The 57,229-nt window shown below is 63.1% G+C and carries 50 protein-coding genes and 1 tRNA gene (2 of these 51 running past the window's edge); 24 read left to right on the top strand and 27 right to left on the bottom strand.

What is annotated here, in order from left to right:
* A protein-coding gene (locus tag SJ05684_RS04385; protein WP_034854099.1) for a methyl-accepting chemotaxis protein crosses the window boundary here: on the top strand, positions 1-1,242 show its 3' portion. 654 nt of this gene lie to the left of the window's left edge; only the last 1,242 of its 1,896 coding nucleotides appear in the window; the start codon falls outside the window, past its left edge; it ends in the stop codon at positions 1,240-1,242.
* A gap of 79 nt (positions 1,243-1,321) precedes the next feature.
* Positions 1,322-1,909: a hypothetical protein gene (locus tag SJ05684_RS04380; protein WP_034854100.1), complete on the top strand. Its 588-nt coding sequence runs from the start codon at positions 1,322-1,324 to the stop codon at positions 1,907-1,909.
* A 142-nt stretch (positions 1,910-2,051) separates the two neighbouring features.
* Here the strand turns inward: SJ05684_RS04380 and SJ05684_RS04375 are convergent, their stop codons facing one another.
* Both SJ05684_RS04375 and SJ05684_RS04370 read right to left on the bottom strand, forming a co-directional pair.
* On the bottom strand, positions 2,052-5,513 hold the full coding sequence (locus SJ05684_RS04375) for an AAA family ATPase (RefSeq protein ID WP_034854101.1): 3,462 nt from the start codon (positions 5,511-5,513) through the stop codon (positions 2,052-2,054).
* On the bottom strand, positions 5,513-6,799 hold the full coding sequence (locus SJ05684_RS04370; RefSeq protein ID WP_034854103.1) for a metallophosphoesterase family protein: 1,287 nt from the start codon (positions 6,797-6,799) through the stop codon (positions 5,513-5,515). The genes SJ05684_RS04375 and SJ05684_RS04370 overlap by 1 nt, the downstream gene beginning before the upstream one ends.
* Positions 6,800-7,046: 247 nt before the next feature.
* Here SJ05684_RS04370 and SJ05684_RS04365 point away from each other — a divergent pair, with 247 nt between their 5' ends.
* Together SJ05684_RS04365 and SJ05684_RS04360 are read left to right on the top strand one after the other, a co-directional pair.
* Positions 7,047-8,870: a HAMP domain-containing methyl-accepting chemotaxis protein gene (locus tag SJ05684_RS04365; RefSeq protein WP_034854104.1), complete on the top strand. Its 1,824-nt coding sequence runs from the start codon at positions 7,047-7,049 to the stop codon at positions 8,868-8,870.
* Between the two features lie 179 nt (positions 8,871-9,049).
* Complete coding sequence (locus tag SJ05684_RS04360; RefSeq protein ID WP_034854129.1) at positions 9,050-9,523, top strand: MarR family winged helix-turn-helix transcriptional regulator; 474 nt, start codon at positions 9,050-9,052, stop codon at positions 9,521-9,523.
* Positions 9,524-9,600: 77 nt separating this feature from the next.
* Here SJ05684_RS04360 and SJ05684_RS04355 read toward each other — a convergent pair whose 3' ends face one another.
* The 7 genes from SJ05684_RS04355 to SJ05684_RS04325 all read right to left on the bottom strand — a co-directional run bounded on the left by SJ05684_RS04355 (position 9,601) and on the right by SJ05684_RS04325 (position 20,494).
* Entirely contained in the window at positions 9,601-11,793 is a 2,193-nt protein-coding gene (locus SJ05684_RS04355; RefSeq protein WP_034854106.1) for an esterase-like activity of phytase family protein, read from the bottom strand.
* 301 nt (positions 11,794-12,094) lie between these two features.
* The gene (hbs, locus tag SJ05684_RS04350) at positions 12,095-12,367 is read right to left on the bottom strand and encodes a non-specific DNA-binding protein Hbs (protein ID WP_034854107.1); all 273 of its coding nucleotides are present in this window, start codon (positions 12,365-12,367) and stop codon (positions 12,095-12,097) included.
* 223 nt (positions 12,368-12,590) lie between these two features.
* Positions 12,591-15,011, bottom strand: a complete 2,421-nt coding sequence (gene lon, locus SJ05684_RS04345; protein ID WP_034854110.1) for an endopeptidase La — start codon at positions 15,009-15,011, stop codon at positions 12,591-12,593.
* 447 nt (positions 15,012-15,458) lie between these two features.
* Complete coding sequence (gene clpX, locus SJ05684_RS04340) at positions 15,459-16,736, bottom strand: ATP-dependent Clp protease ATP-binding subunit ClpX (protein WP_034854111.1); 1,278 nt, start codon at positions 16,734-16,736, stop codon at positions 15,459-15,461.
* Positions 16,737-17,024: 288 nt separating this feature from the next.
* Positions 17,025-17,657, bottom strand: a complete 633-nt coding sequence (gene clpP / locus SJ05684_RS04335) for an ATP-dependent Clp endopeptidase proteolytic subunit ClpP (protein ID WP_034854113.1) — start codon at positions 17,655-17,657, stop codon at positions 17,025-17,027.
* A gap of 309 nt (positions 17,658-17,966) precedes the next feature.
* Positions 17,967-19,526 (bottom strand): phospholipase D family protein, encoded by a 1,560-nt coding sequence (locus SJ05684_RS04330; protein ID WP_034854115.1) that lies wholly within the window; start codon positions 19,524-19,526, stop codon positions 17,967-17,969.
* A 113-nt stretch (positions 19,527-19,639) separates the two neighbouring features.
* Positions 19,640-20,494, bottom strand: a complete 855-nt coding sequence (locus SJ05684_RS04325; protein ID WP_034854117.1) for an endonuclease/exonuclease/phosphatase family protein — start codon at positions 20,492-20,494, stop codon at positions 19,640-19,642.
* Between the two features lie 165 nt (positions 20,495-20,659).
* On the opposite strand from SJ05684_RS04325, the gene SJ05684_RS04320 reads away from it, so the two are divergent.
* Complete coding sequence (locus SJ05684_RS04320; RefSeq protein ID WP_034854119.1) at positions 20,660-21,907, top strand: cytochrome P450; 1,248 nt, start codon at positions 20,660-20,662, stop codon at positions 21,905-21,907.
* 79 nt (positions 21,908-21,986) lie between these two features.
* Entirely contained in the window at positions 21,987-23,195 is a 1,209-nt protein-coding gene (locus tag SJ05684_RS04315; protein ID WP_095694204.1) for a NosD domain-containing protein, read from the top strand.
* A 24-nt stretch (positions 23,196-23,219) separates the two neighbouring features.
* Here SJ05684_RS04315 and SJ05684_RS04310 read toward each other — a convergent pair whose 3' ends face one another.
* From SJ05684_RS04310 to SJ05684_RS04300, 3 genes are read right to left on the bottom strand one after another with little or no spacing between them, the layout of a single operon-like run.
* Complete coding sequence (locus tag SJ05684_RS04310; protein WP_034854139.1) at positions 23,220-23,564, bottom strand: cupin domain-containing protein; 345 nt, start codon at positions 23,562-23,564, stop codon at positions 23,220-23,222.
* 37 nt (positions 23,565-23,601) lie between these two features.
* Positions 23,602-24,882 carry an O-acetylhomoserine aminocarboxypropyltransferase gene (locus SJ05684_RS04305; protein WP_085939045.1) on the bottom strand — a complete coding sequence of 427 codons (1,281 nt, stop codon included), beginning with the start codon at positions 24,880-24,882 and terminating at the stop codon, positions 23,602-23,604.
* A gap of 22 nt (positions 24,883-24,904) precedes the next feature.
* Positions 24,905-25,333 (bottom strand): CoA-binding protein, encoded by a 429-nt coding sequence (locus tag SJ05684_RS04300; protein WP_034854335.1) that lies wholly within the window; start codon positions 25,331-25,333, stop codon positions 24,905-24,907.
* A 213-nt stretch (positions 25,334-25,546) separates the two neighbouring features.
* Here SJ05684_RS04300 and SJ05684_RS04295 point away from each other — a divergent pair, with 213 nt between their 5' ends.
* On the top strand, positions 25,547-26,383 hold the full coding sequence (locus SJ05684_RS04295; protein WP_034854336.1) for an EamA family transporter: 837 nt from the start codon (positions 25,547-25,549) through the stop codon (positions 26,381-26,383).
* Positions 26,384-26,500: 117 nt separating this feature from the next.
* Here SJ05684_RS04295 and SJ05684_RS04290 read toward each other — a convergent pair whose 3' ends face one another.
* Entirely contained in the window at positions 26,501-27,322 is an 822-nt protein-coding gene (locus SJ05684_RS04290) for an enoyl-CoA hydratase (protein ID WP_034854150.1), read from the bottom strand.
* 317 nt (positions 27,323-27,639) lie between these two features.
* Here SJ05684_RS04290 and rplM point away from each other — a divergent pair, with 317 nt between their 5' ends.
* The 4 genes from rplM to argC all read left to right on the top strand — a co-directional run bounded on the left by rplM (position 27,640) and on the right by argC (position 30,709).
* Positions 27,640-28,104: a 50S ribosomal protein L13 gene (rplM, locus tag SJ05684_RS04285; protein ID WP_034854152.1), complete on the top strand. Its 465-nt coding sequence runs from the start codon at positions 27,640-27,642 to the stop codon at positions 28,102-28,104.
* 2 nt (positions 28,105-28,106) lie between these two features.
* Positions 28,107-28,574 (top strand): 30S ribosomal protein S9, encoded by a 468-nt coding sequence (gene rpsI / locus SJ05684_RS04280; protein ID WP_012707595.1) that lies wholly within the window; start codon positions 28,107-28,109, stop codon positions 28,572-28,574.
* 163 nt (positions 28,575-28,737) lie between these two features.
* Positions 28,738-29,694, top strand: a complete 957-nt coding sequence (speB, locus tag SJ05684_RS04275) for an agmatinase (RefSeq protein WP_034854154.1) — start codon at positions 28,738-28,740, stop codon at positions 29,692-29,694.
* 82 nt (positions 29,695-29,776) lie between these two features.
* Entirely contained in the window at positions 29,777-30,709 is a 933-nt protein-coding gene (gene argC, locus SJ05684_RS04270) for an N-acetyl-gamma-glutamyl-phosphate reductase (RefSeq protein WP_034854155.1), read from the top strand.
* 91 nt (positions 30,710-30,800) lie between these two features.
* On the opposite strand, the gene SJ05684_RS04265 is transcribed toward argC, so the two are convergent.
* Genes SJ05684_RS04265 through SJ05684_RS04255 form a run of 3 tightly spaced genes read right to left on the bottom strand, consistent with a single transcriptional unit; the run spans position 30,801 to position 33,813 of the window.
* A complete protein-coding gene (locus tag SJ05684_RS04265) occupies positions 30,801-32,126 on the bottom strand; it encodes a TRAP transporter large permease (protein ID WP_034854156.1) in 1,326 nt (441 codons plus the stop codon).
* Positions 32,123-32,755: a TRAP transporter small permease gene (locus SJ05684_RS04260; protein WP_034854157.1), complete on the bottom strand. Its 633-nt coding sequence runs from the start codon at positions 32,753-32,755 to the stop codon at positions 32,123-32,125. The genes SJ05684_RS04265 and SJ05684_RS04260 overlap by 4 nt, the downstream gene beginning before the upstream one ends.
* Before the next feature lie 50 nt (positions 32,756-32,805).
* A complete protein-coding gene (locus SJ05684_RS04255) occupies positions 32,806-33,813 on the bottom strand; it encodes a TRAP transporter substrate-binding protein (protein ID WP_034854158.1) in 1,008 nt (335 codons plus the stop codon).
* A gap of 180 nt (positions 33,814-33,993) precedes the next feature.
* Here SJ05684_RS04255 and SJ05684_RS04250 point away from each other — a divergent pair, with 180 nt between their 5' ends.
* Both SJ05684_RS04250 and SJ05684_RS04245 read left to right on the top strand, forming a co-directional pair.
* Positions 33,994-35,991, top strand: coding sequence for a two-component system sensor histidine kinase NtrB (locus tag SJ05684_RS04250; RefSeq protein ID WP_202947458.1), 1,998 nt, complete (start codon positions 33,994-33,996; stop codon positions 35,989-35,991).
* Positions 35,988-36,593, top strand: a complete 606-nt coding sequence (locus SJ05684_RS04245; RefSeq protein ID WP_034854159.1) for a response regulator transcription factor — start codon at positions 35,988-35,990, stop codon at positions 36,591-36,593. Before SJ05684_RS04250 ends, SJ05684_RS04245 begins: the two co-directional genes overlap by 4 nt.
* A 21-nt stretch (positions 36,594-36,614) precedes the next feature.
* Here SJ05684_RS04245 and SJ05684_RS04240 read toward each other — a convergent pair whose 3' ends face one another.
* The gene (locus SJ05684_RS04240) at positions 36,615-37,718 is read right to left on the bottom strand and encodes a COX15/CtaA family protein (RefSeq protein ID WP_034854338.1); all 1,104 of its coding nucleotides are present in this window, start codon (positions 37,716-37,718) and stop codon (positions 36,615-36,617) included.
* A gap of 216 nt (positions 37,719-37,934) precedes the next feature.
* Here SJ05684_RS04240 and SJ05684_RS04230 point away from each other — a divergent pair, with 216 nt between their 5' ends.
* Both SJ05684_RS04230 and SJ05684_RS04225 read left to right on the top strand, forming a co-directional pair.
* Positions 37,935-38,144, top strand: a complete 210-nt coding sequence (locus SJ05684_RS04230) for a DUF2842 domain-containing protein (RefSeq protein ID WP_034854161.1) — start codon at positions 37,935-37,937, stop codon at positions 38,142-38,144.
* Positions 38,145-38,175: 31 nt separating this feature from the next.
* Positions 38,176-38,916 (top strand): metallophosphoesterase family protein, encoded by a 741-nt coding sequence (locus SJ05684_RS04225; RefSeq protein WP_034854162.1) that lies wholly within the window; start codon positions 38,176-38,178, stop codon positions 38,914-38,916.
* 1 nt (position 38,917) lies between these two features.
* Here SJ05684_RS04225 and SJ05684_RS04220 read toward each other — a convergent pair whose 3' ends face one another.
* On the bottom strand, positions 38,918-39,568 hold the full coding sequence (locus SJ05684_RS04220) for a CatB-related O-acetyltransferase (RefSeq protein ID WP_034854163.1): 651 nt from the start codon (positions 39,566-39,568) through the stop codon (positions 38,918-38,920).
* 187 nt (positions 39,569-39,755) lie between these two features.
* Between SJ05684_RS04220 and SJ05684_RS04215 the strand changes: the two genes are divergently transcribed.
* Positions 39,756-40,985 (top strand): GNAT family N-acetyltransferase, encoded by a 1,230-nt coding sequence (locus SJ05684_RS04215; protein WP_034854164.1) that lies wholly within the window; start codon positions 39,756-39,758, stop codon positions 40,983-40,985.
* Positions 40,986-41,025: 40 nt separating this feature from the next.
* Here the strand turns inward: SJ05684_RS04215 and SJ05684_RS04210 are convergent, their stop codons facing one another.
* Positions 41,026-43,173, bottom strand: coding sequence for a GumC family protein (locus SJ05684_RS04210; RefSeq protein WP_034854165.1), 2,148 nt, complete (start codon positions 43,171-43,173; stop codon positions 41,026-41,028).
* A 200-nt stretch (positions 43,174-43,373) separates the two neighbouring features.
* Between SJ05684_RS04210 and SJ05684_RS04205 the strand changes: the two genes are divergently transcribed.
* The 5 genes from SJ05684_RS04205 to SJ05684_RS04185 all read left to right on the top strand — a co-directional run bounded on the left by SJ05684_RS04205 (position 43,374) and on the right by SJ05684_RS04185 (position 49,271).
* Entirely contained in the window at positions 43,374-43,949 is a 576-nt protein-coding gene (locus SJ05684_RS04205) for a polysaccharide biosynthesis/export family protein (protein ID WP_034854166.1), read from the top strand.
* A 5-nt stretch (positions 43,950-43,954) separates the two neighbouring features.
* Entirely contained in the window at positions 43,955-45,127 is a 1,173-nt protein-coding gene (locus SJ05684_RS04200; RefSeq protein WP_034854167.1) for a glycosyltransferase family 4 protein, read from the top strand.
* Between the two features lie 162 nt (positions 45,128-45,289).
* Positions 45,290-46,852 carry an undecaprenyl-phosphate glucose phosphotransferase gene (locus SJ05684_RS04195; protein WP_034854168.1) on the top strand — a complete coding sequence of 521 codons (1,563 nt, stop codon included), beginning with the start codon at positions 45,290-45,292 and terminating at the stop codon, positions 46,850-46,852.
* Positions 46,849-48,093: an O-antigen ligase family protein gene (locus SJ05684_RS04190; protein ID WP_034854169.1), complete on the top strand. Its 1,245-nt coding sequence runs from the start codon at positions 46,849-46,851 to the stop codon at positions 48,091-48,093. The genes SJ05684_RS04195 and SJ05684_RS04190 overlap by 4 nt, the downstream gene beginning before the upstream one ends.
* A gap of 2 nt (positions 48,094-48,095) precedes the next feature.
* The gene (locus tag SJ05684_RS04185; protein ID WP_034854339.1) at positions 48,096-49,271 is read left to right on the top strand and encodes a glycosyltransferase family 4 protein; all 1,176 of its coding nucleotides are present in this window, start codon (positions 48,096-48,098) and stop codon (positions 49,269-49,271) included.
* A gap of 112 nt (positions 49,272-49,383) precedes the next feature.
* On the opposite strand, the gene SJ05684_RS04180 is transcribed toward SJ05684_RS04185, so the two are convergent.
* Entirely contained in the window at positions 49,384-49,599 is a 216-nt protein-coding gene (locus tag SJ05684_RS04180; protein ID WP_034854170.1) for a hypothetical protein, read from the bottom strand.
* Between the two features lie 176 nt (positions 49,600-49,775).
* Between SJ05684_RS04180 and SJ05684_RS04175 the strand changes: the two genes are divergently transcribed.
* Together SJ05684_RS04175 and SJ05684_RS04170 are read left to right on the top strand one after the other, a co-directional pair.
* Positions 49,776-49,852, top strand: a tRNA-Pro gene (locus SJ05684_RS04175).
* 241 nt (positions 49,853-50,093) lie between these two features.
* Positions 50,094-50,294: a hypothetical protein gene (locus tag SJ05684_RS04170; RefSeq protein WP_034854171.1), complete on the top strand. Its 201-nt coding sequence runs from the start codon at positions 50,094-50,096 to the stop codon at positions 50,292-50,294.
* 57 nt (positions 50,295-50,351) lie between these two features.
* Here SJ05684_RS04170 and SJ05684_RS04165 read toward each other — a convergent pair whose 3' ends face one another.
* From SJ05684_RS04165 to SJ05684_RS04140, 6 genes are all read right to left on the bottom strand, one after another.
* Positions 50,352-50,882, bottom strand: a complete 531-nt coding sequence (locus SJ05684_RS04165) for a MerR family transcriptional regulator (protein ID WP_034854172.1) — start codon at positions 50,880-50,882, stop codon at positions 50,352-50,354.
* A gap of 210 nt (positions 50,883-51,092) precedes the next feature.
* Positions 51,093-51,431 (bottom strand): integration host factor subunit alpha, encoded by a 339-nt coding sequence (locus SJ05684_RS04160; RefSeq protein ID WP_034854173.1) that lies wholly within the window; start codon positions 51,429-51,431, stop codon positions 51,093-51,095.
* 102 nt (positions 51,432-51,533) lie between these two features.
* A complete protein-coding gene (locus SJ05684_RS04155) occupies positions 51,534-52,505 on the bottom strand; it encodes a beta-ketoacyl-ACP synthase III (protein WP_034854174.1) in 972 nt (323 codons plus the stop codon).
* A 17-nt stretch (positions 52,506-52,522) separates the two neighbouring features.
* On the bottom strand, positions 52,523-53,566 hold the full coding sequence (gene plsX, locus SJ05684_RS04150) for a phosphate acyltransferase PlsX (RefSeq protein ID WP_034854340.1): 1,044 nt from the start codon (positions 53,564-53,566) through the stop codon (positions 52,523-52,525).
* Positions 53,567-53,763: 197 nt separating this feature from the next.
* The gene (locus tag SJ05684_RS04145; protein ID WP_034854175.1) at positions 53,764-54,315 is read right to left on the bottom strand and encodes a YceD family protein; all 552 of its coding nucleotides are present in this window, start codon (positions 54,313-54,315) and stop codon (positions 53,764-53,766) included.
* Between the two features lie 58 nt (positions 54,316-54,373).
* Positions 54,374-54,916, bottom strand: coding sequence for a ubiquinol-cytochrome C chaperone family protein (locus SJ05684_RS04140; protein ID WP_034854341.1), 543 nt, complete (start codon positions 54,914-54,916; stop codon positions 54,374-54,376).
* Between the two features lie 140 nt (positions 54,917-55,056).
* Here SJ05684_RS04140 and SJ05684_RS04135 point away from each other — a divergent pair, with 140 nt between their 5' ends.
* Complete coding sequence (locus SJ05684_RS04135) at positions 55,057-55,566, top strand: outer membrane protein assembly factor BamE (RefSeq protein WP_034854176.1); 510 nt, start codon at positions 55,057-55,059, stop codon at positions 55,564-55,566.
* A 176-nt stretch (positions 55,567-55,742) separates the two neighbouring features.
* On the opposite strand, the gene SJ05684_RS04130 is transcribed toward SJ05684_RS04135, so the two are convergent.
* On the bottom strand, positions 55,743-57,229 hold the 3' portion of the coding sequence (locus tag SJ05684_RS04130) for a sodium-translocating pyrophosphatase (RefSeq protein ID WP_034854177.1). Its footprint extends 649 nt past the window's final position; 1,487 of the gene's 2,136 nt are visible here — the last part of the coding sequence; its start codon lies beyond the right edge, outside the window — the gene reads right to left on this strand; its stop codon occupies positions 55,743-55,745.

The following is a 57,229-nucleotide window of genomic DNA, read 5'->3' as shown; positions in this document are numbered from 1 at the left end:
GGCGATCTCGCCTCGCCGGTCGCCCACGGCGATCGCGGCGACGAGATCGGCGTGATTGCCCGCGCGCTCGACGTGTTCCGCAGGGAGGCCGAAGACAAGATCCTGCGCGAGGATGCAGCGCGCCGCCAAGCCATGGCCATGGAAGAGGAGCGCCTTCGCGGCGCGCGCCAGATCGAGGAGGGCGCAAACCGCCAGTCGCAGGCCATTGCGAAGCTTGGCGAAGCGCTCGAGCGGCTGGCCTCCGGCGATTTCGCAGTCTCCCTGCCCGAGATCGGCGCCGACTTCGAGAACCTGCGCTACGACTTCAACCGGATGGTTGCCGCCGTGTCCGCCGCAATTTCGGAGATCGGCAGCTCCGCCATGTCCGTCGAGGCTGGCGCGACCGAAATTGCGCATTCGACGAACGACCTGTCGCGGCGCACCGAGCAGCAAGCGGCCGCGCTGGAACAGACCGCCGCGGCGCTGGACGAAATCACCGCCACCGTGCGCAATTCCTCGCTCAGGGCGAACGAGGCGGGCACGCTCGTCACCAATGCAAAAAGGGGCGCCGCCAATTCCGCGGCCGTCGTCGCCAAGGCGGTCGGCGCCATGGATCGTATCCAGAACTCGTCGTCGCAGATCGGACAGATCATCGGCGTCATCGACGAGATCGCCTTCCAGACGAACCTGCTCGCGCTGAATGCCGGCGTCGAGGCGGCACGCGCCGGCGAGGCCGGCAAGGGCTTTGCCGTCGTCGCTCAGGAGGTGCGCGAGCTTGCGCAGCGCTCGGCGACCGCGGCAAAGGAGATAAAGGATCTTGTCGGTGCTTCCCACACGGAGGTCGCCTCGGGCGTCGCGCTCGTCAACGAGACCGGCAACGCGCTGAGGACCATCGAAACGGAAATCAACAAGATCACCGAGAGCATCCAGGCGATTGTGCTCTCCTCCGACGAACAGTCCGGCGGCCTGCAGGAGATCAATTCGGCGATCAACCAGATGGACCAGGGCACCCAGCAGAACGCCGCCATGGTCGAAGAGACCAATGCGGCTTGTCAGGAGCTCACGAGCCAGAGCCGCAGACTGCGAGAGGCGGTGAACCGCTTCAAGTATGACGGTCAACACTCCTCCGCCGTGCCTGCGGCTGCAGGCATTGCCAAGCCCGCGTCCCCGGTACGATCCGCCGCGCCCGCGCGGTCGGCCATCCACGAAATCCGCGGCAATGCAGCCGTTGCCGCCCGAACCGGCGAATGGGAAGAGTTCTGAACCTCACCCCCTTCGCCAAACCATGAGCTCTCGCTCCGCCGGCGGATGGACCGCGGCGGGCAAACAAAGGGAAGTACCAATGAAGAAATCACTTGCAAGCCTGCTCGTCGCCACGGCCGCACTGATCGCGACGGTCCCGGCACCCGCCCTTGCCGAAGGGGAGCATGTCGCGTCCGTCACGGAATATGTGGAGGCTACCGTCAAGCCGTGGCTTTCGGACGCGGCCGTCATCGAGGCGATCAAGGCGCAGAACGCGACGAACGCCAATCTCAGCCAGGGCGACATAGATGCGCTCGACAACAAGTGGCGCGCCGAAATCGAGGGCAACGACAAGCCGATGATAGACGGCGTGCTCGGCAGCGCCCTGTCGAAGTTTCTGAAGGGTAAACAGGAGGAGGCCGGCGGCCTCGTCACGGAAGTCTTCGTGATGGACGCCAAGGGCCTCAATGTCGGTCAAAGCGACGTCACCTCCGACTATTGGCAAGGGGACGAGGCGAAGTTCCAGAAGAGCTTCGGCGCCGGCCCGGACGCGATCTACGTCGACGAGGCCGAGAAGGATGAGTCGACCCAGATGCTGCAGGCGCAGGCCAGCGTGACGATCAAGGATCCGCAGAGCGGCGAAGCGATCGGCGCCATCACGGTCGGGGTCAATCTCGACTCGCTGTAAGCACCGAGCACATCACCAGCCATTCCAACGGGCCCTTCGCGGGCCCGTTTCCGTTGCATCCAAAGCTACCGAGCCTTCCGCCCCCGATTTTCGGCCGATGCAACAGACGGCGACGGACAGCATGCCCGGTTTGGCCCTTGCTTCACAATCTGTGAATCTTGACCGTCGGGCAGGCGCTGCGGGCGATGCCACAAAGATGTTCGTGGTGCGTCAGGTAGATCACCTGACCGACCCGCGCCATCTCCGCCATCAGTTCGAAGGCGCGGCCCGAGCGGTTGTCGTCGAAGGTCTCCATGATGTCGTCGGCGATGAACGGCAGCGTCTCGCGGGCCGCTGCGACCTCGTGGTAGCCGGCGATGCGGAGCGCCAGGTAGAGCTGGAAGCGGGTGCCTTTCGAGAGGTCGGCTGCGAGCTTCGAGCCGCCGGCGGACGCATTGGCCATCAGAAACTCCTGCCCCCTGTCGGCTTGCGTCGAGAGGCCGGAATACTCGCCGCCGCTGATATGCGCGAAAGTGCGCGAGGCGCGCTGCATCATCGCGCTACGATGGCGCTCTCGGAACAGCCGGATGGCGTGCTCGGCGGCCGCCACGCCTGCCCGCAGCCGCAGATAGCCGATCGCCTTGCTCTCGATTTCGAGAAGAAGGGTCCGCTGCCGCTGCTCCAATTCGGCAGCCCTGTCACCACCCTCCACCTCGGTTAGCGCCCTCTCCTTGCTGCGCACCTCCGCATGCAACTCGCTGACGTCGCGGTCGGCCGCATCGATCGTTTCATCCAGCCGTTCCAGTTCGACGCTGAGTTCGGCCTGGTCGAGCGCCGCAAGCATAGCTTCGGCTTCGCCGATCGCGGGTACGGCGAGACGTGTCATAAGATCGTCCTCCAGCTCGGCGCATCTTTGCCGGAGCCGCTCCTGCTCGCGCACAGCCTCCAGGCACGAGGCGGCCACGTCGAGGGACGGACAGCCGAAGAAGTCGAGAACCACCTGTCTGGTCGCCAAATCGAGCCGTTCCTCGTCGCGCAACGACTTGAGGCTCTCCTCCAGGCGGGCAATGTTGCCGCAGACCCCAAGGCGCCGCTCGTCCGTCCGCTTTGCCGCGGTAATCCGATCGCGGACGCCGGCAAAGCGTACCAGCACATCGCCCTCGGCGACATGCCCCAAGGCGTCGGCGATACCGGCGACCGCCTCGGCAAAAGCGGTTCGGTCCCGGCGCATGCTGCCTATGCGATGATCGAGTTCACCCTTCTTCTGCATCAGCTTGTCGAGGTCCTGGAGCGCGGCGAGCACCGGACCGATCTCGTGCGGCAGCGGACGTTCACCCCTTCGGGCAAGCCAGCTCTCCGTCAGTGCATCGTCCCACTCTTGCTGCCAGTCGCCGATCGCGGCTTTGGCCGCGGCGAACGCGGCCTCCCGGCTCTCCAAGGCTTCGGTTGCGCGGCGGAGCCGGGCAAAGGCAGCGCCGCGCGCGGCCGAGGCCGCCTGGGCCTCAGAGACGAGCCGTTCCGCGAAGGCAAGCATCTCGTCGAACCGCTCGGGCAGGTTTTCGGCCACGCCGAACCGTTTCAGTTCGTTCCGCAAGCCGCACAGCGCCGCCTTCTCCTGCTCGGCGGCGCCGTCATGCGCCTGCCGAGCAGCCCGCAAATCCGAGCGCAGCTCCAGCGCCGTCGCGCGCGCTGAGAGCCAGGCCTCCAGCTGCGGCAGCATGATGCCGTTAGGTAAGCCGCACCCGTCTGCGGCAGAAGCCACGGCTGCGCTCAAACATTGCCGCTCCGCGGTCACCGCTTCTTTCTGTGCTTCCAACGCTTGCAGGCGGGCACGCCGTTCAGCGATCGCAAGCGTCAGGCCACGCATCGCAGCCACCCGCTCCGCCTGTGCCAGGCGGAGCGCGCAGGCGGCGTCATCTGCCTTCAACGCCGTCTCGAAGGCCAAGGCCGTCGCAGCGTCGAGACCGCTGCGGTGGGCCTGCCAGGCAAGGTCGCGCTGTCTCCGCAGCTCGCCCGCCGCCGCATCGTCGACGACGGCGCCATCGGCGGCGAGCGCGGCGAGGCGCGCCTCATCTCCGGCCTGCCGCTCGGTCTCGTCGGCGATCCTGTCATCGAGTCGGAGCCGGCGCTCCGAAAGGGCGGCGTCTTGCGCCCGCCACGTTTCGATCACACCAGGGGCCGGAACCGTCAGGGCCGACAGATCGTCGGCGCCGCCGGCGAAGGGCCGCAGGGCGTCCAACGCGTCGGTAAGTGCTGTCTCCAGCCGCACGACTTCAATTGCCGCCGTCTGCCGGCGCAGGTGGCAATCGGTCTGGCGCAAGAAATGCAAGCGGTCGGCAAACGGGCCCGGATCCGCGGCACTACCCTTCAGGTCGGCAAGCTCGCGCTCCGCCTCCTGCCGATCGGCCCTCGCACTCTCCGCCTCCTCACGCGTCGCCGCCAGCCTTTCCGAAAGGCTGGCGTGGCGGTGGACCAGCTCCTGGAGCCGCGCGGCGTGCGCAGCCGGCAGGAGGAGCGATGCGGGCTCCGTATTCCCCGCCTCTCCAAGACGAATGAGGCATACGTCGATTTCCGCGACGGTCCTTGCCAAATCATCGAGACGGGAGGGCATGTCGCGTGCCGCCGTCAGGTAGCGTGCTTCGAGCGCCGCCTCGCGAAGTGCCTCGAACCGCTCCGAGAGTGCAAGCGCCTCGTCGTCTAGTGGCACCGCCTCGAGCTCCTGCCGGCGGCATGCAAGGTCCTCGTCCAACTGCTGCAGCCTGGCGGCGAGTTCGGCCTCGCGCTTGCGCAGCTTTGGCACCTCGTGCCACCAATCCGCCGGCGGCACCGGCAGCGGCTTCCGACATGCGAGCTCGTCACGAGCCGTGCGGAGCCGCGCAAGAAGCGGCAGGGCGTCGAGTTTGGCACGGAGCTGGTCCCGGTTGACGCGCAGTTCGGCGCGCGCCTTCGCTGCCGCCTCGTGCCGGTCTCGCGCTTTTGCGAGCGCCTTGCGAAGGGCGGTATAGTCGCGGGCATTCACATCGATCGCCCGGCGCTCCGCCTTGAGCGCATCGAGCTCCGCTTTCAGCTCCGCCAGTCCGTGCTTACGCCCCTGGGGCCGGAAGAAAGCGTCAGCCTCTTGTCGCAGGTTCGAGAGCGCCGCGGTGCTGTCCGGCAGGCCGGAGCTAGCGGAAAACAGAAGCGCGCCCAGTTCGCCCTCGCTCTTCAGGATGGCTTCGCCGCCCTCTTCGATGCTGTCGTCGTCGAGCGAGAACATCATGCGATAGGTATCGCGATCGACTGCGCCGAGCGCCGCGGAGAAGAGATTGTCCGGCAGGGGCTGTTCGTCCGGGCCGATAAGACTGTTGGCGTTGCGCTTGACCCGATAGGCATGGTGGCTCCGGCCACCGGCCTCGACAAGGCCGCCGATCCGCATCGTCTGGTATGGGTGCAGGAAACCGTAGGGGCTCTTCCGGTCGATGCCGAAGAGTAGATCGAGGAAGCCGGAAAAGAGCGTGGATTTGCCCGCTTCGTTCGGTCCGTATACGAGGTGAAAATCCGGCTCTGCGGGCTTTGCGCCGCCGAAGTCCAGGCTCCGCTCGGTAAACTTGCCGTAGCGGACGAGGTCCAGCTGACTGAGCCGCATCAGTCGATGCCCTCGCCTGCGCCTGCACTACGTCCGTGAAGATGCGAGAGCACATCGGCACTTCCCGCAAACGCGGCATCGCGCACCAGTTCCTCGAATCTCTCTTCGTCCGCCGCCAGGAGGGAGCGCAACTCGGCCGGCAGTTGCTGCAGAAGCTCCTCGGCAACGCATTTCAATTCGGAACGAAAGCCGAAGGCCGGCAGAACGTCGCCCTCGACAAGTGCCGCAAGCTCACCCATCGGATCCGCCCCCAGGCGGCCTTCATCGTCCCGGCCTTCGCTGCACAGAATTTCGATTTTCTCGACCCAGCAGCCTCCGAGCGCCGCGGCTAAATGGGCGATCTCCGCCTCCAAGAGATCGGCATCGCGCCGCAGGCGCCAGGCGAGCGATGTGGTTCCACTGAGGCCCACCCGCAGGATCAGATTGTCCGCCGGCACTCCGTTTCGCAGGAGCAACAGTTGCCGGCCGACTTCATCCAGCATACCGCGCCAGTCGGCAACGCCCGTCAGGTCGACGCGGAGTCGCTCGAAAACAGCCGTGCCGATCGGCCGTTCAACGAGGAACAGGTCGCCATCCTCGTCGATCGTGACGAGCGTGACACCCTTCACGCCCGCCTCGTTGATGTCGCGGCCCTGCGGCATTCCGGGCATGACGATGCAGGGCTTCCGGCCGTGCACCTGCCGCTGGTGGATATGGCCGAGCGCCCAGTAATCGAAACCATGCCGCTCGAGATCGGCGACGCTGCAGGGAGCGTAGGGATCATGTCCCGCAGAGCCGGCAAGGCTGGTGTGCAGCATGCCGATGTTGATGGCACCGGCCACCGGAGACTGGAAGTACGGCAGCAGGCTCTCCGCTGCGTGCGGATCGGCAAAGCTCATGCCGTGGATGTGGACGGGCCTGCCGTTTTCGAGCGTCTTGGCGAGCGCCGGCTTGCTGCGCCCGGAGAAGACATGGGCCGAGGCCGGCAAGGTGAGCTCCCGCGTCACTTGCGATTGCGCGTCGTGATTGCCCCTGATGATGAAGGTGCGGATGCCCGCTTCGTCGAGGCGGCGAAGCTCCCCGGCAAGAAAGAGCGCCGTGTTCATCGAGGTCTGGGTGCCGTCGTAGAGGTCACCTGCAATGAGCAACGCGTCCACGGCCTCGGCGAGGCAGAGATCGACGATGCGCGCCAGGGCATTGCGCGTCGCGCTTCGCACGAGGTCGGCGAGCTCCGTATTGCGGAGGGCCAGACTGCGTAAGGGGGAATCGAGATGGAGATCGGCGGTATGAACAAATCGGAAGGGCATGGCCGGACCATGGCCCGAGCGCGCGTTGCTCGTCAATGGGAGCCGGACACGGCCGTCGCCAGCGGTGCAACTTATGCCGTATTTTGAAAGCTTAGCGGATTCGTAACGCCTAGCTCGCTAGTTTTCTCGGGATGCGCGTCTGCGCATCGACAGCACCGGAATGATTCCTGCTTCGGCTTCCGCTCCGTCATGACGATCAAGAGCCGGAAGATGCATTCACCGTCCACGGATCGTTCCGGAGTAAGACATGTCCCGCCTGAAGATATCGCATACGCTGATCGCGCTCTTTGTTCTGGTGACACTGATCGTCGCCACGCTCGCCGCCGCCTCCATCAACGGCGTTCGCATGATGAATGAGCGGAACGGCGAAATCGCCAAGAGCTGGTTGCCGCGCGTTTCGTTGGCGCGTGCGCTCAAGACGCAGCTCTCCGACACGCGAACTGTCTTTGCCCGGCACCTGATCTCGCTCACGCCCTTTGAAAAGAAGGGCGCAGAAAAAGCGATCCGTGAGATCGTCAGCGGCTTCGAAAAGCTCGCCGAGGACTATGCTGCCTTGGCGACGTCGGATGCCGACAAGGCCGCGCTCGACAAGGTGCACGCGGCCTACAAGGCCTATCTCGCAGTCGCCGATGGAATGGTGAAATACTCCAACGACCTCCAGAACATGAAAGCTCAGCACGTCTTCAAGGTCGACATGCGGGTCGAAGGCGAGAAGGTGGATGTGGCGATCGGCGAGTTGCTCGATCAGAACCTCGCCGGAGCCGACGCCGCCGTCGCCGCCAGCGACGCAACCCACCAGCTGATCGTGACGATCGATTCCATCGTAATCGGCCTTGCAGCAGCGATCGTTCTCGGGTCGATCGCCTATGCCGTTCGTGGCGTTGCCCGCCCGATTCAGATCATCACCCGCTCCATGGCGAGGCTCGCGGAGGGGGATGCGGCGAGCAGTATTCCCTACGGCACCCGCAAGGACGAGATCGGCGAGATGGCGCGCGCTGTCGAGGTCTTCCGCCAGGCGGCGATCACCAATCAGAAGCTCGAGGAAGAGGCCGGCATCCAGCGCGCCGAGGCCGAGGCCGAACGTCAAAGGGTGACCCGCGACGCCGAGGCCGCGGCCCAGCAGCGCCTCCGTGAAGCGACGGCCGGCCTTGCGAGCGGCTTGCAGCGGCTCGCCTCCGGCGATCTGGCCTTCCAGCTCACTGAGCCCTTTGCGCCCGACTTCGAGCAGCTCCGGCACGACCTGAACCAGGCGGTTGCCCAGCTCGCCGACACGCTGGCGGCCGTTTCCGTCAGCTCAGGCAGCATCGACGGCCGCGCGCGCGAAGTAAGCCACAGCGCCGATGACCTGTCGCGGCGCACGGAACAGCAGGCGGCCTCACTGGAAGAAACGGCGGCCGCGCTCGATGAGATCACCGTCAACGTTGCCAACTCCTCCAAACGCACCAACGAAGCCCGGACGATCGCCGCCCAGGCGAACGAGAGCGCTCACAAATCCGGCGCAATCGTCGCAGGCGCAATCGACGCCATGGGCCGCATCGAGCATTCCTCCAGCCAGATCTCCAATATCATCGGCGTCATCGACGAGATCGCCTTCCAGACGAACCTTCTGGCGCTCAATGCCGGCGTTGAAGCGGCCCGCGCCGGCGAGGCCGGCAAAGGCTTCGCGGTCGTCGCACAGGAGGTGCGCGAGCTCGCACAGCGATCGGCCAACGCCGCCAAGGAGATCAAGGAACTGATCCGCAATTCGGCAAGCGAAGTCGAGGGCGGCGTCCGACTCGTCCGCGAAACGGGCGCGGCCCTGCGCACCATCGAAGGCTTCATCGTAACCATCAACGAACATATGGATGCCATTGCGGTCTCGGCCCGAGAGCAGTCCACCGGGCTTTCGGAGGTCAATATGGCCGTCAACCAGATGGACCAGGTTACGCAACAGAACGCCGCAATGGTCGAAGAGGCCAATGCCGCGAGCGCAACGCTGGCGCAGGAGGCAAGCCGCCTGCGCGATTTGATCAGCCGCTTCACGCTGGCCGAAACCAAGGATCATGGCTACGGGTCGCGTCACGCCGCATAGCAGACACAGCGGCTTTCCTCTCGCATCGTCAACGGCCCCTCAGACGGGGCCGTTACTTTTGCAACTGCCGGTGTTCTCCTTAAGAATTGCCGGGTTTTTGTCGACAAACATGGCGATTGTCACTATCAATAGGGTTACTGCCATTTGACATGGCCCCTCAACATACAGCCATGATGGTCATGAAGAAGACATTCGACGTTTCCGACAAGCTGTTCGAACTCTACCACCGCATTCATCGTCTGGTGAACGAGTCGATGACGGAGGAAGGCGTCTCGCTTGCCCGAAGCAAGTTCCTGTTCTTCCTGAGCAAGCTCGGACCGTGCCGATCGACCGACATCGCCTGCGCCTTGAATTTCGCGCCGCGGACCGTGACCGAGGCGATCGACGGCCTGGAGCGCGACCGGCTGGTGATGCGCAAGCCCGACCCGGAAGACCGCCGCGCCAAGATCGTCTCGATCACCGACACCGGCCGGGCCGTGCTCGAGGCGGCGGAGCATCCGCGCAAGCAGTTGCTCGAGGAAATCTTCTCGGCGCTCGACGACGATCAGCTCGACCAGCTCTTCGAGATCGTCAGCAAGCTCGTCGTGAAGACCGACGAGATCCGCAAGCGCAAGGAAGCGGCGGAGGAGCAGGAGATCGCTGCCGCACCGTGAAGGCCCGACTGTTTCGGTCGCAAGATGAAGAGGCCGGGATCTCATGTCCCGGCCTCGTCATTTCTTCTGGCGGTCGCTTACATCGCGTTGATGGCACCGATGGAGAAGAACAGGGTTTCGCCTGAGGAATCGTCGACGCCATCATTGTCGGTGACGACGTAACCGCTGCCGGCCGCGTCGACCGTGAAGCCCTCGACCTTGTCGACCACATAGCCGTTGAGCGCCTTCAGCTCCGGGATGAGATCCCGAACCTCTTCCTTCTTCACGACCGGCAGTTCGCCCCCGAGGGCGGCAGGCTTCAGCTCTGCAAGCGGCACGCGGTAGAGCTTCTTGGTCTTCGCCGCGGCGCCGATCAGATTGTCTCGTTCGACGACGTAGGCGAAGTCGCCATGGGCGGAAATCTCCGAGAGACCGATCCAGCCCTGCTCCGACTTGTCGAGCGGATAGCGGACCGCGCCCCACTCTCTGGTTGCAGGCCTGTAGGAGACGAGTTTCACGAAGCCTTTCTCGTCGTCCTTCCATTCGCGCTGCACCGCCATCCACAGGGTCAATTCGTCGCCTTCGCCGACGGCCGAAATGCCTTCGAAACCGAAACGGACCTCATTGGCCCTGAGTTCGGCCGGAGGCGCGATCTCCTGCTTGATCTCGCCCTTCTCGTTCACATGGAGGATCGCGTGACTGTAGAGCTTTTCCGAATTGCCTTCTGAAGCCAGCCAGAAGCCGCCTTCACCATCATTGGCGATACCTTCGATATCCAGCTTCTGGGCAGGCGCGCCGTCGCGGGTAATCACCAGCGCCTCGGTGATCAAGGCCGGCTTCTGCGTCGCGTCGATCGTGAAGATCGTCGGCCGTGACGTGTAGACGGAGTCGTTGACCGCGCGCAGGAAACCTGGCCTGTCCGGAACCGCGGCGAGGCCCGAAAGCGCCCCGAAACCGATCGGCACGCCATCCTTCTCTGCGGAACGTATCTGCGGATAGGCCGCCTCCCCCTCCCCTCGCTCGTAGATCATGACATGTGCGCGCGCACCGCCGTCCTCGATGAGGTCGACCTCGTTGGCGATCGCCAGCAGGTTACGCTGCGGAATGGCGACGGCACCCTCGGGCGAGATGCCGGACGGCAGGAGCTGCAGCAGTTCCGGTTCGGCGCCGGTGTCCTTGTAGACGCCGACGATCGATGAACGTTCCGAAAGGACGAAGAAGAGATCGTCGTCGCCGAAGCGTGCCGCTTCGAGGCCTTCCGGCTCGACGCCCTTGGCCGACGACCTCTTCTCCGGATAATGGCCGATCGCCGCGATAGCATGCTCGAGGCTCGGGCCGGATTCGAAGAGGACCTTGCCGCTCTTGTCGAAGACGGTGAAGCCGCGTGCGCCGCCCTCGTAATCACCCTCGTTGGCGACGACCAGACGCTGGTCACCGAGCCACTTCACCGCGTCGGGCTCGCGCTTGCGGCCGGCCTGTTCGCCGGTAAAGCCGATGGCGCCGTCACGCTTGACGTCGATGTTCTTGAGATCGACCTTGCCGGCGGAGAAATGCGCCTTCACCGCTGCGGACTTCCCGTCGATGATGACGATGTGATTGTTTTCCTGCAGGGTCAGGGCGATTTCGTCCTGGCCGTTGAAGGCGACGAATTCCGGTTCCGGATCGTCGCCGGCGACTTCGGCAAGGCCGGTCAGGGCCACGCGCTTGATCGATGCGCAGTCCGCAATGCCGTCCTTCAGCGACAGAATCATAAGATCACCCGCCGGCATCTGCGGGATCATGCCGTCATTGACTTCTTCGTCGCGCTCGTTCTCGATCGCAATGGCGGCGAGCGTCCCGTCCTTATTGACGGCGACGGAATCCGGCTGACCGCCGAGATCGCAGGTGGCATCCTGCTTTTTCGTCGCGAGATCGACCACGGCAAGCAGGCCCGAGGGATTGGTAAAGCTTTCGCTCGTGTTCACGGCCACCAGGACCTTGCCACCGGCGATCGCCACGGAGGTCGGTTCGCCATCGAAGGAAACGGTGCCGGCAGCGGCTGGCGCCCTGGCATCGGTAATGTCGATAAAGCCGATGCGCTTGCCGGGGCTATCGCTGTAGACGAGCGTGTTGCCGTCGTCGCTCGCCGTGATGATTTCGGCGGAGGTCGGCGCCTCGCGTTCGCCCTCGGGTAGGTTATCGGCGACCGCAAAGGATGCGATGCGGTTAAAGACCTGTTCGGCCCGAACGGCGGTTGCGGTCGATGCGGCAAGTGCAGCAGCCAAAGCTGCGGTGATGGAAAGTGCTTTCATTGATCTCCCTCCTTGTCGCGGCGCTCGCATTTGCGCCGCTGTGGCATCCGGAATCGGCCGGTTGCCTCACGCCCCGGATGGGAGGTTTTTGCAGCCGCCCTGTAACAGTCCGATGACAGCGGAGGAAAACTGAAAAGAGGCCCGGCTGGGCCGGGCCTCAATCAACCTGCCTGCACGCGCTTTCCAAAGAGAGCGCAAGAGGCAGAGGAACATGAACCTGTTGGGCCTGCAATCCGCAGCCACCACGCGGAAAAGCCGACCGGCGATCGCTCGGGTTCCGTCGGAACCCGGAAGCGCTCGATTAGTTGACGGCGTCCTTGAGGCCCTTGCCGGCCGTGAACTTCGGCACGTTGCGTGCCGGGATGTCAACTTCCGCACCCGTCGACGGGTTGCGGCCCTTGGAGGCTTCGCGGCGGGTCACGGAGAAGTTGCCGAAACCGACGAGGCGGATATCGCCGCCGTTCTTCAGTTCGCTCTGGATGGTCTCAAAAACTGCATCCACTGCAGAAGACGCATCGGCCTTGGAAAGACCGGCCTTCTCGGCGACGGCAGCCACGAGCTCATTCTTGTTCATGTTTCCACCCCTTTCATACTGGTTCGAAACGACTGTGCTTCTTAAGCCGGGGCGGCATGTGCTTCACCCACGTCTTGCCATTCCCAATTGCGCCTAATCCCTTGGAATGCAAGGCTTGCGGGCTGCTTTACAACAAAAAAGACCGGCGAAATGCCGGTCTTTTTTGATTTTTTGGTCAAACTGCGCCACGCGGGACACAGTCCCGTGCCGCTTTCGACATCTGTCAGTGGGCGATCGACGCCCCCGCCTCGTCCTGCGAATCGACCGAAGCAATGGAGGCGGCCTCGTTCGACGCATCCCATTCGATCGGCTCGGGGCGCCGGATCAGAGCGTGTTCCAGTACCTCGCCCATCCGCGAAACGGGGATGATTTCGAGGCTGTTCTTCACGTTGTCCGGGATCTCGGCGAGGTCCTTGGCGTTCTCTTCCGGGATCAGCACCTTCTTGATGCCGCCGCGCAGGGCCGCCAGCAGCTTCTCCTTCAGGCCACCGATCGGCAGGACGCGACCGCGCAGCGTGATCTCGCCGGTCATCGCCACATCCTTGGAAATCGGGATGCCGGTCATGACCGAGACGATCGCCGTCGCCATGGCGACGCCCGCCGATGGGCCATCCTTCGGCGTCGCGCCTTCGGGCACGTGCACGTGGATGTCGCGCTTGTCGAAGAGCGGCGGCTCGATGCCGAAATCGATCGCACGCGAGCGGACATAGGATGCCGCCGCCGAAATCGATTCCTTCATGACGTCGCGCAGGTTGCCGGTGACCGTCATGCGGCCCTTGCCCGGCATCATCACGCCTTCGATCGTCAACAGCTCGCCGCCGACCTCGGTCCAGGCGAGACCGGTGACCACTCCGACCTGATCGTCGCGCTCGGCTTCGCCATGGCGATAGCGCGGCACCCCGAGATAGTCATGGACGTTTTCCGCCGTCACCTCGACCTTCTTGGTCCTGCCCTTGAGGATCTCGGTCACCGCCTTGCGCGCAAGCTTCATCAGCTCGCGTTCGAAATTGCGGACGCCCGCTTCCCGCGTATAGGTCTGGATGACCGCCATCAGCGCGCCGTCAGTAACAGAGAACTCGTTCGGCTGCAGCGCATGATCGCGGATCGCCTTCGGCAACAGGTGCCGCTTGGCGATCTCCCGCTTTTCCTCTTCGGTGTAGCCGGCGATGCGGATGACTTCCATGCGGTCCATCAGCGGCGGCGGAATGTTCAGCGTGTTCGCCGTAGTGATGAACATCACGTTGGAAAGGTCGTATTCGACTTCGAGATAGTGATCCATGAAGGTCGAGTTCTGTTCCGGATCGAGCACCTCGAGCAGCGCTGAAGACGGATCGCCGCGGAAGTCCTGGCCCATCTTGTCGATCTCATCGAGCAGAAAGAGCGGATTGGATTTCTTCGCCTTCTTCATCGACTGCACGACCTTGCCCGGCATGGAGCCGATATAGGTCCTGCGGTGACCTCGGATCTCGGCTTCGTCGCGCACGCCGCCCAGCGCCATGCGGATATATTCGCGGCCGGTCGCCTTGGCGATCGACTTGGCGAGCGAGGTCTTGCCGACGCCGGGAGGGCCCACAAGGCACAGAATCGGGCCTTTGATCTTCGCGGAACGGGCCTGCACGGCCAAATACTCGACAATGCGCTCCTTGACCTTATCGAGGCCGAAATGGTCGGCGTCGAGCACCTTCTCGGCGTGGTTGAGGTCGGTCTTGATCTTGGACTTCTTGCCCCAGGGCAGGCCCAGGAGCCAGTCCAGATAGTTGCGCACGACCGTCGCTTCCGCCGACATCGGGCTCATCTGGCGCAGCTTCTTCAGTTCCGCGTCAGCCTTCTCGCGCGCTTCCTTGGAAAGCTTCGTCTTGGAGATGCGCTCTTCGATTTCGGCCATCTCGTCGCGGCCGTCCTCGCTGTCGCCCAACTCCTTCTGAATCGCCTTCATCTGTTCGTTGAGATAGTACTCGCGCTGCGTCTTCTCCATCTGGCGCTTGACGCGCGAGCGGATGCGCTTCTCGACCTGCAGCACCGAGATCTCGCCTTCCATGAAGCCGAGCGCCTTTTCGAGGCGCATCTTGACGCTGGTGGTCTCCAGCATCTCCTGCTTCTCGACGATCTTGATCGAAAGGTGCGAGGCCACAGTGTCGGCGAGCTTGGAGTAGTCGTCGATCTGGCTTGCGACACCGACGACTTCGGGAGAAATCTTCTTGTTCAGCTTCACATAGCTCTCGAATTCCGAGACGACCGAGCGGCTCAGAGCCTCGATCTCCACCGGATCTTCTTCCGGCTCGCGCAGCGCATGGGCCACCGCTTCGTAGAAATCGTCCCGTTGCGTATAGTGATCGATCTCAGCGCGCGCCCGCCCCTCGACGAGGACCTTGACGGTGCCGTCGGGGAGTTTCAAGAGCTGCAAGACATTGGCGATCGTTCCCACCTGGTAGATCGCAGAAGGCTCCGGATCGTCGTCCGTCGCGTTGATCTGTGTCGCCAGCATGATCTGCTTGTCAGTGCCCATGACTTCTTCAAGCGCGCGGATCGATTTCTCGCGACCGACGAAGAGCGGCACGATCATGTGCGGGAACACAACGATGTCACGCAGCGGCAAAACCGGATAGGTCGCGCTCTCAGTCGCCGGAGACGTTTTGTTGGTCATGTCAATTCCTTTCCGTCCCGATTTTCGGGCCCGTTCCCGGGAGCCTCAGCAGCACTCCCGGCCATCACTTTTCCATCTGAAAGTGGAGTGCGGAAGATACCTTTTCAAGGCCAGGTGCAATCCCGCTTCCATGACAATTCCGCCCCCTATGCTGAAATGCTGTTGCGGACCTTACGACACGGGGACCAGTGCACTGCAACCGGCTTCATTGAATCGTCACATCATCGCGTCGTTGCGGAGGTTTAGCAATAAACGATTTGCTTGATAGCAATGATTTTGCGCCCGAAATTGTTCAAAAATGGGGAGAAAACACGCCGAAAATCGGGAATGGAGTCTCGCGGCCGGGCGGTCTCTTGCCTGTGGTTCGGCCAGCCGGGCGCTCGACCGCAGAATCCGTGAAAAAAGCCCGCGAATGGCGGGCCCTTTCAACTGACCAGAGCGGAGCCATCAAGCCGAGACGTTGGTCTTTTCCTCGGAGCGGTCCGAGTAGATGTAGAGCGGCCGTGCCGTCCCCTTGACCACCTCGTCCGAAATGACAACCTCGCGAACGCCCTCGAGCGTCGGAAGCTCGAACATGGTGTCGAGCAGGATCTTCTCCATGATCGAGCGCAGGCCGCGCGCCCCGGTCTTGCGTACGATCGCCCGGCGGGCGATTTCCCTGAGCGCGTCCTCGTGGAAGGTCAGTTCGACGTCTTCCATCTCGAACAGCCGCTGGTACTGCTTGACCAGCGCGTTCTTGGGCTCCGACAGGATCTGGATCAGAGCGTCCTCGTCGAGATCCTCAAGCGTCGCCAGAACCGGCAGACGGCCGATGAATTCGGGAATGAGGCCGAACTTGACCAGATCTTCCGGCTCAAGTTCGCGCAGCACTTCGCCCACGCGGCGGTCTTCCGGCGCGCGAACGGTGGCCCCGAAGCCGATCGAGGTCTTTTCTCCGCGGGCGGAAATGATCTTGTCGAGCCCGGCAAAGGCACCGCCGCAGATGAATAGGATGTTGGTCGTATCCACCTGCAGGAATTCCTGCTGCGGGTGCTTGCGGCCGCCTTGCGGCGGCACCGAGGCAACGGTTCCTTCCATGATCTTGAGCAACGCCTGCTGCACGCCCTCGCCCGAGACGTCGCGGGTAATCGACGGGTTGTCGGACTTGCGCGAGATCTTGTCGACCTCGTCGATATAGACGATGCCGCGCTGGGCGCGCTCGACGTTGTAGTCGGCAGCCTGGAGCAACTTCAGGATGATGTTCTCGACGTCCTCGCCGACGTAGCCCGCTTCTGTCAGTGTCGTCGCATCGGCCATGGTGAAGGGAACGTCGATGATCCGTGCCAGCGTTTGCGCCAGGTAGGTCTTGCCGCAACCGGTCGGCCCGACAAGCATGATGTTCGACTTCGCCAGTTCGACATCGCTGCTCTTGGCCGCATGCGCCAGGCGCTTGTAGTGGTTGTGCACGGCGACCGACAGGATGCGCTTGGCCTGCTGCTGGCCGATGACATACTCGTCGAGGACCTTGATGATTTCCTGGGGAGTCGGGACGCCATCGCGAGACTTGACCATCGAGGTCTTGTTCTCTTCGCGGATGATGTCCATGCAGAGTTCCACGCATTCATCGCAGATGAATACGGTGGGCCCGGCAATCAGTTTGCGAACTTCATGCTGGCTCTTGCCGCAAAACGAACAATAGAGGGTATTTTTCGAGTCACCGCCGTTGCTACCGCTGACCTTGCTCATTTTCACTTCCTTCCAGCACGCCGGACACCTTCGGAAAAGATATCGCGGACTACTCAAATCGCCTTGCGCGGGCCCTCATCGCCCGCACGAAGTCCCTGGGAGTACACACCGCTCAGGCAAGCTGCCCGACCTTCGGCTGCAACGACTCTCCCCTCGACATCGCAACGCTACGCATAGAACCCATAGCATAGCATCTCGGCTCATATTAGCGGCTTTACCCTACCGATAAAGCCCTTCGCCGTTACAAATGCGTCACAATTGCATCTGCGCGGACACAAAAACTCGACTTCAAGCCGTTGCGCCACCTTCGGTGGCTTCTCGCGAGGTGATCACCTTGTCGATCAAACCCCAGTCTAAAGCCTCGTCGGCACTCATGAAATGATCGCGGTCTAGAGTCTGTTCCACCTCTTCATAGGTGCGACCGCAATGCCTGACATAAACTTCGTTCAGCCTGCGCTTCATTTTGATGATGTCCCGCGCATGCCGCTCGATGTCGGAGGCCTGGCCCTGGAAGCCGCCCGACGGCTGGTGCACCATGATGCGCGAGTTCGGCGTCGCGAAGCGCATATCCTTGTGGCCGGCGGCCAAGAGCAGCGAACCCATCGACGCCGCCTGGCCGATGCAGAGCGTCGAGACCGCCGGCTTGATGAACTGCATCGTGTCATAAATGGCCATGCCGGCCGTCACAACGCCGCCCGGCGAATTGATGTAGAGCGCGATTTCCTTCTTCGGGTTTTCCGCTTCGAGGAAGAGCAACTGTGCGCAGACAAGCGTCGCCATGTGATCTTCGACCGGGCCCGTCAGGAAGATGATGCGCTCCTTGAGAAGCCGCGAATAGATGTCGTACGACCGTTCGCCGCGGTTGGTCTGCTCGACAACCATCGGCACCAACGCCATGGCCGTATCAACTGGATTTCTCATATCGAACCTTCATCAGTCAGGCCCGCAATGCCTTGCGGACCGGGAATCATCGGATAGCCTCGGCCTTACATAGAGTGTCAATGCCCTTCACTTCAAGTCGCGAACGCTCGATAAGCTTAAAGGTCGCGGCTTCCGGACCCAAAGCTTTTCATTGGCCACGCTCCCCTGCCGATAGAACATTTTTCCAACGGGCGCCTCTGGCACGCACATGTCATGCCGCCTTGCGCACAGGCATTCGCGATCATGCGGTAAACGACCCGTAAATTCCACGGGTACTCATCGGTCTTGGACGCCTGAGCATGGCGCGGCTCAAAGCTGTGATTCCAATGGCAGAAAGCGGATCGCGCCTGCGACAAGCCGACGGAACAGGGTTGCCCTGGGCTCATGCCTGAGCAGCCGGGCCGCACCGCTCGCACGGTCGCGCCAAACGGGCCGCCCGCCTTCGAGCAGCAGCCTGTAACTCCGCTCAGGCAAGGTCTCTTCGTCGAAGATCGTATCGAGTTCGGCGGCGAGCGCCCGGTCGGAGAAAATGATCCCCATCTCCGTATTCAGTGACGCGGATCGCGGGTCGAAATTCATCGATCCCACATAGCCGGTCATGCCGTCGACAAGGAACGCCTTGGTGTGGAGACTCGCATTGCGCGCACCGAACAGCGACATGCGGTGGCGATCAGTGAAGTCGCCGCACTCCTTGAGTTCATAGATGTCGACGCCGCCGCGAAGCAGCGCCCTGCGGTATTTCACGTAGCCGCCATGAACGGCCGCCACATCGGTCGCCGCAAGCGAATTGGTCAGGACCGCCACCCGTACGCCATTCGCCGCAAGCGCCGTCAGTTGGCGGGTACCCGCAGCGCCCGGTATGAAGTAGGGCGATACGATGCGCAGGTCGTGCTCGGCCGCCTTGATCAGCGGAAAAAGCTCCCGCAGCAGCCAGTTCTGCCGCTTCTGCATCAGAGCCTTTTCCGGCGGATCGAAAGCCACGCGGACGACTTCGCACCGGTGGAGGGTGCGACTGCCCCAGTAGAGGCCCGGACCGGCCTCCGAAGCGCCGACCTTTTCCAGGTAGAAGCGGGCGGCAGGCGTGCGTGCCAGCGTTTGGAGACTCCCCCTCAGCGCCGGCAGATAATGCTTGCGCGGCGTTCTCAGCGCGCCGATCGGCAAAACGGAGGCGCTGTTCCAGTAACGGTCGAACATTTCCGTCGCCTGTTCGACGACCGGCCCCGTCATCCACACGTCAAGGTCGCGGAAATTGGACAGTTCCGCCGCGTCGAAATAGGCGTCTCCTATATTGCGACCGCCGGAAATCGCCAGGCGCCCGTCCGCTATCCACAGCTTGTTGTGCATCCGCCGCGTCGCGCTGAACGCGCGAACCGCCATCTCGAATCCGCGACGGAAGCGGTCGACCCGGGCACGGCTCGGGTTGAAAAGGCGCACGTCGACATTCGGGTGAGCGTCAAGCGAAATGCAAAGGCGGTCGTGAATGCCGGCATTGATGTCGTCGAGGAGCAACCGGACGCGCACGCCCCGATCCGCCGCTGCGATGATCTCGCGGGTCAGCAGGAAGCCGGTCAGATCGTCCTTCCAGTAATAATATTGCAGGTCGAGGCTGCGCCCGGCCCGGCGGGCCGACTGGGCGCGCACGACAAAGGCTTCGACGTTGTCCGATACCAGAGCAATCGCGCTCCGGGGCAAGCCCTCGACCGCAAGCGAGGCAACGCCTCTGTCGATTTCCGTCTCATCGCCGACAATAGGCAGGGCAAAGGAAGGCGGCGCCTGGGGGCGGCGACCGAACACGCCGTAGACGTAGACTGTCGCCGCCGCGAGCAGCGCAAAGAGCACGATGAGGAAGAGCGCAACCCAAGAAGCCATGCCTGCCGCCTACGGCGCCGCGTGCCCGTTCGGGCGCGCACGAGCCATCATGAAACTCCGTGCCTCGAGTTTACGCCTGAACCCTCTCCGAATTCACCTGGGTGCGACATTCTTTACACGGGCTCCACCCCGAGCAGCCCGGCGCGGCGTCCGTCCTCGTCCTTGATGGCGGCCTTCAGATCGATCGATGCCTTGACCGGCAGGTGATCGGAAGCCACGCGCGCAAGCGGCGTATCGTGCACAGCGACGGAGGTCACGAGCTGGTGCGGATTGCCGAGCACCCGGTCGAGCGGAAAAAGCGGAAAGCGCGACGGAAAGCTTGCGACCGTCGCGTGGGAGGGGTCGAAGAGGGGACTGAGGAATCTCAGCGACGAGCGCTTGCCCATGCGCCACTCGTTCAGATCTCCGATCAGGAGCGTCGGCCGGGCGCCGCCGTCGGCGGCGACTTGCATGATCGTCTCGGCCTGTCGGGCGCGGGAGTGGCGCAGCAGGCCGAGATGGGCGGCGATCACCCTTAGCGGTCCGACCTGGAGGTCGAGATCGACGACGAGCGCGCCGCGCGGCTCGACGCCGGGAAGGTTCAACTGCCGCACATTGGAAACGGCCCCCTCCCTGAGCAATAGGACATTGCCGTGCCACCCATGCCCTTTTTCCGAAAAGGGAGAGATCGGCACCGAAACGAGATGCGCTTCCCGGCGCAGATGTTCGAGATCGAGAAGCCCGGCACGCTCGCCGAATCTCTGGTCGGCCTCCTGCAGGGCGACGATATCCGCTCCGAGTTCGGAGATGACCTGGGCGGTCCGGGTCGGGTCGAAGCGGCCGTCGATGCCGACGCATTTGTGGATGTTATAGGATGCGATCACGACGTCGCCGCGGCTCACAGCCGCGTCGCGATTGACGACGGTCGGCCGCCGCTTGCGGATCGCGGCCATAATGCCCGCGGACAATATACCTTGCGATCTCGCCATGCTGCTCCCTGCTTGCCGCCGCATCATGCTCAAATAAGTCTGTCAGTGCCACCCAAAAACGTCGACTTTGTGCCCACCTTGCCTCCGGATGTGGTCGCCGATTGCACTTGCGGCAACGTCGTTCGGCGCAATAGAGATCTATGACATGCATCAAGAGACGAGATCATGACACCAGTTCCCGGCATCACCATCGACGGCGCCGCCCGGCGCGTACGCCTCGACGTTCGCAAGCCCGATTTCTACCGCAATCCGCTTCCCGCCTACGCGGCGCTCCATGCGGCGTGCCCCGCCTTCTTCTGGGAGGAGCGGCAGCAATGGTATTTCGCGGGCTACGACCAGGTGAACACGCTCCTGCGCGACCGCCGCTTCGGCCGCCAGATCCTTCATGTCGCAACGCGCGAGGAACTCGGCCTTCCCGAGCCGAAGCCGCATCTCAAGGATTTCGATGCGCTGGAGGCGCATTCGCTGCTCGAACTGGAGCCGCCAGCGCATACCCGCCTGCGCACGCTCGTCAACCGCGCCTTCGTTTCCCGGCAGATCGAGCAGTTGAGACCGGACATCGAAGCGCTTTCGCACGCGGTTATCGACACATTCGAAAAGGACGGCGAGGTCGAACTCCTGCAGACCTATGCGGAAACGATTCCTGTCACCATAATCGCGCGCATGCTCGGCATCCCCGTCGAGGCGGCCCCTCGCCTGCTCGACTGGTCGCACCGGATGGTGAAGATGTATGTCTTCAATCCGACCCTCGAGACGGAACTCGACGCCAACCGTGCCTCCGCGGAGTTCTGCGAATACCTCAAAGACATCATCGCCGGGAAACGCGCAAATCCGGCGGACGATCTGCTCACCCATATGATCACCTCCGAGAAGGACGGCGAGCGTCTCACCGAGGCCGAACTGGTCTCGACGACCGTCCTGCTTCTGAACGCAGGGCACGAGGCGACGGTGCACCAGATCGGCAATGCCGTGCGCACCATCCTCCAGGCCGGCCTTTCCGCCACCGCGCTCTTCGCGAACGACGAAACGACGGAGCGCACCGTCGAGGAATGCCTGCGCTTCGCAGCACCCCTGCACATCTTCCAGCGTTATGCACTGTCCGACATCGAACTCGAAGACGGCATCGCGCTCAAGAAGGGCGACAAGATCGGCCTGATGCTCGGTGCCGCGAATGTCGATCCGCGCAAATTCTCCGCAGCCGACAAGTTCAGGCCCGACCGCGATGAAGGTGCCAACGTCTCGTTCGGCGCCGGCCTGCACTTTTGCATCGGCGCTCCGCTTGCGCGGCTTGAGCTCAACATCGCGCTGCCGATCCTGTTCCAGCGGCTGCCTGGCATGCGGCTGAAAAACGAGCCGCCGGTCAAGGACAGCTTCCATTTCCACGGCCTGGAGCGGCTAGATCTCGTCTGGTGACACCCCCGGAATTCGTTCACAATCGGTTAAGCATGGGGCCCTATGCCCTTCTTACGGAATTACGACGGGAGCCCAGCCGATGCGGTCAATCACGTTCACCAGCCTGATCGCCGTCGGCCTCGCCCTCGGTGGCTGCCAGAGCGACATCGCCACGGTTGCCGACGCAGCTCTCAGGGCAGCGCCCGGGTACCCCGTCATGCAGCCGTCGGACGTGTCCCAACCGACCTCGCCCTCTCGGCCCTCGGAGCCGTCCAGGCCGACTCCCCCGACAACGCCGCGCGTCGAAAACGTGGCGGAGAAGCCTGCCTGCGATGCGGACATGCAGGCCAAGCTGAGGGCCCCGGGTCCCAATGCCGTCACGCTTGCCTGCAGTCTTCGCCTGTCCTCGTCGGACGTCATCACGCATCCGCTCGTCTTCGAAGGCAGTGCGGCCTCGGGCTCCGTTCTCGACTGCGGCGGCGGAACGCTTGACGTGAGTGCCGGCCAATCGCGCAAACAGAAGACCGCCATTGCGGTCCGCTCCAGGAAGACGGCGGCCGGTGCTTGGGATGCACCGTCCGGCGTCACCATCCGCAACTGCCGGATCAAGGGCTTCGTGCGGCTTTACGGGCTTGGCGAAAACGCCAATGGCGAGACGATGAAAGCGTCGTCCCGCAGCCGCGACCACACGGCCTTCGCCCAAGCCTCGGCGCCGAAGAATGTGCGCCTGGAGAACGTGACCTTCGAAGCGCCCGACGGCATTCCGTTCTATGTCGGGCCCGGCGTGACCAATGCGGCGCTCGTGAATTCCAGGGTCAATGGCCGTTCGACGGCCGTCGCCGTCTACCTGGATGCCGAGTCGGCCAACAATACGATCAGCAACAACGTCTTCGGCCTTGCCACGGAGAAGCGCGAACTGATCGCCATCGACGGCTCGGCGGGTAACAGGATCGCCAACAATACCTTCGAGCACGCGGACAATGGCGGCGTTTTCGTCTACCGCAACTGCGGCGAAGGCGGCGTGATCCGCCATCAGAAGCCGCAATTCAACCAGATCGTCGGCAATACGTTTCGCTACGGCTCGTCGTTCTTTGCGAAACCGGCCGTATGGCTGAACTCGCGAAACGGCTCGAGCAGCTATTGCTTCAAGGATCCCGCCTATCCCTTCGGGAGCAGCGCCAGCAATCTCGATTTCGCCGAGCACAACGTCGTGCGCAACAACCGGCTCGACGGCGGCTCGGCAAGCCTGATCCGCAACGACGATCCGACCAACGAAGTCAGCGGCAATACAGCGCGCGGCGGTTGGTGAAACGCGATCGTCGGCACGCTCTGCCTAAAGCCGGATGACGTAGTCCTTGCGGGTCGTTTCGACGACTTCCCATGTTCCCTTGAAGCCGGGCCGCAGAACCATGCGGTCGCCAGGCCGCAGATGAACGGCCTCGCATCCTTCCTCGGTCACGATCGAATAGCCGGAGAGAATGTGGAAATACTCCCATTCGTCATAGACGATCCGCCATTTTCCCGGTGTCGATTCCCAGACGCCGGCATAAAGCCCGCCGGGGGCTTCCTCGAGGTTCCAGGTGCGGAATTCAGGCGTGCCGGAAATCAGCCGGTCGGGCGCCGGAGCGCCGGTCTCCGCTTCGACCGCGACGGGATCAAATCTGAGCATGTGGCTCATGAGGCACCTCTTTGCTGCGGCTGGGTCATCGGTGGCGTCAGGCCTTCGCCATCGCCTGATGCAGGTCGGCAATGATGTCGTCGACGTCCTCGATGCCGATCGAAAGGCGGACGACGTCGGGACCGGCACCGGCAGCGACCTGCTGTTCCGGCGTGAGCTGCCGATGGGTGGTCGAGGCCGGGTGAATGACGAGCGAGCGCGTGTCGCCGATATTGGCGAGATGAGAGAACATCTCGAGGGCTTCGACGAAGCGCTTGCCCGCCTCGTATCCGTCCTTGAGCCCGAACGTGAAGACGGCGCCCGCGCCCTTCGGTGAGTAGCGCTGCTGAAGCGCACGGTTCGGATCGCCATCGAGCCCGGCATAGCGGACCCAGGAGACCTTTTCCTGCGCCCTCAGCCATTTGGCCACCGCCAGCGCATTGTCGCAGTGGCGCTGCATCCTCAGCGGCAGCGTCTCGACGCCCGTCTGGATCAGGAAGGCGTTCATGGGCGAGATCGCCGGCCCGAAATCCCTGAGCCCCAGCACACGTGCCGCAACGGCGAAGGCGAAGTTGCCGAACGCCTGGTGCAGGACGATGCCGCCATATTCCGGACGTGGCTCGGAAAGCAGCGGATATTTTCCTGATTTCGACCAATCGAAGGTACCGCCGTCGACAAGGATGCCGCCCATCGAGTTGCCATGGCCGCCGATGAACTTGGTCAGCGAATGGACGACGATGTCCGCCCCGTGCTCCAGCGGCCGAACGAGATATGGTGTCGCCATCGTATTGTCGACGATCAGCGGCAGTGCGTGCCGCCGGGCGACGTCGGCAATCGCCGCGATATCGACGAAGATGCCGCCCGGATTGGCGAGGCTCTCGATGAAGATCGCCTTCGTCCGCTCGTCGATCTGCGCCTCGAAGCTTTGCGGATCGGTGCCGTCCGCCCAGCGGACCTGCCAGTCGAAGGACTTGAAGGCCTGGCCGAACTGGTTGACGGAACCGCCATAGAGCTGCCGGGCCGCGACGAAGTTGTCGCCCGGGCTCATGATGGTATGGAAAACGAGAAGCTGGGCGGCATGACCCGAGGCGACGGCGAGCGCCGCCGTGCCGCCTTCAAGCGCGGCGATCCGCTCCTCCAGCACCGCCTGCGTCGGATTCATGATGCGGGTGTAGATATTGCCGAATTGCTGAAGGCCGAAGAGTGCCGCCGCGTGATCCGCATCGTTGAAGACGAAACTCGTCGTCTGGTAGATCGGCGTCGCGCGCGCGCCGGTCGTCGGGTCGGGCTGGGCTCCCGCATGAACGGCCAGCGTACTGAAGCCGGGTCCGGCATTCATCATCATGTGCTCCCTTGTTGCCTCAACCGATCAGGCGCGGATATTCGATGGCCGGGCAGCGATCCATCACGACTTTGATGCCCGCGGCCTCGGCCTTGGCGGCGGCTTCGTCGTCGCGCACCGACAATTGCCCCCAGATCGCCTTGGGCAAACGGGAGAGAGCCAGGATTTCGTCGACGAGCCCCGGCAAAGCCGCCGGGGCGCGGAAGACGTCAACCATGTCGATCGGCGCTGCAATGTCGGCGAGCCTCGCCACGACCGGCTGGTCGAGAATAGTCCTTCCCGCTTGGCCGGGATTGACCGGGATGACGCGGTATCCCTTGCGCAGAAGAAAGGCCATTACCCGATGGCTCGGCCTTTCGGGCTTCGGCGAGGCGCCTACGAGGGCGATGGTCTTCGTCTCGCGCAGGATATCGGCGAGGTAACCATCCGGATAAAAATCGTGATTCATGCTTGCCATTCCGCGCATGGAGTGTCGTTTGCCCGGATAGTTGGCGCCGCGCCGCGGCGAGTCAACCAAGCCACGATTCTTTCGGCCGGCTTTGCACCGTTTCGTTGCCGTCGCTCCGGAATTCAACTCGCTTCGAGGAATCCGGTTGCAATTCCCCGCATGCAAGGCGACAACTGCCCGACCCTCCTTCGAAAGCGCCCACCGAGGTTCATCTTGCCGCTCGACGTCATCGCGCTCGTGCTCTTCGGGGCGCTTCTGCACGCAACCTGGAACGCACTCGTCAAAGCCGGCGCGGAAAAGTCGCTGGACGCCGCCATGGTGGCACTGGGCGCCGCCGCCGTAGCTCTGCCCTTGCTCCCCTTCCTGCCCTTGCCGCGGCAGGAGGCATGGCCCTTCATCCTGGTCTCGGCAATCTTCCAGTTCGCCTATTTCCAACTGGTGGCCGCCTCCTATCGCGCCGGCGAAATCGGCCTCGTCTACCCGCTGATGCGCGGCACTGCGCCGCTCATCGTCGCGGCCGCGAGCAGCATCGTCGTCGGCGAGCATCTGACCGGCGGCGCGCTCGCCGGTATCCTGACGATCTCGGCGGGAGTGCTCACGCTCGCGCTGGAATCGCGCAAGGGCGGCCGGCACGCGATCGCGCTCGCGCTTCTGAATGCCTGCGTGATTGCAAGCTACACCTTCGTCGACGGTATCGGCGCGCGTCTTTCCGGCAATGCCATCTCCTATACGCTCTGGATTGCACCGCTGCCGCCGGTCCTGCTCTTCGCCTGGGCCTTCATGACGCGCGGCGCCAAGCCCGTTCTGCGCCATGTCCGTCACCATTGGTGGCGCGGTCTTATGGGTGGCGCCGGATCACTTGGCTCCTATGGGCTGGCACTCTGGGCGATGACCAGGGCTCCGGTTGCGACCGTCGCGGCGTTGCGGGAGACCGCCATCCTCTTTGCCGTGGTGATCTCCGTCGTGTTCCTGAAGGAACGCGTCAGCATCTGGCGCATCGCCGCGGCCTGCGTGATAGCTCTCGGCGCGTTGCTGCTCAGGCTCGCTTAGGAATCAAGGCGACAAGAAGCCCCCTCTGTCCTGCCGGCCAGAGGGGGGCCAGAGGGGGGATCCGCCGTGAACATATCTCTTTATCAAGAGCGACGATGCTCCCGTCAGTCCGCTCGCCTAGTCTTCCTTCCACTCGGGCATGCGCTTGCCGAGAAAGGCGCCGATCCCCTCCTCCGCATCCCGTGCAAGCAAGTTCTCGACCATGACGCCGATTGCATAGTCGTAGGCGTCGGCCATGGACATCTCCGCCTGTCGATAGAAAGCCTCCTTGCCGATCTTCAGCGCCTGTGGCGATTTGGAGGCGATAACCGAGGCATATTTGTCGACCACCTGGCGCAGATATTGCTGCGGCACGATGCGGTTGACGATGCCGAAGTCCTTGGCGGTGGACGCATCGATGGTCTCGCCCGTGAGCAGCATCTCAAACGCCTGCTTGCGGCGCGCCGCGCGCGTGAGCGCCACCATCGGCGTCGAGCAGAAGAGGCCAATGTTGACGCCTGGCGTGCAGAACGTCGAACTGTCGGTGCAGATCGCAAGATCACAGCTCGCAACGAGCTGGCAGCCCGCCGCGGTGGCAAGCCCGTCGATCTCGGCTATGACCGCCTGCGGCAGGCTGGTGATCTTCACCATGATATCGGCCGCAAGGCGGACGGCGCGCTCGAAAAAAGCCCGGCCACCATCCTCATCTGCGCGATGAAGCGTCAATTCCTTCAGATCGTGACCCGCGGAAAAGACCTTGCCCGAAGCGGCGATCACGATGACCTTGACATCTTTCGACGATGCGACGGCATCGAATTCCGCCGCCAGCGCCTCGAGAAGCGCGAGCGAGAGAGCATTGGCCGGAGGGTTGTTCAAGGTCAGCCGCAGCACGGGGCCGTTTGCCTCCCGCAAAAGCAGGCCGCCCGGCTCTTCCTTCCTGAATGCAACGACATCAGCCATGGTCTTCTCCCGTGATCTCGAATGAGCATCGGTCCTACGCCGCAGCCGACGGTCTTTCAACCCTGGCAGCCGCTCGCGCGAGCGTCTCAGGCCGCGCATTTTGTGGTACCAAAATACCTCTTAGCTAAGCCATTGAAATTGCTTCATTTTCTTTGATGCAGCAAAAACTCCTGCTCTTGACCTCTCCTTCGCCCTTCCGTATAAGCTGCCGCAGATCGCGGTCTCTCTCGGACCGCCTTCTTTTTTGGCCAATCGGGGCCAAAGCAAGCAACAAGAAACGCCCGGCTCGCTTCCGGGTCCAACGAAAGAGTTTAGATATGGCAACCTTCGTTCAGAAGCCTGCAGAGGTGGAGAAGAAGTGGATCCTCATCGACGCCGAAGGGCTCGTTGTCGGCCGCCTCGCCACCATTATCGCAAACCGCCTGCGCGGCAAGCATAAGGCCACCTTCACCCCCCATGTCGACGACGGCGACAACGTCATCGTCATCAATGCCGAAAAGGTCGCCCTGACCGGCAAGAAGTACTCCGACAAGAAGTACTACTGGCACACCGGCTATCCGGGTGGCATCAAGGAGCGTACTGCTCGCCAGATCATCGAAGGCCGCTTCCCCGAGCGCGTCATCGAAAAGGCGGTCGAGCGCATGGTTCCGCGCGGCCCGCTCGGCCGTCGCCAGATGAAGAACCTGCGCGTCTATGCAGGCGCGAACCACCCGCATGAAGCACAGCAGCCGACCGTTCTCGAGGTCGCCAAGCTGAACAACAAGAACACAAGGAGCGCCTGATAATGGCTGACCTTTCCGCTCTCAAGGAAATCGCCACGACGGCGGAACCGGCCGCTCCGGTTCACGTGAAGAAGGTCGACGCGCAGGGCCGTTCCTACGCGACCGGCAAGCGCAAGGACGCCGTTGCCCGCGTTTGGGTCAAGGCCGGCTCCGGCAAGATCACTGTCAACGGCAAGCCGTTCTCGGCTTACTTCGCCCGTCCGGTCCTGCAGATGATCCTGCAGCAGCCGATCGTCGCCGCTGCCCGTGACGGCCAGTTCGACGTCGACGCAACCGTTGCCGGCGGCGGCCTCTCCGGCCAGGCCGGCGCCGTTCGCCACGGCATCGCCAAGGCGCTGACCTACTTCGAACCGGGCCTGCGCTCCGTTCTGAAGCGTGGCGGCTTCCTCACCCGCGACAGCCGCGTGGTCGAGCGCAAGAAGTACGGCCGTGCAAAGGCACGCCGTTCGTTCCAGTTCTCCAAGCGTTGATCGCTGCCAGAGACTGCATTTCTCGAAGGCCGGGGCGACTCGGCCTTTTTTCATGGTCTCACGCCCCCTCTTGCCCCGGCCATGCACATGATTCTACCGGAGCGGTCTTGCCTTGCCGCCGGCGATTGCCCCACGATCTGGCCGGTCTTTCAGGAGGGAGAGTATGGCAAACAGGACAATCGACCACGCAATCACCGCAGGGTCACTGAAATCGGCCGCGTCCGATCCGACGCATGCAGGCGTCCTCTCCTTCATGCGACGCAAATACACGAAGGACCTCGAGGGCATTGACGCCGTCGTCTGGGGTGTTCCCTTCGATGCCGCCACATCGAACCGGCCCGGTGCCCGTTTCGGACCGCAGGCGATCCGCCGGGCGTCGGCGATCTTCGACAATGATCCGCAATATCCTTTCCAGCGCGATCTCTTCGCGGACATGGCGACGATCGACTATGGCGACTGCCTGCTCGATTATGGCAATCATGGGGAGACGCCCGCGACGATCGAGCGCGAGGCTGCGACGATCCTGAAATCGGGTGCCTATCTGCTGACGCTCGGCGGCGACCATTTCGTCACCTACCCGATCCTCAAGGCTCACGCGGCGCTTCACGGACCGCTCGCCCTCGTGCAGTTCGACGCCCATCAGGATACCTGGCCCGACGAAAAAGGACGTATCGATCACGGCTCCTTCGTCGGCCGCGCGGCGTCAGAAGGGCTGATCGACGTGGAGCGCTCGATCCAGATCGGCATCCGCACGCACGCCCCCGAAGACTGCGGCATCCGCATTCTCTACGGCTATGAGGTGGAGGAGATGCGCGCGGAGGAAATCGCCGACGTGATCGTCCGGCATGTCGGCAGCCATCCGGCCTACCTCACCTTCGATATCGACTGCCTCGATCCGGCCTTCGCACCCGGTACCGGCACCCCGGTTGCCGGCGGCCCTTCAAGCGCGAAGATCCTCTCCATCCTGCATAAACTCGGCGCGCTCCATGTCGCCGGCAGTGACGTCGTCGAAGTGGCGCCCGCCTATGACCACGCGGATATGACCGCCATTGCTGGCTCGACCATCGCCATGTATATGCTGGGCCTGCGCGCCGAATGGCTCGCGGAACGACGCGGCTGACGGCTGCGTTGACAAACAGATTCAATTCTATGCCGGAGTGATTCCGGAAATCTCCGTAAATGCCTGCAGGAGCATAATAATCATGAAACCGAAGATCTTCATCGATGGCGAACACGGCACGACGGGCCTGCAGATCCGTGCGCGCATGGCCGGTCGCTCGGATGTCGAGCTCCTGTCTATTCCCGAGGCTGAACGCCGCAATGCGGCAATGCGCGAGGACCTCTTGAACAGTGCCGATATCGCCATCCTGTGCCTGCCCGACGACGCCTCACGCGAGGCGGTCGCCATGGTGGCCGGCAACAATCGCGTGCGCATCATCGATACCTCGACCGCCCATCGCATCGCCCCCGACTGGGCCTATGGCTTTGCCGAGATGGACAACGCACAGCCCGAGAAGATCCGCGGCGCGCGCCATGTCGCCAATCCCGGCTGCTACCCGACCGGGGCCATCGGCGTCGTCCGCCCCCTGCGCCAGGCGGGCATCCTGCCCGACGGCTACCCGATCACCGTCAATGCGGTCTCCGGCTATACCGGCGGCGGCAAGCAGATGATCGCGCAGATGGAGGACAAGCAGCATCCCGATCACATCAGCGCGCCGCACTTCCTTTACGGCCTCCCCTTGAAGCACAAACACGTGCCGGAAATGAAGATGCACGGCCTGCTCGAACGCGCCCCGGTCTTTTCGCCCTCCGTCGGGAACTTCCCGCAGGGCATGATCGTGCAGGTTCCGCTCTATCTTGAGGAGCTCGCGGCCGGCGCGACGCTCGAAAGCATCCATGCCGCGCTCGTCGAGCACTATGCCGGTCAGTCGATCGTCGAAGTCGTTCCGCTTGAAGAGAGCGCCAAACTGCCTCGAATCGACGCCACCGAGCTTGCCGGGAAGGATACGATGAAGCTCTTCGTCTTCGGTACGAGCGGCGGCGCGCATGTGAATCTCGTCGCCCTGCTCGACAATCTCGGCAAGGGCGCGTCGGGGGCAGCCGTCCAGAATATGGACCTGATGCTCTCGGCCTGAGGCTGTCACCGCCACACCGCTTCGAACGCGACAAGGCCGCGACCCTGTTTCGGGGGTCGCGGCCTTGTTCATTCGGCATGCCGGCTTCCGTTCAATTCAGACCCAGGAACCGCGGGAGGGCAAGCGAGATTTCCGGGACATAAGTCAACACCACCAGGAAGCAGAGCGCCGTCAGCAGCCAGGGCCAGCTTGCCCTCGTCACTTCCGTCAGACCCAGCTTCGAGAGCGCAGAAGCGACGTAGAGATTGAGGCCGACCGGTGGCGTGCAAAGGCCGATCTCCATATTGACGACCAGCATGATGCCGAAGTGAACCGGATCGACACCGAGCTTGACGGCGACCGGATAGAGGATCGGCGCCATGATCAGAACGATCGCCGAGGGCTCCATCACCATACCGATCAGGAGCAGGATCACGTTGACCATGAGCAGAAAGCCGATTTTGCCGAAGCCAAAATCGACGATCCAGGCCGAAAGCATCTGCGGGATCTGCTCCGAGGTCAGGATGAAGGCGAACATGACGGCATTGGTGATGATGTAGAGCAGCATCGCCGACATGCCGGCGGAGGCGAGCAGCACCTTCGGCACCTCGCGCAGGCTGATGTCCTTGTAGACCCAGACCGCGACGACGAAGGCATAGACGGCCGACACCGCCGCTGCCTCGGTCGGCGTGAAGATGCCGCCGTATATCCCGCCCATGATGATCACGATCAGCATCAAACCCCAGACGCTTTGGCGGAAGGCCTTCACCCGCTCGCTCCACGGGGCCCGCGGCATGCGTGGATAGTCGTTCTTCCAGGCGCGATAGGTGGTCGTGGCGCCGAGCATCGTTGCCAGCATCAGTCCGGGAATGACACCCGCCATGAACAGGGTACCGATCGAGGCGGACATGACCTGTTCGCCATTCGGGCCGGTGACCACCATGCCGGACGTGGCGACGGCATACATGACCATGACGATGGACGGCGGGATCAGGATGCCGAGACCGCCGGCCGTCGCGACCGCGCCGACGCCGAACTGCGGCGGATAGCCCTGCCGGACCATGGCCGGGATCAGGATGGAACCGACAGCCATGACCGTGGCCGGCGACGAGCCGGAGATCGCTGCAAAGAGGGCGCAGGCCAGCACCGAGGCGAGCCCCATGCCGCCATACCAGTGACCCACCATCGAGGTCGCGAATCGGATCATCCGCTTGGCGACCCCGCCATGGGTGAGGAAGTTACCCGCCAGGATGAAGAACGGGATCGCCATGATCTCGAATTTCTCGATGCCCGTGAACAGCTTCAAGGCGATCGAGTCCATCGGGATATTGGTGAAACCGAAGAGGAAGGCGAAGACCGTCAGCCCCAGCGCGATGGAGACGGGCATGCCGGTGATGAGCAGGATTGCAAGGATCGCAAAGATCAGAAGCGCGGTCATGCATGAGCTCCCTTGGAAAGATCCTCGGCTTCTTCTTCCAGTCCTTCCACGGCACCATGGTCATGATGCGCGATGAAGCCCGTGGTGACGTAGAGCCAGAGCGCCTGGATGAAACGAAAGCACATCAGTGCCGACCCAAGCGGAACCGCGAGATAGACGAGCCACATCTGGATTTCGAGGTCCGGCGAAATCTGACCACCCTTTGCGACGTGATAGACGAAGTCGCTACCGATCCAGGTGATGATTGCGGTGAACAGAACGCCGCCTGACATGGCGACTATGGTAACGAGCCGGCGCGTCGCCCCCGTGAGACGCTCGACAAGGATATCGACGCCGACGTGGATGCCGACCCGCACGCCGTAGGCCGCGCCGAACTTGGCCATCCAGACGAAGAGGTAGATGCAAGCCTCCTGCGCCCAGGTGAGCTTGATCGCGTTCACCGTCTTGAAGAACGAGCGGGCGAAGTCCATGAGGGCGGGCATGTCGTTGGTGCGGGCGAAACCGACGATGTCGGCTGCAAATCCGATTGAAAAACGGTGCAGGACCGCGACGAAGATCAGCGCCACGGCCAGAGCCATGAGCACGGAGATCAGAATTTCTTCGAGGCGGTCGAGGATGCGCAGAATCATGGCGAACCTCGACAAGAATGGGGGGACGCGAAGCGTCCCCCGAGTGGTGATCAGTTGGTGGTACCGAGAGTGCTGCCGACCTGTTCGATCAGATCGGCGCCGACACGCCCGGACATCTCTTCATAGACCGGCTTCAGGGCCTCGACCCATTCGGCACGCTCATCCTCGGTCAATTCATGAAATTCCGTCTTCCCGGCCGCCTTCATGGCAGCAAGCGCAGCCTCGTTTTCCTGCTTGGCGATGGAGTTCGCATAGTCCGTCGACTCTGCCATCGCCTGCGAAAGCTTCTCCCGGATCGCCGGGTCGAGGCCCTCCCAGAAGGCCTTGTTGACGATGACCGCATAGCCGAGATAGCCGTGATTGGAAATCGTGGCGTGCTTCTGCACCTCATGCATCTTCTGGGTGTACATGTTCGATGGCGGGTTTTCCGTGCCGTCGACGACGCCGGTCTGGAGCGCCTGGTAGACTTCCGAGAACGCCATCACCTGCGGAACGGCGCCGAGTGCCTGCATCTGCGCCTCCAGAATCTTCGATGACTGGATGCGCATCTTAAGGCCCAGGAAATCGTCGGGCGTGCGCAGCGGCGAGTTGGCGGACATGACCTTGAAGCCGTTGTCCCAGTAGGCAAGGCCGATGATGCCCTTGTCCTCGAGCTTCGACAGCAACGACTTACCGATCTCGCCGTCGGTGATCTTGCGAAGATCGTCATAGCCGTTCATCAGGAAGGGCAGATCGAAGACCTCGAATTGCTGCACGCCGAGCGGCCCGAATTTGGCAAGCGAAGGGGCGAGCATCTGCACGGCGCCGAGTTGCAATGCCTCCAGCTCTTCCTTGTCCTTGTAAAGCTGGCTGTTCGGGTAGACCTCCACCTTCACCGCGCCGTCGGTATATTTTTCCGCAAGCTCCTTGAACTTGTCCGCCCCCTTGCCTTTCGGCGTATCCGGCGCGACGACATGGCTGAACTTGATGACGACCGGCTCGGCCCAGGCGGGCATCGCAACGGTGAGCGCAAGGGCAGCAGCCCCGGCCAATCTGGCGAAAGTACGACGTGTCAGCATAGTGTCTCCTCCTCTATCCATGCCTCCCGCGCAGGTCCGATCACAAACAGTGGACTGCGGAACCTGCTTACGCGATGCCTCTCCTTGCCAGCCTTTGCGCCTAACCGCTATTGTGGCTTTCCACAATCGACAGGCCCGACCAAGAAAAATGGAAAGGCGGCGCCTGGCGACCAAGGGGAGGTGGACGCACTGAGAGAGCGGGAAGGAACGCGACCAGGGGAGGATCCGTGGTCGACGGATGCGAGGGAACAGGGCGGTCGGACCGATCTTCTGTCACTGGTGCCGCTTGCGGCAATCGTGGCGCTGGTCGTGCTTGTGGCAGCGCTGGTGTGGATCGTCAGCCGCAGTGAGGCAGAGCAGGCGCGCACCAAGCTCGCCACCGATGCGCTGTGGGTGGAGCAGACCTTGCGCTTCCAGCTTTCGGTGGACGAGGACATGCTGGTGCGACTGGCGCTCGAGGCCTCCGGCGGCACGCGGGCCGAAGTACTCGACGCGCGCGCGCGGCTCCACATCGCCAACAACCCGGAAGTGCTCTCGATCGTATGGCATGATGCAACGGGAACCGTGATCAGGGCTGTCCCGGGGCTCGACAGCACGCCGGACCAGCGGCTCGTCGAGCGCATGGTGCTGTCACGTACCGTCTCCGCCCGGCCTGTCTTCGGTGAGGTCGAGAACCAGCGCTTCAGCATGGGCGTCTGGCTGCAGGGCGGTGCGGGCATCGTCACGGCGACGATTTCCGTCCCGCTGATGCTCGAGCGGCACATTCCCTGGTGGATCGCCGAGCAATACGGCGTCGAACTCGCCGACGCCGGTGGAAGCGTAATCGCCAGCCGAGCCAAACGCAGTCCCGATCCGCAAAACCCGACCCATACGATCAGTTTCGACCCGCCGCTACCCGGCACCGTTCTGCGAATCGCATCCTATGATCCGCCGGCGGCATTCGTGAACACGCTCCTTGTCGCCGTGATCGCGGGCCTGGCGGTCTTCGCCATTCTCGCATTGCTCACACTCTACCGAAGCGCGCAGCAGCGCCGGCGCGCCGAGCAGCGCCTCGAAGGGGAAATGGCGTTTCGCCGGTCGATGGAAGAGAGCCTCACAGTGGGGCTGAGGGCCAAGGACCACGAGGGGCGCGTGCTCTATGTGAACTCGGCCTTTTGCAAGCTCGTCGGCTGGCCGGCCGCTGAACTCGTCGGGCGTTCCCCGCCTATGCCATATTGGTCGCCGGATCGGTTGGAGGAGACCCTCGCCCGTCAGCGCGCGCTCACGGAGGGCGGCGCCGTTTCCCAAGCCTTTGAGACCCGGTTCCGCCGGGCCGACGGCAGCGAAATCGACGTCCAGGTCTATGAGGCCGCGCTCATCGACGCCGCAGGCCGCCATCGTGGCTGGATGGGGTCCATCATCGACATCACCGACACCAAACAGGCCGCCCGGCTGGCCCGAGCCCAGGACGAAAGCATGGCCCGCACCGGCCGCCTCGTCACGCTCGGAGAGATGGCTTCGACGCTGGCGCACGAACTGAACCAGCCGCTCTCGGCGATCGCGAGCTATTCCGCGGGGCTCGCCAATCTGCTGCAACAGGGCGAGGCCGAGCCGGCCGTCCTCAGACCGGCCGTCGAAAAGCTCTCGCTCCAGGCCAATCGCGCCGGGCAGATCATCCGACGCATCCAGGATTTCGCGAAGAAGCGCGCACCGCGTTTCGGCAGGCTGAGCCTGCGCGACGTGGTGATGGATACGATCGGTTTCATGCTGGCGGATGCCCGCGAAAACCGTGTCAGGGTTGTCACCGAACTGACGGATGTCGGGACCGTCATGGCTGATCGCATTCTCCTGGAGCAGGTTCTGGTCAACCTGATCCGCAACGGCATGGAGGCCATGGCCGAGGACCGCCGCAGGGGTGACCGCCTCACGGTACGCCTCCTGCAAGGCGACGACGGCAATGCGTCTATCGAGGTGGAGGATCAGGGCGGAGGCATCGCGCCCGAAGTGGCGGGGCGACTTTTCGACGCCTTCACCTCCACGAAGGAGCAGGGAATGGGAATGGGATTGAACATCTGCCGATCGATCGTGGAACTTCATCGCGGCCATCTTGCCCATCGGCCCGGTGTGGCCGGCGGAACGGTGTTCACCGTCACCCTCCCCCTGGCAGACGAAATGCAGAAGGCAGTAGGCTACTCATGACGAGCACGATCCATATCGTCGACGACGAGGAGAGCATCCGCGACGCGCTCGCCTTCCTTTTCGCATCGCGTGGACTTTCCGCACATGGCTGGCCGTCCGGCGAGGCCTTTCTGGAGGCCCTGCCTGGCGAGGACTGCGCCTGCGTCATACTCGATGTCCGGATGGAGGGCCTGTCCGGTCCGGAGGTGTTCGATCGGCTGCGCGCCAGGGGCTTGACGGCGCCGGTCATCTTCCTGACGGGTCACGCCGACGTGCCGGTTGCGGTGCAAACGTTGAAGGCGGGCGCTTTCGATTTCGTCGAGAAGCCCTTCAATGACAACCTGCTGGTCGACCTCGTCCTGAAAGCCGTCACCACGCATGAGAGTAGACGCGCGCTCCTGGGGCACCAGCAGGACCTGCAGCGCAGGATCCAGACGCTGTCGAATCGCGAGGCGGAAGTGATGCACTTGATGTTGCAGGCGAAGCTCAACAAGCAGATCGCCCATGAGCTCGGCATTTCGATACGCACTGTGGAGGTGCATCGCAGCCGAGTCCTCGAAAAGATAGGTGCCCGCAACACGACCGAACTGGCGGGAATGCTTGCGGAACTGGACGCCTCCTAACCAGCATTCTGAGGAAGCGGATCAGTCGCGCAGTTCGATCGCCGTTTCTTTCGGATATTCGCCGATAAAGCCGCGCCAGTGGGCGATTGCGAAACCCAGCACGACAAGCGCGCCCGCCTGGTGCAGAACGCCCCAGCCGATCGGCACCTGCAGGAGGAGCGTGGCGATGCCGATCGCCGCCTGCACCGTCACCAGCACGAACAGAAGCACCGAACGGCGGGCATGCGTCGTCTCCGGCGCGGCGCGCAGCGACGAGACCATGTGGGCGAGCGCCAGGGCAAAGAGCAGATAGGCTCCCACGCGGTGGACGAATTGCACGGCCTTCGGATTCTCGAACAGATTGATCCAGGCCGGGTCCTGCGTGAACAGCCCTCCCGGGACGATCGCGCCGTCCATCAGCGGCCAGGTATTGTAGGTGAAGCCCGCATCGAGGCCGGCCACGAGCGCACCGAGATAGATCTGAAAGAGGCTCATGCCGGCGATGACGGCCGCCATGGACCGTGCGTTCTCCGTCGGCGCAGCATCGCCGGAATGCGGCGAAAGCGCACGGTAGATCCACATGCAGGCGGCAAAGATCAGGCAGGCGATGACAAGATGCGCGGCAAGCCGATACTGGCTGACGTCGGTCCTCTCCACCAGGCCCGACGAGACCATCCACCAGCCGATGAAGCCCTGAAAGCCGCCAAGCGCCAGAATGCCGAGAAGCGGCAGCTTCAGGCGGTTTTCGACGCGCCCCGTCAGCCAGAAAAAGAGAAGCGGCAAGGCGAAGATTGCGCCGATGGAGCGGGCAAGCAGCCGGTGCGCCCATTCCCACCAGAAGATCGTCTTGAACTCACCGACCGACATGCCCTTGTTGAGCACTTCATATTGCGGAATGCGCTGGTAGAGCCGGAATTCCTCTTCCCACTCCTCGGCCGACAAAGGTGGAATGACACCATGGATCGGCTTCCACTCGGTGATCGAGAGGCCGGATTCGGTCAGACGCGTCGCGCCGCCGACAAGAACCAGCGCGAAGAGGGTGAACAGGACGACGGCGAGCCAGCCGCGGATCTGCCGGCGATTGCGCCCTGTCCTGTCGATCTCCGTGAGAAGCGTCCGTTCTGTTGCCGCATCGGCGTGAGCCATCAGCCTGTCCTCATTCGTCGGCGGACGCGGCCCTTCGCGCAGCATGCTTCGAAAGGCCGGTCCGAAAGCCGTTGATTTGCACCAGACCGCCGTGCAAAACAAGGCCAGAACCTTTGCGGCATGCCGTCGCGGTCAAGTCCAAGAAACGAGAGAGCGGCGCGGGCGGAACAATGCAAACCTGTTCCGCATCCGCTGCAGCCATCCGAAAGAAGTCAAATGCCTGTACGCCTCAGAAAACTGATCGGCACGATCCTGATCATCATTCTCGTCATCACCTATGCGCTGGCAGCCGTGACTTTCGCCTCGCTCCTGCTCGGCGCGTCGCCCTGGTGGGTGCATCTCCTCTATTTCCTCTTCACCGGGCTCCTGTGGGTTCTTCCCGCCATGCTCATCATCAAGTGGATGGAAAAGCCCGCCAAACGCTAGTCTCGAAGATTCAAGGCGCCGGAGTGCACCGATGAGGATCGCCATCATTTCCGATATTCACGGCAACGATCTCGCGCTGGAGGCGGTGCTTGCGGATATCGACGCTCTGGGCATCGGCGAGATCCTCAATCTCGGCGATCATCTGAGCGGGCCGCTCAACGCCGCACGGGCGGCCGATATCCTGCTCTCTCGAGACATGGCCGCGATACGAGGCAACCATGACCGCTATCTGCTCACGCACGATCCGGCCGAGATGGGTCTCTCCGACCGCGTGGCCCATGACCAACTGGAGCCGCGGCATCGGAAATGGCTGGCGACGCTGCCGGAGACGCTTGTCTATCGTGGCACGCTGTTTCTCTGCCATGGCACGCCGCAGGGCGACGAGACCTATTGGATGGAATCCCTGACCACCGACGGCATCGTCCATATGTCGAACCGGGAGGCGATCGAACGTTTCGCGCAAGACATCGCCTATCCGGTGATCCTCTGCGCTCACACGCATATCCCGCGTGCGGTGCGGCTTGGGGACGGGCGGCTCCTCGTCAATCCAGGAAGCGTCGGATGCCCCGGCTATACCGACGATCACCCCATCGCCCACCGGGTGGAGACCGGTTCGCCGGACGCACGCTACGCCATTCTCGACCACACGGCGAAGGGGTGGAGCGTAACCTTCCGCTGCGTTCCGTACGACCATATGGCGATGGCGAGGCTGGCCGCCGATCGCAACCGCGCCGATTGGGCAAGCGTGCTCGCCACCGGTTTCCTGGATTGAGTCATAGCGCGTCTTCGAGCGCCTCGAGGTCGGCACCCGTGATCGCCGCGATATTGCGCGTCACTTTATCGATCGGCCAGCGCCACCAGGCTATAGCCAGAAGCCGCTCTACGACCCCTGCCGGAAAACGCATTCGCACGACGCGTGCCGGGTTTCCCGCCACAACGGCATAAGGCGGCACGTCTTTCGCCACCACCGACTTGGCAGCGATGATGGCACCGTCTCCAATCCTGACACCCGGCAGGATTGTCGCCTCCATGCCGATCCAGACGTCATTGCCGACGATCGTGTCGCCACGATGGCCGGTCGCATAGGCCGCCGCATCGAAGCCTTCACGCCAGGCCCCGGGGAAAATGCCGAACGGAAAGGTCGAGAAGCCGTCCAGCGCATGATTGGCGCCGTTCATGACGAATTGCACGCCGGTCGCAAGGGCGCAGAAGCGCCCGATCACCAGACGATCGCCGATGAAATCGTAGTGATAGAGGACACATTTTTCTTCGAAGCACTCGGGCCCCTCGGGATCGTCGTAGTAGCTGTATTCGCCGATCTCGATCATCGGCGAACGCACGAGGTTCTTCAGGAATCCGACCCGCGGAAATTCGGTAATTGGAAATTTGGCACCGGAGTCCGGCGCCACGTGGCTGGATCGCATCGCTGGTTCCTCGCTCCCCCAATCGTCGTCCCATGTAGCGCGGCGAGGCGCTTTTTAAACAGCCACATTTCACCTTTTGCTAACCGCCTTGCGCGATCAGCCCCCGCCCCGCCCGCGAGATTAATCCGGCATAGGAGGATTTGCGTTTGAATGGCACCACCCCCCGCATGCGGATCACGTTGAAGACATGGCCAATCCCGATCTCACACCCGCCCCGCCGAACGACGCCCGGCCGTGCAAGTCTCACCAGGCGATCGAATCCGTCAATATGGTCCGGATCACGGTCTCGCTGCATTTCGACCTGGACGAGCTCGAGGCGGAGTGGCGTGCGCTGGATGAGAACAACCTCAATTCGCTGCACCAGAGCTTCGACTGGTGTCTGGCCTGGAGTAAGACACACGAACACCGCGTAGTGGTGATCCGCGGCGCCTTCGACCATAAGCCTCTGTTCATCCTGCCCTTAGCCATTGAGCGAGGCCTCTTTCGCACAGCCCGTTTCATCGGCTCCGAACACAGCAATCTGAGCACCGGCGTGCTTGCCGCAGACATCGAGTCCGTGCCGGACGTCGAACTGATCCGCGCTCTGAGCGACGGCATGCGCCAACTCCGTCAATTTGCTGATGTCGTAAGGCTCGAGAGAATGCCTGCGAAATGGCGCGGCGTGCCCAACCCCTTCTCGGCATTGCCCGGAGTCACCCATCCGAACGCATCCTTCCAGTTGCCTCTCCTCCACGACATGGAAGCAACACTCACGCAACTCAATGCAAAGCGTCGCCGCAAGAAGATGCGCACCTCTGAAAAGCGTCTCGCCGAGATCGAGGGCTACGATTACTTCACCGCCCGCGAGCCATCGGTAGCGCACGCGCTGCTGGAAACATTCTTCCGTCAGAAGGCGGCGCGTTTCGCCGCGCTGGGCTTGCCGGACGTGTTCAGCGATGCACCGACGCGCGCCTTCTTCCGCGCCCTGGTCGATCGCGATCGCGAAGGCGGCAGCCTCTTCGAACTCGATGCGATAGGCCTGAGAGGCGAGCACCGAGGCAAAATCATCGCCGTCTCCGGCCTTCTGCGCAAAGGCGACCACGTCATCTGCCAGTTCGGCTCGATCGACGATGGGTTCGCGGCCGACAGCAGCCCCGGGGAGTTGCTGTTCTACCGGACGATCGAGCGTCTTTGCGGCGAAGGGGTGAAGCTCTTCGATTTCGGCATCGGCGACCAGCGCTACAAGCGGTCATGGTGCACGATCAAGACCCCGCTTCGTGATATCGTCCTGCCCCTGACGCCGCGCGGTTTGCTGGCGGCCGGCCTGTACCGGGCCATGGCCCGCGCCAAGCGAACCATCAAGGCCAACGAGAGGGCTTACGCCTTCCTGCAGCGGCAGCGTCGCCGTTGGCAGCGAAGCTCAGGCGCAGAGGATTGAAGGCTGCCCACACTCCCTTTCGCGGTCCCGGAAGGCGCGCTCACGCCGCCCAGCAGCCGGGGAAGTCCGGACCGGGCCGGCCTGCCCCGGTCATCAGCACGATGTCGCGATAGCCGGCCTCGCCAAAACGGGAGAGCTCTTCGACGATCCGCTCTACGCTGACGGAAGGGGCCGAGAGGATGATCTCGGTGCCCTCACGGCGAGCCACCTTGGCGACAGCCGCCGAGTCGGCCTGGCCGCATTCGATGAGCACCAGGTCGTAAGCGTTGGTAAGCGCGTCGACGATCATCTGCAGACGCTCGATGCCGCGCATGGCCGTCTCCGGATCCGCCTCGCCATGCGGAATGACATGCGCATCCGAAAAGCGGTCCGCATGGATCGTCTCGCTGAAGGCGACCTCACCCGAAAGCAGGTCGATGATACCCGGCAGATGCGGTGACTGCGCCATCAGCCGTGTCGGGCACCCCGAACCGGAAAAGTCGATCAGCACGACCTTTTGTCCCGCTTCCGCCAGCAGGCGCACCAGCATCACCGCGGCCGTCGAGCCGTCATCGCCGCCCGGCGAAACCGAAACCGCAACCCGGACGTCATTGGCGAGAAGATGATCGGCAACCGCCTCGATCGAGAAATCCTGTTCTGCTGCGGCATTTGGCTCCCGGACCTCACGCTCCTCTCTTGCCTCCGGCTCAACGGCGTCAACGGGCGCCTCGGATCCGGGGGCGGTGCTTGTGATTTCAGGTGGCACGCTTGCCGGCGCAGGCTCTGCGACCGGCGGGGTCGCAGCCGGCACCGGCCTCAATGCCCGGCCGCTGAAGAGTTCGGCGAGCATGATCACGACGCAACTCACCAGGAAGCTTGCGAAGGCTGCTACGATCGTGATCGGTATGACCTTCGGGAAACTCGCGAGGGCGGGGACGACGGCGTTGGAGATCACCCGTGCGTCGGCGGGGGTCGCATTGGCGACACTCCGCGAGGTCGCTTCGCGGTAGCGCACAAGATAGGTCTCGAGCAGCTGCCGCTGGGCGGCCGCCTCGCGCTCCAGCGCGCGCAGGCCCACTTCCTCCTCGCCCGCCTGCGCCGATTGGGCTTTCAGCGAATTCAGCTGCTGCATCAATTGCTGTTCGCGCAATTGCCCCACCTTCGCCTCGTTCTCGAGGCTGGCGAGAATTTTGCGGGTTTCGGCGCGAATCTGCGCCTCGATGCCTGCGAGCTGCGATTTCAGCCCTTTGAGCCGCGGGTGGCCGTCAAGCAGCGTGGTGGAGAGGTCCGCGGTCTGCGCCTCAAGGGCGGCCTTGTTTTCCTTCAGCCGCTGGATCATCGGCGACCCGACGATGTCGGCAAGCGTGTCGACGGCGCGGCCGTCGGCGAGCGCCGCACGCACCCCTTGCGCACGAGCGGCGGCGTTGGCTCTCTCGCCGCGCACGCGCGCAAGCTCCGCGGAAATATCGCTCAGCTGGCGGGTGGCGAAGTTCTCCGTCTCGCCGGTCGGCAGCAGGCCGGATTCGGCACGATAGGCGGCAACCTTCGCCTCCGCCTCCCGCACCTTCTCGCGCAGATTGGCGATTTCCGGCTCCAGCCAGCGGCTCGCTTCCGAATTGGAATCGAGTTTCGCACCGCTCTGAAGCGACAGATAAACCTTCGCCATCTCGTTCGGAATGGCCGCCGCAAGCTTCGGGTTCTTCGACGTGAAGGCGATGGCGATCACGCGGGATTTCTCGACCTGATAGACCTGCAGCTTCGAATTGAACTCCTTCAGGATCCGCTCTTCCGGCGGCAATTCGAGGGGATTCTTCTTCAAGCCGAGCATGACCAGGAGATCGGAAAGCGCCGACGGATGCGCGGTGGGATCGAACTCTTCCAGCTCGTGCAGTTTCATGTTGCGCGCGACCTGCTTGATCAGGTCGGCGGAGCGCAGGACCTGGACTTGGCTCGCGATCCCGGATTCGTCGAAGATCCTGTCCGAACCGCCTTGGGGAAGCTGCCCAGCACCGCTGAATTCGGGCTCACGCGATTCGATCAGGACGCGCGTTTCGCTTTCATATTGGGGAGCGATCATCTTCGCGGCCGCAAAGGCAAGGGCAGCCGCAACCACGGTCGCGAGGACGACCCGGGTGCGACGCTGCCACACGGCGCGGAACAGTCCACCGAGATCGATATCTACATCCTCATGTCCGCCGATGCCCGACATGCCCTACTCCAAACATTTTGCACTCCGCAGCGAAGGTAGAGGAACATGGTAACCCAACCGTTAATAGCGACGACAACCACAAGCTGTGCCCCGCCCTCCCAAGCCGGCGCACCGCAAATTCCATCAGGAGTTTACCGGCTATTAACCCTAACGGATCGATAACGTCGCCAGAGAGGTGATTTCCCCGGAGCCAAACCCGCATGTCGACCGCAGGCAAAAAGACAGCGCGCGCTTTCGCCGTGGCACTCTTGTCGGCGCTCGCAAGCGCCTGCACGAGCTACCAGCCGGCACCGAAGGCCTTCAGCGAGGCGACCATCCAGCCTTATCGGCTGGACAGTGGCGACCGGCTGCGCATCAATGTCTTCGAGCAGGCAGCCCTCAGCGGCACCTATACGGTCGATCAGGCGGGCTATGTCGCCTTCCCGCTGATCGGCGCGGTACCATCGCGTGGCCATACGCTTCCGGAACTCGAGGGGATGATCGCTGCCAAGTTGCGCCAGGGGTACCTGCGCGATCCGGACGTGACGATCGAGGTCGACCGCTACCGCTCCGTCTTCATCATGGGCGAAGTGGGCCAGGCCGGCCAATACGCCTATGTGCCGGGCATGACGGTGCAGAACGCAATCGCGGTCGCCGGCGGCTTCACGCCGCGCGCCAACCAGGCGAATGCCGATATCACCCGAAAGATCAATGGCCGCATCATCACCGGCCGGGTGCCGATCACCGATCCGGTTCTGGCGGGCGACACGATCTATGTTCGCGAGCGGCTGTTCTGAGACCGATGCGGAACGAACGCCCCCTGCGCATCATCCATTGCTTCAGGTCGCCGATCGGCGGGATTTTCCGCCACGTGCGCGATCTGGCGGAAGCCCATGCGCGTGCCGGCCATGAAGTCGGGATCGTGTGCGACAGTACCACCGGCGGGACCCATGAGGACGGACTCTTCGAGGCGGTGCGTCCCCATCTGGCACTCGGCATAATCCGCACGCCGATTCATCGCGCCGTCGGGCCCTCGGATCTCGGCCTCCTCTGGCGCAGCTACAAGGAAATCAGAAGTTTGCAACCGGATGTGCTGCACGGGCACGGCGCCAAGGGCGGCGCGCTCGCGCGCATCATCGGTTCAGCCCTGCGGGTCAACAAGTATCGCGTAGCCCGCCTCTATTCGCCGCATGGCGGCAGCCTGCACTACGACCGAAAATCGCCGGCGGGTGGCGCCATCTTCCGGCTGGAACGCTTGCAGGAGCGCCTGACCGACGCCCTGGTCTTCGTCTGCGACTACGAACGCCAAACCTATTTCGCGAAGATCGGCCGCCCGCCGGGCCGAAGCGAACTCGTCTACAACGGCGTCGACGACGCCGAGTTCACGCCGATCGAGACAAGGCCGGACATGGCCGACTTCCTCTATATCGGCATGATGCGGGACCTCAAGGGTCCCGATCTGTTTATAGAGGCCTTTGAACGGGCCGAGCGCCTGAAGGGCCGGCACTTGTCGGCACTGATGATCGGCGATGGCCCGCAGCAGCGGCAATATGAGGAAATGGCATCGCGCATGGGGCTCGGCGACCGCCTCATGCTGCTCCCCGCGATGAAGACCCGCGCGGCGTTGGCGCTTGCCCGGATCGTCGTCATTCCCTCGCGCGCGGAGGCGATGCCCTATCTTCTTTTAGAGGCGCTTGCGGCGCGACGGCCGGTGATCGCGACCCGTGTCGGAGGTATCCCGGAGGTTCTGGGCGCCGACAGCCCCGCGCTGGTCGAGCCTGGCAATGCGCAGGCGCTCGGCGATCTCATGGCCGACATTGTCGACGACGAGAGCTGGGCTCATCGAACGATGCCGGACCCCGAGCGGATCAAGGCGCGCTTCTCGGCCTCGACCATGGCTGGCCGCATCATCCAGCTCTATCGCGAGCTTTCGGAAGAAGCACTGTTCGCCGAGGCGCGGCTTCGCACGACGTAAGCGTTTCTTAGTGGCTTTCTGCTATCCGGATCTATAGCGCCCGCGCGTCTGATGAGACGCGCAGGAGGTCGCTGTAGAATCGGAGTTGTTGCGTGTCTTCATCCTGAAATCGCGATCGATTTGAGGAGACATGCAGCAGGAGTTAGGCGCCGGATAGAGACCATGAACCAGTTTGACGGGCCCGAGACATTCGACGCAGACGCACTTCGCAAGAGGGTTTCGACGATCAGGACGATCGACCGCGAGGCGTCGAAGCCGGAAAAGGCTCCAGCAGGGCTCAATCCCCTGGCTCGTCAGATCGCGCTCCAGTTTCGCGCCGACACCTACTCGCCGGCCATGATGATCGGCCTCATCCGGCTTTTGGATTTCTGCGCCCTCTTCGCCATCGGTTATGCGATCAATGCGCAATATGTGGGCCCCTCGCTTCCGGACCTGCCGGTCTATCTTGCGATGCTCGCCGGCGGCTCGGCCTTTGCCGTCATGGCCATGCAGCTTGCCGATGCCTATCAGGTGCCGGCGCTGAGGGCCTGGCTCAGGATGTTACCCCGCATCCTCGGCGCCTGGGCCGGAGCATTCGGCGCAATCGCATTGGCTCTGTTCTTCCTGAAATCGGGCCATCTCTATTCCCGCGTATGGGTCGGCGGCTGGTTCGCCGCAGGCGTGCTGTTCCTCGTCGCCGAACGCACCTTCATCGCCTATTCGATCAAGCATTGGTCGCGCAACGGCACGATGGAACGCCGCGCCGTCATCATCGGTGGCGGCGCACCGGCAAGGGAACTGATCCGCACGATCGAGCATCAGCCGGATAACGATATCCGCATATGCGGCATTTTCGACGACCGGGACGAACGGCGGTCGCCGAATGTCATCGCCGGCTATCCGAAGCTCGGGACCGTCGACGAACTCGTCGAGTTCGCCCGGATGGCCCGCATCGACATGCTGATCTTCTCGCTGCCGCTGACGGCTGAGGACCGCATCCTTACGCTCCTGAAGAAACTCTGGGTGCTGCCTGTCGACATACGCCTTGCCGCCCATGCCAACAACCTGCGCTTCCGCCCCCGCAGCTATTCCCATGTCGGGCAGGTGCCGATGCTAGACATCTTCGACAAGCCGATCGCCGATTGGGATTCCGTGGCCAAGCGATGCTTCGATGTCTTCTTCAGTCTCGTCGCGCTCGCGCTGCTCTGGCCGGTGATGCTCGGGGCCGCCATCGCCGTCAAGCTCACGTCGCCCGGGCCGATCATCTTCAAGCAGAAGCGGCATGGCTTCAACAACGAGGTCATCGAGGTTTATAAGTTCCGCTCGATGTACACGCATCTGAGCGATCCGACCGCGCGCAACGCCGTCACCAAGGGCGATCCGCGTGTGACGCCAATTGGCCGCTTCCTGCGCAAGTCCTCGATCGACGAGCTGCCGCAGATCTTCAATGTGCTGAAGGGCGAGCTTTCGCTGGTCGGACCGCGCCCGCATGCCGTTCACGCGCAGACCCAGGACCGCATCTATTCGGATGTCGTAGAGGGCTATTTTGCCCGTCATCGCGTCAAGCCCGGCGTGACCGGCTGGGCGCAGATCAACGGCTGGCGCGGCGAAGTCGACAATGACGAGAAGATCCGCTTTCGGACGGCGTTCGACCTCTACTACATCGAGAACTGGTCGCTGCTCCTCGATTTGAAGATATTATTCCTGACGCCAATCCGCCTGCTCAACACGGAAAACGCGTATTGAGCACCGCCAGCGTTCCCCATCCCGCCGTAATCCGGCCCCAGCTTGCAACGGTTTCGATCGTCGGCTCCGGCCTGGTGGCGCTTGCCGTCTTCAGCTCGGGCTTCGTGATCGCGGAGCCGGCACCTTATGAAGTGTTCCTGACCGGACTCATCGGTCTCTGGGCGCTGTTCGGCCTGAGGATTTCGCGCGCCACCGCCCCTCTGCTCGCCTTGCTCATCCTCTTCATGATCGGAGGCATTCTGTCGTTGACGGTCATGGCCGACCTTTCGGACGCGCCGATCTATATGGCCGTATCCGGCTTTCTCGCGCTCTCGGCCGTCTTCTTCGCCGCCATCATCGAGGAGCGCCACCGGCGGCTGCAGCTAATCTTCGATGCCTGGGTCGCGGCCGCGGTCATTACCGCCCTTCTCGGCATTCTCGGCTATTTCGGCGCGATCCCAGGGGCGAGCAGCTTCACGCTCTACGATCGGGCAAAGGGGGCGTTTCAGGACCCGAACGTCTTCGGGCCCTTTCTCGCCGCGCCGGCGCTCTACCTGCTCTACGGGCTCCTTACGCAGCCGATCCAGCGTGCTCCGCTGAAGATAGCCGGGCTGCTCGTGCTGACGCTCGGCGTTTTCCTCTCCTTTTCGCGAGCGGCCTGGGCGCTCAATCTTTTCGGCGTCCTCGCTCTCGTCTTCATCATGCTCCTGAAGGAGCGGAGCGGCCTGTTCCGCCTCAGAATTCTCGTGCTGGCGCTCTGCGGCATCCTCTTCATTGCGGCGGCCCTGGCGGTTGCTCTGCAGTCGGAGCAGGTTTCATCGCTCTTCTCGAACCGCACCCAGCTGGTACAGGACTATGACGGTGGGCATCTCGGCCGCTTCGCGCGCCACCGGATCGGTTTTCTCATGTCGATGGAGAAGCCGCTCGGCATCGGACCCATGGTTTTCAGCACGATCTTTCCGGAAGACGAGCACAATATCTGGCTGAAGTGCCTGACATCCTACGGCTGGCTCGGCTTCGCGGCTTACGTGACGCTGATCCTCTGGACGCTTTCACTCGGCTTTCGATTCCTGCTGCTCGACCGGCCCTGGCAGCCTTATCTGATGATCGCCTGGATCACGCTGATCGGCCATGTCGGCATCGGCAATGTCATCGACACCGACCATTGGCGCCATTTCTATATGCTGCTCGGCGTCATCTGGGGATGCGCTGCGCTCGAATACCGCAGCCGCCGGCAGGCGCGTGCCCATAGGCTTGCATGAGCATGAAATCACCTCAGACGACCGACAGACCGGCAGCCGCTGCGCTGCGCCTCCTCCAGGTCCTCGAACCGAGTGGTGGGGGATCGGGGCGGCATTTCCTCGATCTCTGCCGTGGCATGCATGCGCGCGGCCATCATGTCGAGGCGATCTATTCGCCCCTGCGCGCGGAGGACGGCTTCGTGCGCGAGTTGACGGAAATCGGCCTTCCCGCCGTGCACGTGGTCGATATGCATCGCGCGCCAGGCCCTTCCGACCTGCCGGCATTCAGCGCCATCCAGCGGATCATTCGCGGGGCCGAACCATTCGATGTCATTCACGGCCACAGCTCCAAGGCCGGAGCCTTGACACGCCTGAGGTTTCCAGGCCGGCACGTGCCGCGCGTCTACACGCCACACGCCTTCCGCACCATGGACCCGACGCTCGGGCGCGGCGGCAGGTTGATCTATGGCGCGGTCGAAACGGCGCTCGCCTGGTTCTATACCGATCATCTGATCGCCGTTTCCGAGGACGAACGCGCCCACGCTCTCTCGATCGGAATTCCGGAAGCGCGGATGTCGGTCGTCGTCAACGGCGTTCTCGCCCCCTCCCCTGAGATGGCGCAGACGGTGCGCGTGAGCTTCGGCATTCCGGCCGACGCCTTCGTTTATGGCTTCATCGGCCGGCTCGCGGCGCAGAAGGCGCCGGAGCGCCTGCTTGAGGCCTTTCAGCGCGTCGCCCATTCGGTCGGCAACAGCCACCTGGTGATGGTCGGCTCCGGCGAAGCGGAAGAAGAACTCCGGAGATACATTGCCGAAAGCGGATTGAAGGAGCGCATTCACCTCACCTCCGCGTTCACCGGCCCGCAGGCCGTCTGCGCCTTCGACCTGCTCGTCATGCCGAGCCGCTATGAGGCCATGTCCTACGTCATGCTCGAAGCGGCTGCCGCCGCGCGGCCGATCATCATTTCAAACGTCGGCGGCGCGCATACCGCGGTCGACCACGGCGAAAACGGCTTCATCGTCGAAAACAGCGACGACGTCTCGCAGCTCGCCAAGGCGATGATCGCCGCCACCGATCCGGAGAGATATGCGGAGCTCGCCGAAGCCGCAGAAGCCCGCAAGAACCGCTTCACGCTCGGGCAGATGCTCGACCGGACGGAGGAGATCTATCGGCGTCTGGCGGCACGGCGGCGCGGCTGAAGCCGCTCGCGTACGCGGCGCCGCAAGCGGAGCGGATTACGTATACATAAAGAGAGCGGGCCTCGAAGCGCGGCGAGCGCGCTGTGAGGCCCTCTATTCGGCGCTGTGCTGCCTATTCTTCAGCGGCCGCTTCGCCTTGCTGCAGCTTCCGCTGCAGGAGGAGGTCATCACTCGGGGTGGACTGTTCGGCTTTCGTCACGCTCGCCGTCGTGACCTCCTTGTCCACCGCGTAGGCGGATGCCGTGACGTCGGCATGTCCAAGGCACGCGGCGGACGCCACCGTCGTCGACAGGGCGAAGGCGGCTGCAAGTACGAGGATGCTCTTCATCGGGCTTCTCCTGCTGTTGCCGGCGTAGTGTATCCGCGGCAGGACCGCGATCCAAATCACAAAACGATGCATTCGAGCAGCAAAGCCGATCGGAGATCGGGACACGGCAATTCTATTTTTCCCTTGCGCCGACCAAGCGATCCGACTAATGAGAGCGGGCTTGTAACAAAGCGGGTCGGAGCGTAGCGCAGCCCGGTAGCGCACTTGACTGGGGGTCAAGGGGTCGTGGGTTCGAATCCCGCCGCTCCGACCATTTTCCCCCGACGATCAATCACTTAAAGACGTATCGGAGATTTCCGCATGCGTCAAAATCGGAACAAAAGCGCTACAAGTACGAAAGTCGGCGCAAAGGTCCCGAGAAAATCCCGAAATGCGTTACGATGGCGCGGCATTAACCCGTGGGCGCGCAGGAACATATTCCGGCGTGGTGCTGGGCGCGCAGGAACATTTTAACTCCGCAGAGATTCTGACGCCGACCGATCGGAGAAGAGAACATGACCAGACGCTGGGAGCGGCTCGCTTTGATCGTCGCCGCCGTCATCATTATCGCGAGCGCCGTCTTCTATGTCTACGTCGGAAGGTTCCCCGCCGCCGATGAGTCGCGGATCGAGGACACGACGGGCGAACCGGACGGATCGGGGCCGGTCGACGAAACCCCGCCAAGTGCGACGGGCGACATGGAGAACCCTTCCTGAATGCACCTGATATCGGCTTCAGGCTTCAATCGAGGGCCTTGAGCCCCTTCGACCGAATCACCGTACCTGGTCGAGCAGCCGCTTGCATTCGAGCAGGTCATAAAGCGCCTCCTGCAGCAGCGCCCGGTCTTCCTTGCTGACGGATGCCTTGCCGATCGAGATATCCGCGTCGTCGCCGCCGCCGCCGAAGGAGAAGAAGCGACGGCTTGGCGGCGCCTTGGCGCGGCCGACGATCTGGTCCTCGTCGGCGATGCCCACCTTCGGCGGCGCCGGTTCCTCGTGGCTGGACGCCGCAAGGGCCTCGACGGTCGCAAGATCGCCGCTTGCGATGGCGGCGACGAACTTGTTGCCATTGGCCTTCAGGAGCTTCTGCACGCCCTTGATCGTGTAGCCGTGGTCATAGAGCAGATGCCGGATGCCCTTGAGCAGGTCGACGTCCTCCGGGCGGTAATAGCGCCGGCCGCCGCCGCGCTTCATTGGCTTGATCTGCTGGAAGCGCGTTTCCCAGAACCTCAGCACGTGCTGTGGCAGATCGAGTTCGTCTGCGACCTCGCTGATGGTACGGAAGGCATCCGGGCTCTTTTCCATATCGTCCCCATCTCTACACGGCGATATGCGCACCCGACCGCTGTAACCGCTTGGATCGCTACGTCTTCCTCGGTGCGGCCCGGAGGAAAATCTGCAGCGGTTAGCGGTGAGCGATTAGCCTGCGCAATGAACGGATCATTGCGCGATGATCGCACGAATCAGGCCGATTTCAATGGCTTATGGAGAGGTTTTCAACCACATTTGCCACGATCACGAAGCCACGTCGGCTTGCTTCTTCTTGGCCTTGCGGCTCAGATGCGCCTTCAGCACCCGCTGCTTCAAGACATTCGACGCCTTGAAGGTCATGACACGGCGCGGCGAAATCGGCACTTCCTCGCCGGTCTTCGGGTTGCGCCCGATGCGTTCGTTCTTGTCGCGCACCTGGAAAGTTGCGAAGGAAGACAGCTTCACGCTCTCGCCACGCACGATAGCGTTGCAGATCTCGTCGATGACGGTCTCCACAAGTTCGGCGGATTCCGTCCGAGACAATCCGACCTTGCGAAAAACCGACTCAGCCAAGTCCGCCCGCGTTACTGTTTTTCCGCTCATCTTCCCCCACCGGTGTCTGGCATGCCGATCAGCGGAAGAAGACTATTGCCCTTGCCTTTTCCGGTCAAGCGCCTGCCTTACTTCAATTATTTTCTTTGCGCCTTACCAGCGGATGAGAATCGAACCCCAGGTGAACCCGCCGCCCATGGCCTCAAGCATCACGAGGTCGCCCTTCTTGATCCGGCCGTCGGCAGCGGCCGTGTCGAGCGCGAGCGGAATGGAGGCCGCGGACGTGTTGCCATGCTGGTCCACGGTGACGACAACCTTTTCGGGTGGGATGCCGAGCTTCTTGGCCGAGCCGTCGATGATGCGGCGATTGGCCTGGTGGGGAACGAGCCAGTCGACATCGTCGGCCGTCGTCCCCGTCGCCTCGAAAGCGGCCTCGATCACATCGGTGATCATTCCGACCGCATGCTTGAAGACCTCGCGTCCCTCCATGCGAAGATGGCCGACCGTACCGGTCGTCGACGGGCCGCCGTCGACATAGAGCTTGTCGCCGTGGACGCCGTCGGAGCGCAGCTGCGCGGTCAGAACGCCGCGATCGGCATTGGTGCCCTCGCCTTGCCGGGCTTCGAGGATAAGGGCGCCGGCGCCGTCCCCGAAGAGTACGCAGGTCGTGCGGTCGGACCAGTCGAGAATGCGCGAGAAGGTCTCGGCGCCGATCACTAGAGCGCGTCTGGCAAGACCGCCACGGATATAGGCATCCGCCGTTGCAACCGCATAGACGAATCCGGAGCAGACCGCCTGCAGGTCGAACGCCGCCCCATGGCGCATGCCGAGACGGTTCTGGATATTGACCGCTGTTGCCGGGAAGGTGTTGTCGGGGGTCGAGGTCGCGACGATGATCAGGTCGAGATCGTCCGGGGTCAGCCCGGCCCGCTGAAGGGCGGCGCGAGCCGCTCCCTCGCCCAGCGAGGCCGTCGTCTCGCCCTCGCCGGCGATGTAGCGCTGGCGAATGCCGGTCCGCTGCACGATCCACTCATCGGTCGTATCGACCCTGGATTCCATTTCCTTATTGGTCATCACCCGCTTCGGCAACGCTGCGCCGAAACCGCGAACGACAGAACGGATCATCTGCTTAAACCTTTCATTCAAGCCCGTGGAAGGGCCTCCGACGGCTGGGTGCCGTGATAGCGCGCCAGGTCGGTCTCGATCTTGGCCTTCAGGCCGTTCTTGACCATGTCGTAGCCGACGTCGATGGCCGCGGCGAAACCCTCGGCATCCGTGCCGCCATGGCTCTTGATGACGATACCGTTGAGACCCAGGAAGACGCCGCCATTGACCTTGCGGGGATCCATCTTCTCGCGCAGCCGATCGAAGGCGCCCTTGGCGAAGATATAACCGACCTTGGCGAGGAGCGTGCGCGACATGGCAGCGCGGAGATATTCAGCGATTTGCCGGGCGGTGCCTTCCGCTGCCTTGAGCGCGATATTGCCTGAGAACCCTTCGGTTACGACCACGTCCACGGTACCGCGGCCGATGTCGTCCCCCTCGACGAAGCCATAATAGTCGATTCCCTCGACATTGGCTTCGCGGATAAGCCGGCCGGCCTCCTTGACCTCTTCCTGGCCCTTGATCTCTTCGACGCCGACATTCAACAGGCCGACCGACGGGCGCTCGACCTCGAAGAGGGCGCGGGCCATCGCGCCGCCCATCAGGGCGAAATCCATGAGCTGCTGCGCATCCGCGCCGATCGTCGCGCCGACGTCGAGGACGATGCTTTCGCCCTTGAGCGTTGGCCAGATGGCGGCGATCGCCGGACGCTGAATGCCCTGCATTGTCCTGAGACAGAAAACCGACATCGCCATCAGCGCGCCGGTATTGCCTGCGGAAACCACGACATCCGCCTCGTCGGCATTGATCGCGTCGATGGCTTTCCACATGCTCGACTTGCCGCGCCCGCGCCTGAGCGCCTGGCTCGGCTTCTCATCCATGCCGACCGCGACCTCGCAATCGTGGAAGGTGCTCGCGGCCTGAAGCTTCGGATGTTTCGCCAGCAGTTCGGCGCACCGCGATTCCTGGCCGAACAGAACGAATCTGATGTCCGGATGACGTTCGAGCGCCCTTGCTGCGCCCGGGATGACGACTTCAGGACCATAGTCGCCGCCCATCACGTCAAGTGAAATTCTGACCACGCGTGTCTTATCCCTTTTTCCCGCCATGCGACGCGTCTGGCCGCGGCGCATTCTTCAAGCGGCAGCGATCCCGCGTTCCTTCTGACACTCGGGCCAGCATACAACGTCCCGGCACTGCGACCCCTTGGCTGGAGCCGGGCCAAAATACTGCTTTTCGCTTGCGTGACAACCGAATTGTAGGCCGCGCCCGCACCCCTTCATTTCTTTTTCCAATCCTTGAGCACCGCAAACGGATTAGGCCGCTTGTCGTCCTCGGCGGAACTCTCGATGCGCTCGCCGAAAGCGATCCCCTCCTTGCGCGGATAGGGGTCGATCGCCAGAGCCACATATTCGCAGACGACCGCGCCGACGTCGATCGTGTCGCCGGCAAAGGTGTCGGGGATGTCGGGGCCGCCCGGATCGAGAATCATCTCTCCGCCGTCGTTATCGGCCTGGCGTGCCAGACGCGAGCCTTCCGGAACGAAGATCGCCTCGACCGGCTCACAAATATCCGCTTCGACCGGATCGAGCGTCACCACACAGGTCTGAACGATCTGCGCGCGCACCTCACCCCTGATCCTCACGCCGTCCTTCTTCCACCGCCCGATCTCGAGGTCGGCGTCGAGCGAGTGCACGCCGTCGACCTTCCAGAGCTCGGCAAGCGCGCGGCGTTCCGCCTCGTTTGCCGACACGTGCACTTTGACGGGATTTGCCGAAATATGCCCTACCTTCACCGGGAAGGAGAATGCCGAATTGCTTTCGTGCTTCATGATCAATTCCTTGCTGCCGCGCCGCGCGCAGGGCGGGCGCAGTCTTCTCGACCGCCGGTCAGGCCCGCGGCCCTGCCGGCGGAATGCGCAACTGGCCCACTTCGACCGCGTCCTCCGGAGTGCCCGACAGCGCCTCCTCGACGAGAAAGAGGTAGGCGGCGAGCCCCGCCATCGAGGGCGCGTCCTCCCTCTCAGGGTGGAAGTTGCGCCTGAGCGCTGCGGCAAGCGCCTGACAGTCGCCGCTGTCGAGGGCAGCCGCGTAGGATTCGAGCCGTCCGTAGAACATGCCGGCGAGCTTCTTCATCTTCTTTGGAACGCCTGCATCGCCGATGCCAAGCTCGCGGATGGAATGGTCGACATCTTCGAAAAAGGCATCGACGATCTCCTGCGCGATCTCCTGGCCGGTGCGCGCCGAGCTGCGGGTGCGCCGGAAATAGAGGATCAGCATCGCCGAGAGCATCTCGAACCGCCCCATCACCGTATCGGGCACATCAAGATCGCTATAGAGAAACGGTTGGCGCGCCGCCTCGGTCAGAAGCGCATATTGGCGCTCCACTATCGCAATGTTGCCGCTTTTTCTCTTGAACAGTCCAAAAATCATCACAAAGGCCAGCCGTGGCTTGCTTGAAATCGATGGGTAAGCGCCCATCACGTTGTTGCATGATAGCCGAAGCTGGTTTACCGAAGCAGGCACGAATTGCAATGGCGGATCTGCCATCGTTACTCCAAGGGGAGCAGTCGTTGACGAAGCGGTATTTGACATCACACCTGAAAGTACTGGCCCGTGCCGTGGTCGTGGCTTCGCTCTCCACTGCGGCCCTTGCCGGCTGCCAGGCGCTCGATGTCGGCGAAGTCCTGCATCAGGGCTATGTCGTCGACCAAGAAACGCTGAACCTCGTGCCTGTCGGATCGAGCCGCGAACAGGTCCTCCTCTCGCTCGGCACGCCGTCGACGACCGCGACCTTCGATAACGAGGTATTCTACTACATTTCGCAGACCCGCAAACGGCCGGTCGCCTTCATGAAGCCGAAGATCATCGACCAGTCGATCCTCGCCGTCTATTTCGACAAGGAAGGCGTGGTCAGCCAACTCGCCCATTATACGCTGCAGGACGGCAAGGTCTTCGACATGCTGTCGCGCACGACTCCGACCGGCGGCAAGGAGACAAGCTTCCTCGGCCAGCTGCTGACGGGCCCCGGTGTCGGCCAGGGTGCAGCGCGGAACCTCTTCAGGAATTTCGGCGACCTGTGACGAAATCGGTCCTCTTGCGCATCGGCCCGAAATCGTACCCGATTTTCGGAAAGCTCGAAGCGCAGGTTCAAAGAGTTGCAGCGTCCTTTGCGCGTCTGAAATGACGCGCGGCGCTGTAGGTGCCAGAAAGCCCGCGGAACACCAGTTCCGCGGGCTTTTTTGCTCAAGGACTTGTATCAGGCAAGCACCGCGAGCAGCAGCAAGGCCACGATGTTTGTGATCTTGATCGCGGGATTGACCGCCGGCCCAGCCGTGTCCTTATAGGGATCGCCGACGGTGTCGCCGGTCACGGATGCCTTGTGCGCTTCCGAGCCCTTCATGTGGCGCGTGCCGTCCTTGTCGACGAAGCCATCCTCGAAGCTCTTCTTCGCGTTGTCCCAGGCGCCGCCGCCGGAGGTCATCGAGACCGCCACGAACAGGCCATTGACGATGACGCCGAGAAGCGAGGCGCCGAGTGCCGCGAAAGCGGAGGCCTTCGAGCCCGAAAGGAGCAGCACGCCGAAATAGACGACGATCGGCGCCAGCACCGGAAGCAGCGAGGGGACGATCATTTCACGGATCGCCGCCTTGGTCAGCATGTCTACGGCGCGGCCATAGTCCGGACGGTCCGTGCCCTCCATGATACCCGGCTTTTCCTTGAACTGCCGACGCACCTCCTCGACGACGGCGCCCCCTGCCCGGCCGACGGCGGTCATGGCAATGCCGCCGAAGAGATAGGGTATCAGGCCGCCGAAGATGAGGCCGGCGACGACATAGGGATTGGAGAGATCGAAGGAGATCGTGCCCACATCCGCGAAATAGGGATATCTTTCCCCATTGGCGGCAAAATAGGCGAGATCGTTCGAATAGGCCGCAAAGAGCACGAGGGCGCCGAGGCCCGCGGAACCGATCGCATAACCTTTGGTGACCGCCTTGGTGGTGTTGCCGACCGCATCGAGCGCATCGGTCGACTTGCGAACTTCCGGCGGCAAATTCGACATCTCCGCGATGCCGCCGGCATTGTCGGTCACCGGGCCGAAGGCGTCTAGCGCAACGATCATGCCGGCGAGGCCGAGCATGGTGGTGACGGCTATGCCGGTGCCGAAGAGGCCGGCGAACTGGTAGGTGGCGATGATGCCTCCGACGATGACGATCGCCGGAAGCGCGGTCGATTCGAGCGAGACCGCCAGCCCCTGGATCACGTTTGTGCCGTGGCCGGTGACCGACGCCTGCGCGATCGAATTCACCGGCCGCTTGTTTGTGCCGGTATAGTATTCGGTGATCACGACGATCAGCGCGGTAACGATCAGGCCGATGATGCCGCAGAAGAACAGACCCCAACCCGTGATATCCTTGCCTGCGACCACACCGATCGATCCCCAGCCGATCGTCAGCGAGGTGGCGGCGCCGAGGCCCAATATCGACAGCACGCCGGTCATGATCAGCCCGCGATAGAGCGCGCCCATGATCGAGCCGTTGGTTCCGAGCTTGACGAAAAAGGTGCCGATGATCGACGTGATGATGCAGACGGCGCAGATCGCCAACGGGTAGACCATGATGCTCGCGAACATCGGGCTGTCGGCGAAGAAGATCGCCGCCAGAACCATGGTTGCGACCACGGAAACCACATAGGTTTCGAAAAGGTCGGCCGCCATGCCGGCGCAATCGCCGACATTGTCGCCCA

Source organism: Sinorhizobium sojae CCBAU 05684, assembly GCF_002288525.1.
Classification (GTDB): Bacteria; Pseudomonadota; Alphaproteobacteria; order Rhizobiales; family Rhizobiaceae; genus Sinorhizobium; species Sinorhizobium sojae.
This window is presented reverse-complemented; position numbering and strand designations above follow the sequence as displayed.

Bases quoted from the DNA above. Each gene is read 5' to 3' on its own strand.
- SJ05684_RS04380 (WP_034854100.1), top strand. From the start codon at position 1,322: ATGAAGAAATCACTTGCAAGCCTGCTCGTCGCCACGGCCGCACTGATC.
- SJ05684_RS04375 (WP_034854101.1), bottom strand. From the start codon at position 5,513: ATGCGGCTCAGTCAGCTGGACCTCGTCCGCTACGGCAAGTTTACCGAG.
- SJ05684_RS04370 (WP_034854103.1), bottom strand. From the start codon at position 6,799: ATGCCCTTCCGATTTGTTCATACCGCCGATCTCCATCTCGATTCCCCC.
- SJ05684_RS04365 (WP_034854104.1), top strand. From the start codon at position 7,047: ATGTCCCGCCTGAAGATATCGCATACGCTGATCGCGCTCTTTGTTCTG.
- SJ05684_RS04360 (WP_034854129.1), top strand. From the start codon at position 9,050: ATGAAGAAGACATTCGACGTTTCCGACAAGCTGTTCGAACTCTACCAC.
- SJ05684_RS04355 (WP_034854106.1), bottom strand. From the start codon at position 11,793: ATGAAAGCACTTTCCATCACCGCAGCTTTGGCTGCTGCACTTGCCGCA.
- hbs (WP_034854107.1), bottom strand. From the start codon at position 12,367: ATGAACAAGAATGAGCTCGTGGCTGCCGTCGCCGAGAAGGCCGGTCTT.
- lon (WP_034854110.1), bottom strand. From the start codon at position 15,011: ATGACCAACAAAACGTCTCCGGCGACTGAGAGCGCGACCTATCCGGTT.
- clpX (WP_034854111.1), bottom strand. From the start codon at position 16,736: ATGAGCAAGGTCAGCGGTAGCAACGGCGGTGACTCGAAAAATACCCTC.
- clpP (WP_034854113.1), bottom strand. From the start codon at position 17,657: ATGAGAAATCCAGTTGATACGGCCATGGCGTTGGTGCCGATGGTTGTC.
- SJ05684_RS04330 (WP_034854115.1), bottom strand. From the start codon at position 19,526: ATGGCTTCTTGGGTTGCGCTCTTCCTCATCGTGCTCTTTGCGCTGCTC.
- SJ05684_RS04325 (WP_034854117.1), bottom strand. From the start codon at position 20,494: ATGGCGAGATCGCAAGGTATATTGTCCGCGGGCATTATGGCCGCGATC.
- SJ05684_RS04320 (WP_034854119.1), top strand. From the start codon at position 20,660: ATGACACCAGTTCCCGGCATCACCATCGACGGCGCCGCCCGGCGCGTA.
- SJ05684_RS04315 (WP_095694204.1), top strand. From the start codon at position 21,987: ATGCGGTCAATCACGTTCACCAGCCTGATCGCCGTCGGCCTCGCCCTC.
- SJ05684_RS04310 (WP_034854139.1), bottom strand. From the start codon at position 23,564: ATGAGCCACATGCTCAGATTTGATCCCGTCGCGGTCGAAGCGGAGACC.
- SJ05684_RS04305 (WP_085939045.1), bottom strand. From the start codon at position 24,882: ATGAATGCCGGACCCGGCTTCAGTACGCTGGCCGTTCATGCGGGAGCC.
- SJ05684_RS04300 (WP_034854335.1), bottom strand. From the start codon at position 25,333: ATGAATCACGATTTTTATCCGGATGGTTACCTCGCCGATATCCTGCGC.
- SJ05684_RS04290 (WP_034854150.1), bottom strand. From the start codon at position 27,322: ATGGCTGATGTCGTTGCATTCAGGAAGGAAGAGCCGGGCGGCCTGCTT.
- rplM (WP_034854152.1), top strand. From the start codon at position 27,640: ATGGCAACCTTCGTTCAGAAGCCTGCAGAGGTGGAGAAGAAGTGGATC.
- rpsI (WP_012707595.1), top strand. From the start codon at position 28,107: ATGGCTGACCTTTCCGCTCTCAAGGAAATCGCCACGACGGCGGAACCG.
- speB (WP_034854154.1), top strand. From the start codon at position 28,738: ATGGCAAACAGGACAATCGACCACGCAATCACCGCAGGGTCACTGAAA.
- argC (WP_034854155.1), top strand. From the start codon at position 29,777: ATGAAACCGAAGATCTTCATCGATGGCGAACACGGCACGACGGGCCTG.
- SJ05684_RS04265 (WP_034854156.1), bottom strand. From the start codon at position 32,126: ATGACCGCGCTTCTGATCTTTGCGATCCTTGCAATCCTGCTCATCACC.
- SJ05684_RS04260 (WP_034854157.1), bottom strand. From the start codon at position 32,755: ATGATTCTGCGCATCCTCGACCGCCTCGAAGAAATTCTGATCTCCGTG.
- SJ05684_RS04255 (WP_034854158.1), bottom strand. From the start codon at position 33,813: ATGCTGACACGTCGTACTTTCGCCAGATTGGCCGGGGCTGCTGCCCTT.
- SJ05684_RS04245 (WP_034854159.1), top strand. From the start codon at position 35,988: ATGACGAGCACGATCCATATCGTCGACGACGAGGAGAGCATCCGCGAC.
- SJ05684_RS04240 (WP_034854338.1), bottom strand. From the start codon at position 37,718: ATGGCTCACGCCGATGCGGCAACAGAACGGACGCTTCTCACGGAGATC.
- SJ05684_RS04230 (WP_034854161.1), top strand. From the start codon at position 37,935: ATGCCTGTACGCCTCAGAAAACTGATCGGCACGATCCTGATCATCATT.
- SJ05684_RS04225 (WP_034854162.1), top strand. From the start codon at position 38,176: ATGAGGATCGCCATCATTTCCGATATTCACGGCAACGATCTCGCGCTG.
- SJ05684_RS04220 (WP_034854163.1), bottom strand. From the start codon at position 39,568: ATGCGATCCAGCCACGTGGCGCCGGACTCCGGTGCCAAATTTCCAATT.
- SJ05684_RS04215 (WP_034854164.1), top strand. From the start codon at position 39,756: ATGGCCAATCCCGATCTCACACCCGCCCCGCCGAACGACGCCCGGCCG.
- SJ05684_RS04210 (WP_034854165.1), bottom strand. From the start codon at position 43,173: ATGTCGGGCATCGGCGGACATGAGGATGTAGATATCGATCTCGGTGGA.
- SJ05684_RS04205 (WP_034854166.1), top strand. From the start codon at position 43,374: ATGTCGACCGCAGGCAAAAAGACAGCGCGCGCTTTCGCCGTGGCACTC.
- SJ05684_RS04200 (WP_034854167.1), top strand. From the start codon at position 43,955: ATGCGGAACGAACGCCCCCTGCGCATCATCCATTGCTTCAGGTCGCCG.
- SJ05684_RS04195 (WP_034854168.1), top strand. From the start codon at position 45,290: ATGAACCAGTTTGACGGGCCCGAGACATTCGACGCAGACGCACTTCGC.
- SJ05684_RS04185 (WP_034854339.1), top strand. From the start codon at position 48,096: ATGAAATCACCTCAGACGACCGACAGACCGGCAGCCGCTGCGCTGCGC.
- SJ05684_RS04180 (WP_034854170.1), bottom strand. From the start codon at position 49,599: ATGAAGAGCATCCTCGTACTTGCAGCCGCCTTCGCCCTGTCGACGACG.
- SJ05684_RS04170 (WP_034854171.1), top strand. From the start codon at position 50,094: ATGACCAGACGCTGGGAGCGGCTCGCTTTGATCGTCGCCGCCGTCATC.
- SJ05684_RS04165 (WP_034854172.1), bottom strand. From the start codon at position 50,882: ATGGAAAAGAGCCCGGATGCCTTCCGTACCATCAGCGAGGTCGCAGAC.
- SJ05684_RS04160 (WP_034854173.1), bottom strand. From the start codon at position 51,431: ATGAGCGGAAAAACAGTAACGCGGGCGGACTTGGCTGAGTCGGTTTTT.
- SJ05684_RS04155 (WP_034854174.1), bottom strand. From the start codon at position 52,505: ATGATCCGTTCTGTCGTTCGCGGTTTCGGCGCAGCGTTGCCGAAGCGG.
- SJ05684_RS04145 (WP_034854175.1), bottom strand. From the start codon at position 54,315: ATGAAGCACGAAAGCAATTCGGCATTCTCCTTCCCGGTGAAGGTAGGG.
- SJ05684_RS04140 (WP_034854341.1), bottom strand. From the start codon at position 54,916: ATGATTTTTGGACTGTTCAAGAGAAAAAGCGGCAACATTGCGATAGTG.